The 56,600-nt window shown below is 66.5% G+C and carries 55 protein-coding genes (2 of these 55 cut by a window edge); 23 read left to right on the top strand and 32 right to left on the bottom strand.

The features are described 5' to 3' along the window. Positions 1-466: the start of a leucyl aminopeptidase family protein gene (locus Q0Q48_RS21160; RefSeq protein WP_366915298.1), read on the bottom strand. 920 nt of this gene lie to the left of the window's left edge; the window shows 466 of its 1,386 coding nt (coding positions 1-466); the start codon lies at positions 464-466; the stop codon falls past the left edge of the window. A 68-nt stretch (positions 467-534) separates the two neighbouring features. Here Q0Q48_RS21160 and Q0Q48_RS21165 point away from each other — a divergent pair, with 68 nt between their 5' ends. Beyond that, on the top strand, positions 535-1,203 hold the full coding sequence (locus Q0Q48_RS21165) for a glutathione S-transferase family protein (protein ID WP_295142191.1): 669 nt from the start codon (positions 535-537) through the stop codon (positions 1,201-1,203). On the opposite strand, the gene mdoH is transcribed toward Q0Q48_RS21165, so the two are convergent. The 3 genes from mdoH to Q0Q48_RS21180 form a co-directional block, all read right to left on the bottom strand. Further along, a complete protein-coding gene (gene mdoH / locus Q0Q48_RS21170) occupies positions 1,196-2,986 on the bottom strand; it encodes a glucans biosynthesis glucosyltransferase MdoH (protein ID WP_295142194.1) in 1,791 nt (596 codons plus the stop codon). The two genes, Q0Q48_RS21165 and mdoH, sit on opposite strands and share 8 nt — an antisense overlap. 28 nt (positions 2,987-3,014) lie before the next feature. Further along, a complete protein-coding gene (locus tag Q0Q48_RS21175) occupies positions 3,015-4,502 on the bottom strand; it encodes a glucan biosynthesis protein (RefSeq protein ID WP_295142197.1) in 1,488 nt (495 codons plus the stop codon). Positions 4,503-4,567: 65 nt separating this feature from the next. Then, positions 4,568-4,699 (bottom strand): hypothetical protein, encoded by a 132-nt coding sequence (locus Q0Q48_RS21180; RefSeq protein ID WP_295142199.1) that lies wholly within the window; start codon positions 4,697-4,699, stop codon positions 4,568-4,570. A gap of 41 nt (positions 4,700-4,740) precedes the next feature. Here Q0Q48_RS21180 and Q0Q48_RS21185 point away from each other — a divergent pair, with 41 nt between their 5' ends. From Q0Q48_RS21185 to Q0Q48_RS21195, 3 genes are read left to right on the top strand one after another with little or no spacing between them, the layout of a single operon-like run. Continuing rightward, positions 4,741-5,193, top strand: a complete 453-nt coding sequence (locus Q0Q48_RS21185) for a hypothetical protein (protein WP_295142201.1) — start codon at positions 4,741-4,743, stop codon at positions 5,191-5,193. A 9-nt stretch (positions 5,194-5,202) separates the two neighbouring features. Continuing rightward, positions 5,203-5,607: a phage holin family protein gene (locus Q0Q48_RS21190; protein ID WP_295142204.1), complete on the top strand. Its 405-nt coding sequence runs from the start codon at positions 5,203-5,205 to the stop codon at positions 5,605-5,607. Continuing rightward, on the top strand, positions 5,604-6,500 hold the full coding sequence (locus tag Q0Q48_RS21195; RefSeq protein ID WP_295142207.1) for a hypothetical protein: 897 nt from the start codon (positions 5,604-5,606) through the stop codon (positions 6,498-6,500). Before Q0Q48_RS21190 ends, Q0Q48_RS21195 begins: the two co-directional genes overlap by 4 nt. A 78-nt stretch (positions 6,501-6,578) precedes the next feature. Here the strand turns inward: Q0Q48_RS21195 and Q0Q48_RS21200 are convergent, their stop codons facing one another. The 3 genes from Q0Q48_RS21200 to Q0Q48_RS21210 form a co-directional block, all read right to left on the bottom strand. Continuing rightward, positions 6,579-6,758, bottom strand: coding sequence for a hypothetical protein (locus tag Q0Q48_RS21200; RefSeq protein WP_295142209.1), 180 nt, complete (start codon positions 6,756-6,758; stop codon positions 6,579-6,581). A gap of 78 nt (positions 6,759-6,836) precedes the next feature. Then, positions 6,837-7,943 (bottom strand): hypothetical protein, encoded by a 1,107-nt coding sequence (locus Q0Q48_RS21205; protein WP_295142212.1) that lies wholly within the window; start codon positions 7,941-7,943, stop codon positions 6,837-6,839. Between the two features lie 140 nt (positions 7,944-8,083). Further along, the gene (locus Q0Q48_RS21210) at positions 8,084-9,070 is read right to left on the bottom strand and encodes a tripartite tricarboxylate transporter substrate binding protein (RefSeq protein ID WP_295142215.1); all 987 of its coding nucleotides are present in this window, start codon (positions 9,068-9,070) and stop codon (positions 8,084-8,086) included. Positions 9,071-9,288: 218 nt separating this feature from the next. Between Q0Q48_RS21210 and Q0Q48_RS21215 the strand changes: the two genes are divergently transcribed. Continuing rightward, positions 9,289-10,053, top strand: a complete 765-nt coding sequence (locus Q0Q48_RS21215) for a glutathione S-transferase N-terminal domain-containing protein (protein WP_295142218.1) — start codon at positions 9,289-9,291, stop codon at positions 10,051-10,053. A gap of 27 nt (positions 10,054-10,080) precedes the next feature. Here the strand turns inward: Q0Q48_RS21215 and Q0Q48_RS21220 are convergent, their stop codons facing one another. Continuing rightward, complete coding sequence (locus Q0Q48_RS21220) at positions 10,081-11,088, bottom strand: glutathione S-transferase N-terminal domain-containing protein (protein ID WP_295142220.1); 1,008 nt, start codon at positions 11,086-11,088, stop codon at positions 10,081-10,083. Between the two features lie 13 nt (positions 11,089-11,101). Further along, positions 11,102-12,667 (bottom strand): sulfatase-like hydrolase/transferase, encoded by a 1,566-nt coding sequence (locus Q0Q48_RS21225; RefSeq protein ID WP_295142223.1) that lies wholly within the window; start codon positions 12,665-12,667, stop codon positions 11,102-11,104. A 47-nt stretch (positions 12,668-12,714) separates the two neighbouring features. Here Q0Q48_RS21225 and Q0Q48_RS21230 point away from each other — a divergent pair, with 47 nt between their 5' ends. Beyond that, positions 12,715-13,290, top strand: a complete 576-nt coding sequence (locus Q0Q48_RS21230; protein ID WP_295142226.1) for a DUF924 family protein — start codon at positions 12,715-12,717, stop codon at positions 13,288-13,290. Positions 13,291-13,325: 35 nt separating this feature from the next. Here Q0Q48_RS21230 and Q0Q48_RS21235 read toward each other — a convergent pair whose 3' ends face one another. From Q0Q48_RS21235 to Q0Q48_RS21295, 13 genes are all read right to left on the bottom strand, one after another. Further along, on the bottom strand, positions 13,326-13,820 hold the full coding sequence (locus tag Q0Q48_RS21235; RefSeq protein WP_295142228.1) for an O-acetyl-ADP-ribose deacetylase: 495 nt from the start codon (positions 13,818-13,820) through the stop codon (positions 13,326-13,328). A gap of 4 nt (positions 13,821-13,824) precedes the next feature. Then, positions 13,825-14,583, bottom strand: a complete 759-nt coding sequence (locus Q0Q48_RS21240) for a DUF882 domain-containing protein (protein WP_295142231.1) — start codon at positions 14,581-14,583, stop codon at positions 13,825-13,827. A 42-nt stretch (positions 14,584-14,625) separates the two neighbouring features. Next, on the bottom strand, positions 14,626-16,032 hold the full coding sequence (gene cysG / locus Q0Q48_RS21245) for a siroheme synthase CysG (RefSeq protein WP_295142234.1): 1,407 nt from the start codon (positions 16,030-16,032) through the stop codon (positions 14,626-14,628). Then, positions 16,032-18,638 (bottom strand): nitrate reductase, encoded by a 2,607-nt coding sequence (locus Q0Q48_RS21250; RefSeq protein ID WP_295142237.1) that lies wholly within the window; start codon positions 18,636-18,638, stop codon positions 16,032-16,034. Before Q0Q48_RS21250 ends, cysG begins: the two co-directional genes overlap by 1 nt. Positions 18,639-18,788: 150 nt before the next feature. Next, positions 18,789-20,360, bottom strand: a complete 1,572-nt coding sequence (locus tag Q0Q48_RS21255) for a sulfite reductase subunit alpha (RefSeq protein ID WP_295142241.1) — start codon at positions 20,358-20,360, stop codon at positions 18,789-18,791. Beyond that, complete coding sequence (locus tag Q0Q48_RS21260; RefSeq protein ID WP_295142243.1) at positions 20,357-22,141, bottom strand: NirA family protein; 1,785 nt, start codon at positions 22,139-22,141, stop codon at positions 20,357-20,359. Before Q0Q48_RS21260 ends, Q0Q48_RS21255 begins: the two co-directional genes overlap by 4 nt. Before the next feature lie 129 nt (positions 22,142-22,270). Beyond that, a complete protein-coding gene (locus Q0Q48_RS21265; protein ID WP_295142246.1) occupies positions 22,271-23,077 on the bottom strand; it encodes an ABC transporter ATP-binding protein in 807 nt (268 codons plus the stop codon). Positions 23,078-23,088: 11 nt separating this feature from the next. Then, positions 23,089-23,991, bottom strand: a complete 903-nt coding sequence (gene ntrB, locus Q0Q48_RS21270; protein ID WP_295142249.1) for a nitrate ABC transporter permease — start codon at positions 23,989-23,991, stop codon at positions 23,089-23,091. After that, positions 23,991-25,304, bottom strand: coding sequence for a CmpA/NrtA family ABC transporter substrate-binding protein (locus Q0Q48_RS21275; protein ID WP_295142251.1), 1,314 nt, complete (start codon positions 25,302-25,304; stop codon positions 23,991-23,993). The genes ntrB and Q0Q48_RS21275 overlap by 1 nt, the downstream gene beginning before the upstream one ends. Continuing rightward, positions 25,294-26,517: a CmpA/NrtA family ABC transporter substrate-binding protein gene (locus Q0Q48_RS21280; RefSeq protein WP_295142256.1), complete on the bottom strand. Its 1,224-nt coding sequence runs from the start codon at positions 26,515-26,517 to the stop codon at positions 25,294-25,296. The genes Q0Q48_RS21275 and Q0Q48_RS21280 overlap by 11 nt, the downstream gene beginning before the upstream one ends. Before the next feature lie 417 nt (positions 26,518-26,934). After that, positions 26,935-27,522, bottom strand: coding sequence for an ANTAR domain-containing protein (locus Q0Q48_RS21285; RefSeq protein WP_295142258.1), 588 nt, complete (start codon positions 27,520-27,522; stop codon positions 26,935-26,937). Between the two features lie 55 nt (positions 27,523-27,577). Further along, positions 27,578-29,515: a protein kinase gene (locus Q0Q48_RS21290; protein WP_295142260.1), complete on the bottom strand. Its 1,938-nt coding sequence runs from the start codon at positions 29,513-29,515 to the stop codon at positions 27,578-27,580. A gap of 65 nt (positions 29,516-29,580) precedes the next feature. Continuing rightward, entirely contained in the window at positions 29,581-29,751 is a 171-nt protein-coding gene (locus Q0Q48_RS21295; protein ID WP_295142261.1) for a hypothetical protein, read from the bottom strand. A 253-nt stretch (positions 29,752-30,004) separates the two neighbouring features. Between Q0Q48_RS21295 and Q0Q48_RS21300 the strand changes: the two genes are divergently transcribed. The 4 genes from Q0Q48_RS21300 (at position 30,005) to Q0Q48_RS21315 (ending at position 33,563) form a co-directional block, all read left to right on the top strand. Continuing rightward, complete coding sequence (locus Q0Q48_RS21300) at positions 30,005-30,757, top strand: SDR family oxidoreductase (protein WP_295142264.1); 753 nt, start codon at positions 30,005-30,007, stop codon at positions 30,755-30,757. 9 nt (positions 30,758-30,766) lie between these two features. Further along, positions 30,767-31,570: a putative hydro-lyase gene (locus tag Q0Q48_RS21305; RefSeq protein ID WP_366915299.1), complete on the top strand. Its 804-nt coding sequence runs from the start codon at positions 30,767-30,769 to the stop codon at positions 31,568-31,570. A 2-nt stretch (positions 31,571-31,572) separates the two neighbouring features. Next, positions 31,573-32,259: a DUF2848 domain-containing protein gene (locus Q0Q48_RS21310; RefSeq protein ID WP_295142267.1), complete on the top strand. Its 687-nt coding sequence runs from the start codon at positions 31,573-31,575 to the stop codon at positions 32,257-32,259. Positions 32,260-32,357: 98 nt separating this feature from the next. Beyond that, positions 32,358-33,563: a CoA transferase gene (locus Q0Q48_RS21315; RefSeq protein ID WP_295142270.1), complete on the top strand. Its 1,206-nt coding sequence runs from the start codon at positions 32,358-32,360 to the stop codon at positions 33,561-33,563. Here the strand turns inward: Q0Q48_RS21315 and Q0Q48_RS21320 are convergent. After that, the gene (locus Q0Q48_RS21320; protein WP_295142273.1) at positions 33,547-34,074 is read right to left on the bottom strand and encodes a DUF87 domain-containing protein; all 528 of its coding nucleotides are present in this window, start codon (positions 34,072-34,074) and stop codon (positions 33,547-33,549) included. The two genes, Q0Q48_RS21315 and Q0Q48_RS21320, sit on opposite strands and share 17 nt — an antisense overlap. A gap of 104 nt (positions 34,075-34,178) precedes the next feature. Here Q0Q48_RS21320 and Q0Q48_RS21325 point away from each other — a divergent pair, with 104 nt between their 5' ends. The 3 genes from Q0Q48_RS21325 (at position 34,179) to Q0Q48_RS21335 (ending at position 36,993) form a co-directional block, all read left to right on the top strand. Further along, the gene (locus tag Q0Q48_RS21325) at positions 34,179-34,847 is read left to right on the top strand and encodes an aspartate/glutamate racemase family protein (RefSeq protein WP_295142276.1); all 669 of its coding nucleotides are present in this window, start codon (positions 34,179-34,181) and stop codon (positions 34,845-34,847) included. 17 nt (positions 34,848-34,864) lie between these two features. Continuing rightward, complete coding sequence (locus Q0Q48_RS21330) at positions 34,865-35,686, top strand: NYN domain-containing protein (protein WP_295142279.1); 822 nt, start codon at positions 34,865-34,867, stop codon at positions 35,684-35,686. 266 nt (positions 35,687-35,952) lie between these two features. Next, positions 35,953-36,993 (top strand): fatty acid desaturase, encoded by a 1,041-nt coding sequence (locus Q0Q48_RS21335; protein WP_295142281.1) that lies wholly within the window; start codon positions 35,953-35,955, stop codon positions 36,991-36,993. Here the strand turns inward: Q0Q48_RS21335 and Q0Q48_RS21340 are convergent. From Q0Q48_RS21340 to Q0Q48_RS21355, 4 genes are all read right to left on the bottom strand, one after another. Then, entirely contained in the window at positions 36,982-38,937 is a 1,956-nt protein-coding gene (locus tag Q0Q48_RS21340; protein ID WP_295142283.1) for an adenylate/guanylate cyclase domain-containing protein, read from the bottom strand. The genes Q0Q48_RS21335 and Q0Q48_RS21340 overlap by 12 nt on opposite strands. Positions 38,938-38,960: 23 nt before the next feature. After that, positions 38,961-39,584 carry an MSMEG_1061 family FMN-dependent PPOX-type flavoprotein gene (locus tag Q0Q48_RS21345; RefSeq protein ID WP_295142285.1) on the bottom strand — a complete coding sequence of 208 codons (624 nt, stop codon included), beginning with the start codon at positions 39,582-39,584 and terminating at the stop codon, positions 38,961-38,963. A gap of 96 nt (positions 39,585-39,680) precedes the next feature. Next, the gene (locus Q0Q48_RS21350; RefSeq protein WP_295142289.1) at positions 39,681-40,736 is read right to left on the bottom strand and encodes an LLM class flavin-dependent oxidoreductase; all 1,056 of its coding nucleotides are present in this window, start codon (positions 40,734-40,736) and stop codon (positions 39,681-39,683) included. A 57-nt stretch (positions 40,737-40,793) separates the two neighbouring features. Continuing rightward, on the bottom strand, positions 40,794-41,522 hold the full coding sequence (locus tag Q0Q48_RS21355; protein WP_295142292.1) for a GntR family transcriptional regulator: 729 nt from the start codon (positions 41,520-41,522) through the stop codon (positions 40,794-40,796). Positions 41,523-41,577: 55 nt separating this feature from the next. On the opposite strand from Q0Q48_RS21355, the gene Q0Q48_RS21360 reads away from it, so the two are divergent. Then, positions 41,578-42,741, top strand: a complete 1,164-nt coding sequence (locus tag Q0Q48_RS21360) for an acyl-CoA dehydrogenase family protein (protein ID WP_295142295.1) — start codon at positions 41,578-41,580, stop codon at positions 42,739-42,741. Positions 42,742-42,779: 38 nt separating this feature from the next. Here Q0Q48_RS21360 and Q0Q48_RS21365 read toward each other — a convergent pair whose 3' ends face one another. Then, complete coding sequence (locus Q0Q48_RS21365) at positions 42,780-43,682, bottom strand: transcriptional regulator GcvA (RefSeq protein WP_295142298.1); 903 nt, start codon at positions 43,680-43,682, stop codon at positions 42,780-42,782. A gap of 116 nt (positions 43,683-43,798) precedes the next feature. On the opposite strand from Q0Q48_RS21365, the gene Q0Q48_RS21370 reads away from it, so the two are divergent. The 5 genes from Q0Q48_RS21370 to Q0Q48_RS21390 all read left to right on the top strand — a co-directional run bounded on the left by Q0Q48_RS21370 (position 43,799) and on the right by Q0Q48_RS21390 (position 48,435). Then, positions 43,799-44,002 (top strand): DUF1127 domain-containing protein, encoded by a 204-nt coding sequence (locus Q0Q48_RS21370; protein WP_295142301.1) that lies wholly within the window; start codon positions 43,799-43,801, stop codon positions 44,000-44,002. A 152-nt stretch (positions 44,003-44,154) separates the two neighbouring features. Continuing rightward, positions 44,155-45,381: a tetratricopeptide repeat protein gene (locus Q0Q48_RS21375; RefSeq protein WP_295142304.1), complete on the top strand. Its 1,227-nt coding sequence runs from the start codon at positions 44,155-44,157 to the stop codon at positions 45,379-45,381. A gap of 43 nt (positions 45,382-45,424) precedes the next feature. Next, entirely contained in the window at positions 45,425-46,819 is a 1,395-nt protein-coding gene (gene leuC / locus Q0Q48_RS21380) for a 3-isopropylmalate dehydratase large subunit (RefSeq protein WP_295142308.1), read from the top strand. A 130-nt stretch (positions 46,820-46,949) separates the two neighbouring features. Then, positions 46,950-47,567, top strand: coding sequence for a 3-isopropylmalate dehydratase small subunit (gene leuD, locus Q0Q48_RS21385; RefSeq protein WP_295142311.1), 618 nt, complete (start codon positions 46,950-46,952; stop codon positions 47,565-47,567). A 4-nt stretch (positions 47,568-47,571) separates the two neighbouring features. Continuing rightward, complete coding sequence (locus tag Q0Q48_RS21390; RefSeq protein ID WP_295142313.1) at positions 47,572-48,435, top strand: EamA family transporter; 864 nt, start codon at positions 47,572-47,574, stop codon at positions 48,433-48,435. Here the strand turns inward: Q0Q48_RS21390 and Q0Q48_RS21395 are convergent. Next, positions 48,408-48,917, bottom strand: coding sequence for an Lrp/AsnC family transcriptional regulator (locus tag Q0Q48_RS21395; protein WP_295142316.1), 510 nt, complete (start codon positions 48,915-48,917; stop codon positions 48,408-48,410). The genes Q0Q48_RS21390 and Q0Q48_RS21395 overlap by 28 nt on opposite strands. 135 nt (positions 48,918-49,052) lie before the next feature. Here Q0Q48_RS21395 and ald point away from each other — a divergent pair, with 135 nt between their 5' ends. The 3 genes from ald (at position 49,053) to zigA (ending at position 52,175) form a co-directional block, all read left to right on the top strand. Then, complete coding sequence (ald, locus tag Q0Q48_RS21400) at positions 49,053-50,168, top strand: alanine dehydrogenase (RefSeq protein WP_295142319.1); 1,116 nt, start codon at positions 49,053-49,055, stop codon at positions 50,166-50,168. 194 nt (positions 50,169-50,362) lie between these two features. Then, positions 50,363-50,977, top strand: a complete 615-nt coding sequence (locus Q0Q48_RS21405; protein WP_295142321.1) for a DUF1826 domain-containing protein — start codon at positions 50,363-50,365, stop codon at positions 50,975-50,977. Then, on the top strand, positions 50,970-52,175 hold the full coding sequence (gene zigA / locus Q0Q48_RS21410; protein WP_295142325.1) for a zinc metallochaperone GTPase ZigA: 1,206 nt from the start codon (positions 50,970-50,972) through the stop codon (positions 52,173-52,175). Before Q0Q48_RS21405 ends, zigA begins: the two co-directional genes overlap by 8 nt. Before the next feature lie 7 nt (positions 52,176-52,182). Here zigA and Q0Q48_RS21415 read toward each other — a convergent pair whose 3' ends face one another. Beyond that, positions 52,183-53,193 carry an NAD(P)-dependent alcohol dehydrogenase gene (locus Q0Q48_RS21415; protein WP_295142328.1) on the bottom strand — a complete coding sequence of 337 codons (1,011 nt, stop codon included), beginning with the start codon at positions 53,191-53,193 and terminating at the stop codon, positions 52,183-52,185. A 32-nt stretch (positions 53,194-53,225) separates the two neighbouring features. Then, positions 53,226-54,506 (bottom strand): ArgE/DapE family deacylase, encoded by a 1,281-nt coding sequence (locus Q0Q48_RS21420; protein WP_295142331.1) that lies wholly within the window; start codon positions 54,504-54,506, stop codon positions 53,226-53,228. A gap of 57 nt (positions 54,507-54,563) precedes the next feature. On the opposite strand from Q0Q48_RS21420, the gene Q0Q48_RS21425 reads away from it, so the two are divergent. Beyond that, positions 54,564-56,126: an AMP-binding protein gene (locus tag Q0Q48_RS21425; RefSeq protein WP_295142335.1), complete on the top strand. Its 1,563-nt coding sequence runs from the start codon at positions 54,564-54,566 to the stop codon at positions 56,124-56,126. 1 nt (position 56,127) lies between these two features. Here the strand turns inward: Q0Q48_RS21425 and Q0Q48_RS21430 are convergent, their stop codons facing one another. Beyond that, a protein-coding gene (locus Q0Q48_RS21430; RefSeq protein ID WP_295142338.1) for a DHA2 family efflux MFS transporter permease subunit crosses the window boundary here: on the bottom strand, positions 56,128-56,600 show its final stretch. 1,102 nt of this gene lie beyond the right edge of the window; only the last 473 of its 1,575 coding nucleotides appear in the window; its start codon lies beyond the right edge, outside the window; it ends in the stop codon at positions 56,128-56,130.

A 56,600-nucleotide genomic window follows, 5' to 3' on the forward strand; every position in this document is an offset into this window, starting at 1 on the left:
TGGTGATCAGGTCGCGCGCCATCGAGATCGCCTCGACGATTGCAGTCGCGCGCTTCTTGTCGGCACTCGCGGGCCACACGAAGCGCGGGCCCGTCTTGCTCTTGGTCGCGCGGTAGCGATCGAACTTCCAGGCGCCGAGCCCGATCGCCACTGCGACGTCGGTCATCGAAACCGGCGCGGTCTCACCTTCCAGGCGCCAGGTCGCTACCGGCAGCTTCGAGGTCAGCGCACCGAAATCCCACAGGGTCGGCGCGTCGGGAATCACAAGCACTGCACCTGAAGCCTTGCCGTCATCGCCCGGCAACACGGCGACTTCGCCCGAAGATCCGGAGATACCCAGCGAGTCGATCCACGCCCGCCGCGTCGCGGACTGTGCCTTCAACCAGGCACCCCACTTCGATCGACCCACAAACTGCACGGGCAAGGAGGAAGAAGAACGGTCGACGAACGGCAGCGACATGGCCATGCTCACAATCATCAAGGAGAATGTTTAACATTGCCGGTCAAACTCCATGGCTGGCAAGGAGGGCATATATGGCCGAGTTCACCGTCGTGATCGGCAACAAGAACTATTCGTCCTGGTCGCTGCGCGGCTGGCTGATGGCGAAGATCGCCGGCATCGAGTTCGACGAAATCGTCGTGCCGCTCGACCGGCCCGAGACGCAGGCTGCGATCCGCAAGCATTCGCCGTCGGGCCGCGTGCCGGTGCTGCTGCATCGCGGGCTGGCGGTGTGGGACTCGCTGGCGATCGCCGAGTACCTGAACGACCTCAAGCCCGAAGCCGGGCTGTGGCCGCCTTCGGCCGCTGCGCGCGCCCATGCCCGCTCGATCTCGGCGGAGATGCATTCGGGCTTCCCCGATCTGCGCAACAACATGCCCATGAACATCCGGGCCTCGTTTCCCGGCAAGGGCATGACGCCTGCGGTGCGCGCCGACATCGAGCGCATCACCTTCCTGTGGCGCGACTGCCGCAAGCGCTTCTCCGGCGCCTTCCAGAAGGACGAGGGATTCCTTTTCGGCGCCTTCGGAGCCGCCGACGCGATGTTCGCCCCCGTGGCCACCCGCTTCAAGACCTACAGCGTCACGCTCGACAATGACGCCGATGTCTATTGCAAGGCCGTGCTGGCCCATCCGGCGGTGAAAGAATGGAGCGACGCCGCCGAACACGAGCCCTGGCTGATCGACAGCTACGAGATCAAGTAGCAGGCAGGCTCGGCGTCTTGTCCCGGCGCTCCTCCGGCGTCATGAACATGCGCCAGCGGCGCGCCCCGACGCCGAGGCTGCGCCGACTCGAATAGACGGCGAGGATGGGGGCCAGCAGCAGACCCGCGACCACCGGCAGCAGCCAGTAGAGGAACGACGGCGCCCAGTAACCCATCACCGCGACCGCAGCCACGCCCAGGATGATCTGGCCGAGGTGGCGGCCCAGCGCGAGATCCCATGACATGCCGCGATCGCCGCGTTCCTGCGGCGGCCAGCCGACGGCGCGGCCGGCCAGGATGTTCAGCACGAACGCCGAGTGGAACAACATCATCACCGGCGCCAGCAGCATCGAGAACAGGGTCTCGAGCAGAACGCTGCCGATCAGCGCCAGTCGCCCGCCGTAGGCGGGCGCCGGCGAGAACAGGCCGAGCACCATCGCGAGCAGCTTCGGCAGGAACAGCATCAGGGCCGTGACCAGCAACAGACCGTGGACGTGACCGGTGTTGTACTGCGGCCAGTTCGGGAACAGCGACGGCAGGTTGCCGAAATAGACCGGGCCGACGATTTCGTGCTCCAGCACGATGGCGGCGCTCAGCAGCAGCGAGCCCAGCCAGAGAGGCGAGGCGAGATAGCCCATGATGCCCATCACCAAGTGGAGACGACTCATCCAGTGCAGGCCGCGCGCGGCAACCAGCCGGGCGTGCTGCAGGTTGCCCTGCATCCAGCGTCGATCGCGCACCGCGTAATCGATGATGTTGGTGGGTAGTTCCTCGAAGCTGCCGCCCAGGTTCGGCAGGTTCCAGACGGAGTAACCGGCGCGACGGATGAAGGCCGCTTCGACGAAATCGTGGCTCAGGATTTCCCCGCCGAACGGCGCGCGCCCCTTGAACACCGGCAGGCGGCAATGTTCCGAGAAGGCCGCGACGCGAATGATGGCGTTGTGGCCGAAGTAGTTGGCCTCGCCCATCTGCCAGAAGGCATGGCCGGTGGCGAGCATGCCACCATACAAGCGCGACGAGAACTGCAGCACGCGGGCGAAAAGCGTTTCACGCCCCATTGCCACCGCATGGGTCTGGATGATGCCGGTCCTCGGACTCGCCTCCATCAGGGCGGCGAGGCGCACCATCGTATCGCCCGACATCACGCTGTCGGCGTCGAATACGATCATGTGATCGAAGCGCGCGCCATGGCTGTCGAGCCAGTCCGCAATGTTGCCGGCCTTGCGGCCGACATTCCTGGTACGGCGGCGCCAGTGCAGGCGTTCACCGATGTCCAGCTCCCGGCGCAGCCCCTCGATGCCCGCCGCTTCCTCGGCCGCGATCGCGTCGTTGGTCGTGTCGCTCAACACGAAGAGCTCAAAAGCATCGGACCGGCCGGTCGTCTCCAGCGAGCGCCAGGTCGTCGCGAGACGGGCGAAGACTTCGTCCGGCGCCTCGTTGTAGACGGGCACCAGGATCGCCGTACGGCCGCACAGCGCCGGGACCTCACCGTCGCCAGCCCCCTTGGGGCGCATCGAAAAAGGATGCAGGCCCCCGACCTTCAACACGAAGCCGATCAGGGCCGCCCAGAAGGAGAGCGTGATCCAGCCGAAGCCCAGCGCGAACACTGCGAGCAAGGCAATGGCCAGTCCGTACGGAACCTGTGGACCAAGCGCCGTCGCCAACAGATGGATGCCACCGGCGGTGGTCGCCGCGGCGAGGGCGAACAGGATGAAACGCCGCCAGCCCGCGCGACCCGCCAGGCGATCGAGATTCCAGAGCGTGTGGTCTTGAATGCCTTGCATGAGACGCGCCCTCCGCGGGCAAAAGAGATCAGGGTCGAAGCTGGATGCTGAAAGTCTCGCTCAACCGTTTGCCGCCCACGGTAAGGAAGGCGCGAATGTCAGCCGCACGGCGGCTCTCGGGCTCCACGTCGAGGAAGAGGCGCCGGTTGGCGGAGCCGGGAATCCGGTCGATCTCGGCCCGCAACAGCTTGCCGCCGTTCACCTCTACGTTGGACTCGACCACCCGTTGCTCCGGTAGCCTGGCCAAAGTGTCGCCCTCGAACTCGACGACGAGGCGACGGACCTTGTTGTTGCCGTCGACGGATGCCTGCCGTGTTGCGACGACGCGCGCTTCGGGTGCCAGCGCCGCTTCGTCACCCAAGGCCGAAAGGCGATATCGGTATGCCAGCGCCGCACCCTTCTCGACCGGCCAGCGTGAGACCCAAAAGGCCACGATATTGTCGTGATATTCGGACGGCGTCGGAATCTCGACAAGACGGACCTCGCCCTCGCCCCAGTCGCCCTTGGGCTCCACCCAGAGGCTGGGACGTGTCTCGTACTTCGCGACACCGTCCTGATAGCGGTTGAAGTCACGCTCCCGCTGCTGCAGCCCGAAGCCGCGCGGATTGTTGTCGACGAATGACGATACCTGCAGCGAACCGGGATTGGCCAGGGGCCTCCAGATCCGTTCGCCTCCACCGGTCAGGAGCGCTAGCCCGTCGGAATCGTGCACCTCGGGCCTGAAGTCGTCGCGCCACGGGCCGGACTTGCCGGAAAGGAACATGCTGGTGAGCGGCGCGATGCCCAGCATCGAAACGCCATGTCGCATGAAGAGGCGCGCATCGACGTCGACCGTGGTGCGCTCGCCCGGCGTCACGACGAAGGCATAGGCGCCGCTTGAGCCCGGCGATTCGAGAAGTGCGTAGATCGTCATCGACCTGTCGCCGGGTGCCGGCTCGACCAGCCAGAATTCGCGAAACTCGGGGAACTCCTCCGAACGCGGCTGGGCGGTGTCGATCGCCAGCCCGCGCGCCGACGCGCCATAGACGTGGCCCTTGCCGATCGGTCGGAAGTAGCTGGCGCCCAGGAACGAAACGATCTCGTCGAACTTCAGGCCGTTCAGGGGATGCGTGACCTTGAAGCCCGCGAAGCCGACATTCGCGGGCGGCTCGGCAGTGCCGAAGTCGAACATCTCCGGGGAGGGCGAGAGCGCCCTCACCGCGCCCTCCGTTTCCGGACCGCTTCGATGGATCACGTACATCTTGACGGGCGTCTGGTAGAGGAAGCCGGTCGGAAAGAACTCGACGTGGAACCTGCTTTTCTTGTCGCGCCACAGGATCGAGTCCGGCCGGAAGCGGATGCCGCGATAGGCGTCGTAGCCCAGCTTTGCGGTATCCGGCACCGGTGCCTCTTTCGCAAAAGGCTGCGTCGCCGACAAGCGTGCCCGGTCGATCAGCTTGTCGAAGAAATCGCTGGCGTGAGCCGTCGAAAGGCTGGCTCCCACGAGCATGACAAGCAACGCAACCAAACGGACCACGGCAACTCCTCATCCGACAACAAGGTCATGCCGCAACGCAGCGAGGAACCGGACGGTTGCCCGCTCTACATGAGGTTCAAAGGCGCGAAGCCGCGAAAGGGACGCAGGTTGCGTTCGCCACGATACATGATCGCCCTGCGCTCGATCATGGCGGAACGAAAACGGGCAAGCGCACGTTGGCAGGCCGCGATCATCACGGCGTACCGCCGGAGACGAGATTGTCGAGGGAGAACACACCATGCCCGACACCACGACCCATACCGACGAATCCAGAGGCACGAAGCCGGACCTCGGCGCGGCCGTTTCGGAAATCAAAACCGCGCTAAGCGGCAAGGCCGATGAACTGGCCGGCCGATCCGCGGAGAGCGGCGCGGCTGCTGTTTCCGCACTGGGCAAGACTGCGGCCACGCTCGCCGGCTCGCTGCAGGAGCAGTCGCCGGCGGTGGCCGACTATGTGCGTTTGACCGGGCAGCGCATCGACCGCCTGGCTGACGACCTGCGAGACAAGTCGGCCGGCGAGCTGCTGACCATGGCCACCGAGTTCGGAAAGCGCCAGCCGCTCGCCCTGCTTGCCGGGTCTGCCATCGTGGGCTTCGCGCTCGCCCGCATCGTCAGAGCCGGCATGGGCGCCTCGACGGAGCCGGCGGGACCGCGGGCGAGTGAGCCCAGTGCTGGCCGCATCGACGTTTAGGAGCTTCGAATGAACACCACAGAAAGGCCGGGCGTGGTCACCCTGGTGACCGATGCCCTGGGTCGCAGCGCCGACCTGATCCAGACCGAAATTCGGCTTGCTCGGGTCGAGTTGGGCGAAAAGGTGGAGGCGCTCAAGGCCAGTGTCGTTAGCGGCATCGTCATGATGCTGCTGGGCACGGTGTTCCTGATCGCGGCGGTCATCCTGGTCCTGCAGGCGGTCGTCGCGGCCCTGATCGAGAGTGGGGTCGCTCCGGCGTTCGCCATCCTAATCGTAGCCGGCGGCTCCGCCCTGGGCGGCATCGTCGTGCTGCTTGCCGGCAAGAGGACGATCGGCGCCATCGATCCGACTCCGACCCGTACCATCACGTCCCTGCAAAACGACGCACGCATGGCAAAGGAGACCCTGACATGAGAGAAAGCGCCCAACTCCAGCGCGAGGCCGAGGCCCAGCGCGCCGGCCTGTCCAACACGCTCGGCCAGCTCCGTGACGGCATGACCAGTCAGGCCCTGTCGGCGGAGCTTGTCGGGGTACTGCGCGACAGCAGCCTCACTTTGGTGAAGAGCCTGGCCGATTCCGCGCGCAGCAATCCCGGCGCCGCCCTTCTGATCGGCGCAGGACTCACCATGATGCTGACCAGGACGACCGGCTCGGACGTGATGTCGTCTGCTTCCAGTGCGATCCGCGCGGCCAGTTCGGCGAGCGCGGACGCCGCGGTCGCCGCGGCAAGCGGCGTCAAAAGCGCGGCGGGCACGGCAGCCGATACCGCGAAGTCGCTGGCAGGTCAGGCGAGCCACAAGGTTTCAGACATGGCCGACAAGGTGACGGGCCTGGCGACCGACACTGCGAACTCCGTCAAGGAGACCGCCGCCGCTACTGCCGACTCGCTGCGCGGCACTGCGGAGGATCTGCGCGGCCGTGCCGGCGAACAGGTCGATCAGGCGCAGCGACTCGTCCATGAGGGGCAGGATGCCGCCCAGCATCTCAAGCAGGATGCGACACGCCTTGCCGCTGATACGAAGCAGACCGTGTCGAAACTCCTGGAAGAACAACCGATCCTGGTTGCTGCGATCGGCACCGCCTTGGGTGCAATCTTCGGCGCCGCGCTGCCTGTCTCGCAGGCCGAGCGCAACGTCTTGGGCAAAGTCGGCGCCGAGGCGATCGACAAGGGACGCGACGTCCTCGAAACCGCGAAGGATACGGTCACCGAGCAACTCGCCCCTGCGCATCTCGGCGAGCGGGTCGGCGACATGGCCGGCAAGCTGGTCGACACGATGGTGCCGACGTCGTCTTCCCGGTCCGTGTAACCAAGTCCGCCAAAAGGAAGGCCGCCCAGAAGGGGGCGGCCTTTTTGTTTCGTACGCGACCGAAGGCGTTGGCCGTCGTTAGGAGTTGGGCTTGGGTAGCGTCATCGGGCTGATCCGCAGGATCTTGTAGCCTACCTGTTCCAGTTTCGAGGCCTCCGCCTGGGCTTCCATCAGGCTGGAATAGCCGATACCGATTTCAGACTGGGTGCGCGGGTCCACCGTCCACACCATGTGCTTGCCGAACGCTTCGTTGCTCATTGCTCCTTGTACAGGTCTTCGGCCGCAGAGTCCGAACCTTCTTCAGCCGCGGGTCCGAGAACCCGCACGGACCAGGCATCACCGGCTGCAGCGAAGATCGCCGCGTTGGACCGCGCCGCGTCCGAAATCCTCGATCAATGCCGAGGCGATCGTCCGGTTCAGCAGTGCCGTCGGGTGGCCGTCGTCCTGCATATAGAAGCGGTCGACCGGCTGCGGCGGCCGGGACAGCAGCGCATTGACATCGAGAACGGGAACACCGGAGGCGCAGAGCAGCGGCACCATCGTCTCGCGCCAGCCCGAGAGATCGCCGCGCCAGGTCTCGCCCGAATAGTAGAGGACCATGAGCCGCGCGCCGTAATCGGCCGCGAGCTTCGCCTCGATCTCGCGCAGGATGCGCACGAAGAGGCGCCGTTCCTTCGCCTCGTCGACCGCCATTGCCTTCCGGCCGAGAGCGAACAGCCGCGACCCCACGAGCAGCGATTCGACGAAGGCCGACGGCTCGACCCAGGTGCCTCGCGCCACCAGCCGGCCGTCGGGTTCCACGACGTAGCGCGGACTGTCGTGCAGCCATTGGAGCCGGCCGGCCACGCGCAGCACGTGGTCGTCGACCACCGACACCACCGCCCAGGGAAACTTCGCGCGGCCGGCCTTGCGCGGCTCGCCGATCTCGAGCTGGCGCAGCACCTGGTTGAGACCGTAGCCCTTCACGGCGAGAGTCACCGGCTGCAGCGCGCCGCCGGACTGTTCACGCAGGTACCAGGCCAGGGTCTGGTCGTCGGGAAGGCCCGCGCCAAAGGCGAAGGAGTCGCCCAGGATCAGGACCGGCGTATCGCTTGCGCCGGACGGACCGGATGGCAGCGCCCGAAAGCCGTTGGCGTCGGTCGTGTAGACGACGTCGTAGATCGTGCGGCCGTTCTTGACCGAGCTCGCCCGCGCCCGCCGGTCCGGCAGTGGCCGGAACGCGAGCGCCGGGTCGGGCGCGAACAATGGGTCCTGCGTTTCCACCAGCCCCTGCCGGAAGTCGGCAAGGTCGCGCTCCTCGACGAAGCGGTTCATCGCATCGGTGCGCAGCAGGAGCTCGCATCCAAGGATGCCGGCAGCAAGCGTGAACAGGAGAAGCAAGGCATTCCTGAGCCGCGGCGCCGCCCCCAGCATCACCAGGAACCAGACGGCGAGAAACGCCATCGCGCCCAGCACCGACGACGCCCAGGTGACAGCGGCCCAGAAACCAAGGGCCGGAACGGCACCAAGAAGGAAGAGCGCCGCGACGGCCGTCCTCCCGAACGGAGCACGGCGCGCCGGTTCGATATCCGGTCGGGTCGGCCTCAGCCGTCCACCTTGGCGCCGCTCGCCTTGACGATCGGCGCCCAGACCGCGATCTCGCTGACGATGCGGTCCTGCAGGCCCTTGGGCGCCATCGGCCAGGGGTCGCTGCCCAGGGCCGCGAACTTCGCCTTCACGTCGGGATCCTCGAGCGCCTTGGTGCCGACGGCGGCCAGCTTGTCGACGATCGGCTGCGGCACGTCGGCCGGCCCGCCGAAGCCCATCCAGACCTCGACCACATAGTTGGGCACGAACTCGATGATCGCCGGCACGTCGGGCGCGGCCTTGTTGCGCTCGCGGCTGGTGACGCCCAGCGCCCGCAGCTTGCCTGCCTGCACGTGCGGCCAGCAGCTCGGCATGTTGTCGAACATGATGTGCACGTTGCCAGCGATCAGGTCCTGCATCGCGCCGGCGCTGCCCTTGTAGGGCACGTGCACCATGTCGGTGCCGGTCAGCTGCTTGAACATCTCTCCGGCCAGGTGGATCGTGGTCCCTGAGCCCGAGGACGCCATGTTGTACTTGCCGGGATTGGCCTTCAGCAGGGCGATCAGCTCCGGCACGGTCTTCGCGGGAATGCTGGGATGGACCACCAGCATGTTCGGCCAGACCGACATGCCGGCCATCGGCGAGAAGTCCTTCACCGGATCGTAGGGCAGCTTGCTGTAGAGCGCGGGCGCCATGCAGAACATCGAAATGGTGATCAGGCCGATCGTGTAACCGTCGGGCGCCGCCTTGGCGAGCGCGTCGGTACCGATCGTGCCACCGCCACCGGCCCGGTTGTCGATCAGCACCTGCTGGCCGAGCATCTCCGAGACCTTGGCCATGACGATGCGCGAGATGTTGTCGGTCGCGCCGGCCGGCGTGTAGGGCACGATGAACTTGATCTGCTTGTTCGGAAAGGCGTCCTGCGCGCGGACGAGGCCCGGCGCGGCGAGGGTGGCGGCGGCGCCGGCCAACAGGGCGCGGCGGCTGGTCTTGAACTGGGGCACGATTCCTCCGAACGACGTTTCTTGTGTGCGCGCAAACGCTAACAGCCGGCCTGAGGAGCGTCACGCAATCCGGCGTCGGCGGCTCGCGCTGCGGGTCGCAAGGTCGCTCAGCGGGTCGTGACACCCAACGGGGATGAGAATTCTTGTCCTCCGCAATCGAAATGTTCGCTGGCGGCGCCGTTGTGTGACCGCAAAGATCGAAGCGAGAGGAGATGCCCATGCTCGCCTACACGACTCCCGCCGAGATCGTCGCCCACGACGGATTGCGCATCGTGCTGGTGCGCGGCGCGCCGAGTCCGTGGAGCCAGGCCGCCAAGACGATCCTCGAGATCAAGGGGCTCGATTATGCCGCCGCCCCACTCGATGTCGGCGGCGCCAACGAGGAGATCGTCGCCTGGTCGGGCCAGAACAGCGCCCCCGTCGTCGCCTGGCGCGACGGCCCGCCGCTCAACCGCTGGCTGGACATCCTGCTGCTGGCGGAGCGTCTCGCGCCGGCGCCTGCCCTGCTCCCCGCCGATCCGCTGCAGCGGGCACTGGCCATCGGCCTCGGCCACGAGATCCTGGGCGAGCGCGGCATCGCCTGGAACCGCCGTCTGCAGATGTTCTCGATGGCCGTGCAGGCCGGCATGGGCACGCGCATGGCGCCGCTGATCGACAAATACGGCTTCGATGCCGACGACGCCGCGGCGGCGGGCACGCGTATCGCCACCACCCTGCACGGGCTCGCGACACAGCTTCGCGCGCAGCAGGCGCGCGGTGTTTCCTATTTCGTCGGCGAGGCGCTGAGCTGCGTCGACATCTACTGGACGTCGGTCATGAGCATGCTGCTACCGCTGCCCGCCGCGCAGTGTCCGATACGCGAATCCTCACGGCCGGCCTTCACCGCCACCGATCCGCAGATCGTCTCGGCTCTCGACCCGATCCTGGTCGAACACCGCGACCGCATCTTCAAGGCGCACTTCCGCGACCCGATGGAGTTCTGATCGGCTTCCGCAACTCGAAGGCAAGAGCTATTCGAGCCAGCGCAGGCAGCCCGCCGAGTCGAGCACGGGATCGAGCCGCCGGCGCACGTCGGCCGGCAGCGCCGCCAGCTTCTTGCGCAACGCGTCGTAGCACTTGGCCTGGTAGCGGAACGGCGCCTGGCTCCACGGCCGGCCGAGGATGTCGAGATCGACCGACGGTGCGCCGCTCTCCAGCGCCGCGCGGTTGGCGGCGAGGAACGGCAGGTAGGTCACGCCGCAATGCTTCAGCAGTGCGGTCACGCCGTCCGGCAAGGGTGCATCGGCCGGCAGCCATTGCCCATCGACGCCGGAGGCATCGTCGAGCCGCAGCAGCCAGCAATAGACGTCGGGCGCGCGCTCCCGCATTTCCATCATCGGCGTTGGATCGACTGACAGGATCTGCAGCTGGCCGAACAGGCCGAAGTCGGCCAGCGACGGCCGCGAGCCGAACAGGTACTCGCTCTTGCGGACGTGAGCGTCGAGCGCATCGAGGATGAAACGGTAGCTGTCCTCGATGACGGGCCGGTTGCCGTCGGTGCAGCCAACCATTGCCATGCGGCCCACCTGGCGGTCGTTGAACGCCTGCATCGCCGCGCGCCGCTCGGCTTCAGGCATCTGCGGATTGCGCGAGGTGATAACCCAGTCCTGCGCGAATTTCCGGTCGGGCGCATAGTACCAGCGATAGTGGAACATGATCTTGGTGACCCATTCGTCGCCAAAATCCTCCACAAGGTCGCTGAGCCAGGCATGCGCCGGATCGTCCGGCACGATCGAGCGCCGACCGGGATGAGCGCGTTCGAGTGCATGAGCGAGCGGCGTCGAATCGTTCATCACCGTGCCATCGGGAAACGTCAGCGCCGGAATCACCGGCGGCAGGCCGGCAGCGACCGCGACATCGCGCGGCCAGCCCACGGCCTTCCAGATAAAGGGCAGCCGGCGATAGCGCAGGATCGCGCGCATCTTCACCGAGTAGGGCGAGGGACCGAAGCCGTGGAGGATGTAGGGGTTCGTGCTCATGTCGCCGCTCATCTCACCACTGTCCGAAGAAAATGCCGTGCTGGCGATGCTTGGCCGTGCGCGCCGCGACATAGGCGTCGTCGACGGTAACGCGGCTCTTGCGCGCCTTGGCCCAGGCGTTCAACCGATCCTCCATCTCGCGGAAGATCGGCGCATAGGTCAGGTCGGCGCCGAGGTCTCGACGTTCCTTCGGATCGTTGAGGAGGTCGAACAACATCGGCCGATAGCCCTGCCACCAGACGTACTTCCACCGGTCGGTGCGGACCATGATGGCGCGGCACTCGTTGGGCTTGCGACCGAGGATCGTGCGCGCCTCGCGGAAGGAATAATCGAGTTCCGAGAAGACTGCGTCGCGCCAGGTGTCGAGATGGATCCGGCGCAGCAGTGGCAGCAGCGAGCGGCCCTCCAGCAGGTGATCCTGCGGCGGCAGGCCGAGCGTTTCGAGGATGGTCGGCACGACGTCGATCGCCTCGACGAAACGCTCGTCGACCGTGCCGCGCGTCAGGTCGGCTTCGGGATCGGGATCGACCACGATGAAGGGAACGCGATATGCCTCCTCGTAGAACATCTCCTTTTCGCCCAGCCAGTGGTCGCCCAGGAAGTCGCCATGGTCGGCGGTGAAGATGATCAGCGTGTCGTCGAGCCGGCCGGCACGCTCCATATGCGCGAACAGGCGGCCGAGCCAGTCGTCGAGCTGGCGGATCAGGCCCATATAGGCCGGCCGCACGATTCCCGGCGCCTCGGGCCGGCTGAACGAGACTGACTCCTCCATCTCGCGATAGGCCGCCAGCACGGGATGCTCGTTCACGCGCTCCTGCTCGTCGCGGTTCAGCGGCAGCATGTCGGCGGCGCCGTACATGTTGTGGTAGGGCGCCGGCGCCATGTAGGGCCAGTGCGGCTTCACGTAGCTGAGGTGCAGGCACCAGGGCTTGTCGCCCATCTCGTCGATGAAGCGCATCGCCTCGCGCGTCATGTAGGCGGTCTCGGAATGCTCCTCCTTCACGCGCGCCGGCAGGTGGACGTTGCGCATGAACCAGCCCGAGGCTTTTTCGCCGCCGGGCCCGTCGGCCGCGATCACGAAGTCGCTCCACGGATCGTCGGAGACATAGCCGTGCCGCCGCAGGTAATCGGCATAGCCGCTCTCCGCGCCGGGCGGCGAATGGCCATCATAGCGGTCCAGCTCCTCGAAGCGTCCGGCACGCATCAGCGCTTCAAGAGCGGAGCCGCCTTCGATGCCGAATCGCTCCAGCCCCTCGAGATCGGGCAGGACGTGGGTCTTGCCGGCCAGCGCCACACGGATTCCGGCGGCCGACAGGAACTCGCCCAGTGTCTTTTCGCGCAGGGAGAGCGGCACGCGGTTCCAGGTGGCGCCGTGGCTCGACACGTAGCGGCCGGTGTAGAAGCTCATGCGGCTCGGGCCGCAAACACCGGACTGTACATAGGCCCGCGGGAAGCGCACGCCACGCGCCGCCAGCGCGTCGATCGCCGGCGTCTCGAGGTGCGGATGGCCGGCGCAGGACAGATGGTCCGCGCGCAGCTGGTCGCACATGATGAACAAAACGTTTTTGACCTTGCCCACGGTTTCCTCTCTCGACGGGTTCTGAATGCCCTGTCTAACTAAGCCGCATGACACAGGCGCCGTCCATCCGCGACATCATCGATTTCTGGTTCCTGCCGCTCGGCCATCCCGATCACGGCAAGCCGCGCGACATCTGGTGGCGGAGCACGCCGGAATTCGATGTGGAGACCGTCGGCCGCTTCGGCGCCGCGATCGAACGGGCGATCGCGGGTGAGCTCGATGCCTGGAAGGATTCCCCGGAGGGCGCGCTGGCGCTGATCCTGCTCTGCGACCAGTTCACCCGGAATTGTTTCCGCAAGACGGCGCGGGCTTTCGCCGGCGACGCCAAGGCCATCGATATCGCGCGCTACGCGCTGGCGCGCTTCTATCCGTCGGTGTTCCCCGTCGACATGCGGCTGTTCTTCTACATGCCGTTCGGTCACAGCGAGCATCTCGCCGACCAGCAATTCGCCTGCGCCCTGTTCGAGACGATCGGCGGCGAGGACAACATCAAGTCGGCCCACGAACATCGCGACGTCGTCGCCCGCTTCGGCCGCTTCCCCCACCGCAACGAGGTACTGGGCCGCAACACCACGGCCGAGGAGCTCGAATATCTGAAGAACGCAAACCGGTATGGGCAGTAGCTGCGCCCTCCGGCCGGGACGACGGATACTCTCTCTTATCCGCCCAGGATCTCGCGATAGAAGTCAGCGGTCGCGGTGTCGAAGCAACAGAAGATCACGCGCTCGGGCATGCCGATCAGGCGGACCTCGCGGACCGCGATCTCGGCCGCGGCTTCCTTCGGGTAGCCGTAGATGCCGGTCGAGATGGCGGGAAAGGCCATGCTTTCGAGCCCTTCCACGACCGCCAGCGCCAGCGAATTGCGATAGCAGCGGGCCAGCAGTTCGGGCTCGCCCTGCGTGCCGCCGCGCCAGACCGGACCGACTGTGTGAATGACGCGTCGTGCCTTGAGGCGGTAACCGCTGGTGATCCTGGCTTCGCCGGTGGGGCAACCGCCCAGGGTGCGGCATTCGGCCAGGAGTTCCGGCCCGGCAGCGCGGTGGATCGCGCCGTCGACGCCACCTCCGCCCAGCAGGCTCTCGTTGGCGGCGTTGACGATGGCATCGACGTCGAGGCGCGTGATGTCGCCCTCGACGATGTCGATGCGGCTCATCTTTTTACCAGTAGCGGACCGGACCGGTGTCGATGTGAACGAAGCCGGAGCGCGGGTAGAAGCCGACGCCGCCCATGTTGAGCGAACGCGCAGCCTGGCGGATGCGGAACACCGGGACGCCCGGGAAGCGGATGTCCATGGCGTTGCCGTTGATGTGCTGGCTGTCGCGCGCCACGCCGCGGCTGACGCTGGCCAGCCAGGCATTGCTCTCGGCCGAGCGGAAGGCCGAGAGGACCTCGATCTGGCCGTCGTAGCCGGAGATACGGGCGGTGTGCCACAGCACATCGAACAGCAGCGGGTCCATCTCGGTCGTGCCGGCGTCGCGGCTGTCGCGCAGGAACTGGTTGAGCTGGTCCAGAGCGCTGCGGTGATAGGAGCCGTTCGACCAGTAGGTGACCGTCAGCTCTTCCTTGGTGTTGAAATTCACGAGGCTCAGGCTGCGCGGGCTGGACAGGTCGAGATCGGGCGTCGGAACCGGCGCGGCCAGGGCGGCAGCTGGCGCGAAGCCGCCGTAGCGGGACGCAAGCATCTTCTGCTTCGTGGCGGGCGGTACCTTCTTCTGCTGGGCTGCAACCTTCTGCACGTTCGCCGATTTGGCGGGTGCCGCGGTCGTCTTCTTCGTGGTAGCGGTGGCTGCGGTCTTCGTAGTCGCGGTAGCGGCGGTCTTGACCTTGGGGGCGGTCGAAGCCCCCGTATTGGTTTGGGCGAAGCCGGTGCCGGCAAATGCCAACAGTGTCGCCAGGCTCAGTACAAAACTACGCATCCCTGCCCCGGTGTTGTTGCATTTTTGTCACAGACACCTTTATCAGAGACCCATTCTCGACTCAAAGTTAAATTCCTGTTCCCGGCTCACGGCCAGCCCGACCACCTCACCCACCATGCAAAGAGTCGGTCCGTTCAGGAACGCCCGCTGCGCCTGCCGATCGATGGTGGCCAGGGTGCCGATGATGCGCCGTTCGCGGTCAGTCGTGCCGTTTTCGATCAATGCCACGGGAGTAGAGGCCGGAAGGCCGTGCGACACGAGCTGTGAAGCGATCTGAGGGAGTGCCCCCGCTCCCATGTAGATGACGACGGTCTGCCGCGGGCGGGAGAGCATCTTCCAGTCGAGATCGACCGTGCCGTTCTTCAGGTGGCCTGTGACCAGCACACAGGCCTGGGCATGGTCGCGATGGGTGAGCGGAATCCCCGCGCTCGAGGCGCACCCCAGGGCGGCCGTGACCCCCGGCACCACCTCGACGGCCACACCCGCCTTGACCAGCGCTTCGACCTCCTCGCCGCCCCGGCCGAACACGAACGGGTCGCCGCCTTTAAGCCGCACCACGCTCTTGCCCGCGCGGGCCAGCGCCACGAGTCGATCGTTGATTTCCGGCTGCGGCACGCAATGATTCGCCCGGCGCTTGCCGACATAGACACGCTCGGCATCGCGGCGCGCCAGCGACAGGATCTCGTCCGAAACCAGCCGGTCGTAGACCAGGACGTCGGCGCGCTGCAGTAGGCGATGCGCCTTGAGGGTGAGAAGATCGGGATCGCCCGGTCCGGCACCCACGAGATGGACCATGCCGGCCGCTGGACTCTCGCTGCGCGCACTGTCGAGCAGGCGAATCAGCTCGCGGCGCGCGCCGATCTCGTCGCCGGCGAGGGCGAGTTCACCGACCTGGCCTTCGAACACGCGATCCCAGAAGCGGCGCCGCGCCCGCGGCACGACGAGGGTGCGGCGGACCTGTTCACGAAAAATCTCGGCGAAGCGCGCCAACCGTCCCAGCGCCGCCGGCAGGCTGCGTTCGATCTCGGCGCGGATGCGGCGCGCAAGCGCCGGCGCGGTGCCGCCGGTCGAGACCGCGATGGTGATCGGCGAGCGGTCGATGATCGCCGGCATGATGAAGCTCGACAAAGCGGGGCGGTCGACGACGTTGACCGGAACACAGCGCCGCTGCGCGGCCGCGGACACGCGCGCCTCGATCGACTCGTCCTCCGAAGCCACGATGACCAGCGACATGCCTTCGAGGTCGCTTTCGTCGAACGAGCGACCGGCCCAGGAGACCCGTCCCTCGGCGATGAACTGGGCCACCTCGCCATCGACTGTCTCGGCGATGAGCGAGACCTGCGCGCCGGCCTTGAGCAGCAGTTCCGCCTTGCGCGCGGCCGCATCGGCGCCACCGACGACCAGCGCACGGCGGCCCTGCAGCGACAGGAAGAGCGGGAAGGTCTGCATTAGGCGGCCCTCACGTGGCGCGCCGCACGCAGCAGTGCGCGGATCTCGGGACGGCAGGAACCGCAATTCGTCCCGGCCTGCGTGGTCGCGCCGATCGCCGCGAGCGAGGTTGCGCCATCGGCGATGGCTGCCTCGACGGCGCCACAGGATATGCCGAAACAGGCGCAGAGTTCGCCGCCGCGATGCATGTCCGTGCCGCCGTGCAGCAACGCGTCGCGCTGCTCCGTCGTGAGGCGATTCAGCGCCATGAACGGCGCGAAGCGATCTCGTGCGTCGGCCTGGTACGTCGACCCCAACGCCATCACAGCTTCGACCCGGCCATCGCTGACGACCGCGCCGACTCCGTTGTCACCGTCGAGCCATGGGCCAGGGTTGGTCGTCCGCACAGCTGCGGACAACGTTCGTTGTGCAACCGCGAAAGGCTGGTCGCCGGCAACGACGTAGGCGTGATAGCCGGCGCCCCTGATTCGCACCCAGTAAGAAATCTCCGGCAGCATGATCGGGCGACGAGCGAGAATCGTGCCATGCCAATGCATATCAACCCGACGGATTTCGACCGGCGTATGTTTCAGCTCCGGCTGACCGGAAAGGGGGTCGACCGCGGGATTCACCGCAGCATTGATTCGACCCGCGCGACTCAGCTGGGCCGTCCAGTGCATCGGCGCAAAGGCCTGGCCGAGACTTACCGAATCGGTCACATGGACACGCAGAACGCCACGCCCCCAGCCGCTCCTCACTTCGGCGATGTCGCCGTCGACAAGGCCTCGCACCGAGGCATCGCGTGGATGCACCTCGATCATGGGCTCCGGGCGATGACCGGCGAGGCGCACCGACTTCCCGGTACGCGTCATCGTATGCCATTGGTCGCGCACGCGGCCGGTGTTGAGGATCAGCGGCCGCTCTTCATCGGGTGCATTCACCGGCGCACGCGGCATCGTGGCAATGAAGCGAGCGCGACGGTCGGCGTGGAAGAAGGCACCGTCGCCGAAGAAGCGTCTGTCGGCCGCGCGCCCCCAGACGAACGGCTGCAAGGCTTGGTAGGCCGCATCGTCGATCGAGGCGCAGGCGCCGATGTCGAAGTCGCGCGTGCCCGCATTCTCGAATCCGGAAAGAGCCGCGTGCTCGCGAAAGATGTCGGCGACACCCCGCCATGCGAAGGCTTCGCCATGACCCAGGCGTCGCGCGACCTCGGCGAGGATCCACCAGTCCTGCTTCGCTTCGCCTGGCGGCGGCAGGAAAGGCCGTTGCCGCGAGATACCGCGTTCGGAGTTGGTCACCGTGCCGTCCTTCTCGGCCCAGGCGAGCGCCGGCAAGCGGATGCGGCAGGTGTCGACCGTGTCGCTGGCACGGATCGCCTCGGAGACGATGGAGAGTTCGCATCCGCGCAAAGCCTCGCGCACGGCATCGGCATCGGGAAGGCTGGCGACCGGATTGGTCGCCATGATCCACACCGCCTTGATGCGCCCGGCGCGCACGGCCTCGAACAGGTCGACCGCCTTCAAGCCGGGCTTCGTCGCCATGTGCGGGGCCCCCCAGAAGCGGGCGACCCTATCGATCTCGACCGGGCCGAAATCCATGTGGGCGGCGAGCGCATTGGAAAGCGCGCCGACCTCGCGGCCGCCCATCGCGTTAGGCTGCCCGGTGATGGAGAAAGGTCCCATGCCCGGCCGGCCGATGCGGCCGGTCAGCAGGTGGCAGTTGATCAGCGCGTTCACCTTGTCGACGCCGGCGCTCGACTGGTTCACACCCTGGGAATAGAGCGTCACGACCTTCTCGGTCCGGGCGAACAAGTCGAGGAAGGTGGCGAGGTCGGCCGGCGGCAGGCCACAGGCAGCGGCATCCGTTGCACGCGCCGCGTCAAGGGCGTCGCCCAGGCCCGACGTGTGCTGTTCCACGAAACGACGATCGGCCATGCCCCGTTCCGCGAGGCTGGCCAGCAGCACATTGAACAGCGCCACGTCGCTGCCGGGCTTCAGGGCGAGATGAAGATCGGCGATGTCGCAGGTCTCCGTGCGGCGCGGATCGACGACCACGACCTTCATCGAGGGCCGCACGCGCCGGGCCGCCTCCAGCCGCTGGAACAGCACGGGATGGCACCAGGCAAGATTGCTGCCGACCAGCACCACGAGATCGGCCCGCTCGAAATCCTCGTAGAGGCCGGGCACCGTGTCGCTGCCGAAGGCGCGCTTGTGACCGGCCACCGACGAGGCCATGCAGAGGCGCGAATTGGTGTCGATGTTGGCGGTGCCGAGGAAGCCTTTGATCAGCTTGTTGGCGGCGTAGTAGTCCTCGGTCAGCAACTGGCCGGAAACATAGAAGGCAACGGCCTCGGGCCCGTGCGCCTCGATCGTTTGCCGCAAGCCCTCCGCCACAGTATCGAGCGCGACCTCCCAGGAGACGCGCTGGCCATCGATCTCGGGATGCAGCAGGCGATCCTCGAGCGACAAGGTCTCGCCCAGCGCCGCGCCTTTCGAGCACAGCCGCCCCTGATTGGCGGGATGGTCATGGTCGCCTTCGACGGCAGCGCCGCCCTTCCCGTCCGGCGTCGCAACGATGCCGCATCCGACACCGCAGTAAGGGCAGGTCGAGCGGACGCCGGTCGTCATGACGACATCCACAACCTCACCCTGAGGAGCAGTCCGCAGGAGTGCGTCTCGAAGGGTGGGCACGCGCACCACGTCCTTTGCCCATCCTTCGAGACGCCGTGCTGCGCACGGCTCCTCAGGATGAGGGATTCAATTTCAGGGCGACCGCCGCTAGTAGACATCGCGCTGATACCGGCCGGCCTTTGCAAGGCCGTCAAGCCAGGCTTTTGCCTCGGCCGCGCTCTTGCCGCCCTCACGGGCCGCAATATCGAGCAGTGCCGTCTCGACGTCCTTGGCCATGCGCTTGGCGTCGCCGCAGACATAGAAGTGTGCGCCCTGCTCGAACCACGCCCAGAGTTCGGCGGCGTTCTCGCGCATGCGGGTCTGAACGTAGATTTTCTCGACCTGGTCGCGTGAGAAGGCAAGGTCCAGGCGCGACAGCACGCCCCGGCGCTGCCAGTCCACGATCTGGTCCTCGTAGAGGAAATCCGTCCCGCGCTTCTGATCGCCGAAGAACAGCCAGTTCTTCCCCTTCGCGCCGCGCGCGTCGCGCTCCTCCAGGAAGGCGCGGAACGGCGCGATGCCGGTGCCCGGCCCGACCATGATGGCGGGCGCCATATCGTCGGCGGGCGGCGCGAAGCCGTGGGCCTTCTGCACGAACACCGGAATGACATCGCCAGGCTTGGCGAAGTCAGCGAGATAGCACGAACCGATACCGGTGCGGGTGCGATCGTTGGTGTCCCAGCGCACGGCCGACACGGTGAGATGGACTTCCCCCGGATGCGCCTTGGGCGACGAGGCGATCGAGTAGAGCCGCGGCTGCAGCCGGTCGAGCGACTTCAACAGGCCCGGCAGAGAGGGCGAGACCGAGGGAAAGGCCTGCAACAGGTCGAGCAGGTCAGCCTCCGCCAGTTCGGGCGGTCCCTCGCCCGACGCCAGCGCCTGGAGCTTGAGCGCCTCTTCGCCGTCGAAGGCGCGACTCGCCAGGAACAGCATGCATTCGTCGCTTGGCCGCGCGATGTCGACCTTGCTGAGCAACGCCTGCCGTAGCGGCAATGCCTCGTGATCGATCCCCACCATCTCCTCGCCCGTTGCGCCGAGGCGATCGAGCACCGCCTGCACCAGCTGCGGGTTCTTGCGGGCGAAGACGCCGAGACTGTCACCGGCTTCGTAGGTGATGTCACTTGCCGAGAGGTCGAGCACGACGTGCCGCACGTCTTTCTCCGAACCCGGACGGTTCAGGGGATGGGCGTCGACAAGCGTGGCGAGGGCCGGCCGATCGCGTGAGAAGCCCACCGGACCGGCGGCCCTCACCGCCGGCGCGGCCACGGCCGGACCGTCCCGCATCGGCTCCAGTGCGGCGACCAGCTCCTTCACCTTGCGCTGCGTCTCCTTGCCGCCCGGCACGCAGCGGCCCGTGTCGGCCTCGGCGCCGGACCACACCGCCTCGGCATAGGTCTGGCAGAGATAGCCGCACTGGCCGCAATCGAGTTGGGCCATTGCAGCCATGAGCTGCCGTTCGGGCTTGCTGTCCTTTGCGAGATCCAGCCGCTCCGTGAGCGACAGAGCGGCATCGTGCCAGGGGAAATCCTCGGGCTCGGCGGGCTCCGACAGCCCCTCGTCCGCACCGCCGCCGCTCACGCCGAGATAGGCGGCAAAGAAGCCGTTCAGCCAGGCGCGCTGTTCCGTCGAGAACGGCGCGTTCTCCGGGATGATCTGCGGGATCGGCGAGATTGCGTTCATGCCGCCAGCGCCGAAACAGGGGCACGCTCCGCCAACTCGCGCAGAACCGGAATCTCGTGGCGGCGGCAGAATTCGAAAAACGATTCGGCCGGCCCCTGGCGATGCGCCAGATAGGCTCCAAGCAGCCTTTCGAGAAGCGGCGGCAGTTCGTCGAAGGCAATCGAGGTTGCATACTCCCGGGCCATCGCCTGCTCGGCCGTCGAAGCCGCGCCGCCGCCGATGAAGACATGGTAGCCCTCGACGCTGTCTTCGCCGCGTTCGACCTTGGCCGCGATCAGGCCGATGTCGCCGATATAGTGCTGGGCGCAGGAATGATGGCAGCCTGTCAGGTGGATGTTGATGGGCGTGTCGATGTCGAGCCGCACCTCGAGATAGTCCGCGAGCTTCAGCGCATGGCCCTTGGTGTTCGCGGCCGCGAACTTGCAGCCGGCATTGCCAGTGCAGGCCACCAGGCCGCGCCGGATGGCGCTCGCCTCGACGCCGAGGCCGAGGGCGGCGATGGCCGCGACGCAGACCCCGATGTCGCGATCCGCCACGTCGGAGATCAGGAGATTCTGCCACACGGTGAGGCGGATCGTGCCGCTGCCGAAGCGCTGCGCGATCTCGGCGATGCCGCACATCTGCTCCGACGTCACACGGCCCACCGGCAGCACGAGGCCGAGATAGTTGAGGCCCGGCTGCTTCTGGCGATGCACGCCGATATGGCCGTGCTTGTCGGCCAGCACCCGGGCGGTCACCTGCGCGCCGGCAGCCCGGCGCAGCTTCGCGCCATGTTCCTTCTCGACCGCGGCCACGAAGGCGTCACGCCCCATGCGGTCAATCACGTATTTCAGCCTCGCCTTCTGCCGGTTGGTGCGGTCGCCGTGGATCGCGAAGGCTCGCACGACCGCGCCGGCCACCGGCACGCATTCTTCCGGCTTCAGCAGGACCCCGGTCTCGAAGGCGAAGTCGAGATGGCCGGTGATGCCGCCGAGCTGCAGGCGAAAATAGATGCCGGGCTCGAAGCCTTCGCCGCCCGTCACCTCGGTCGCGACGAAGCCGATATCGTTGGTGTCCTCCAGCACCGGCACGCGCCCGCCGCCGTCGAAGGCAATGTTGAACTTGCGCGGCAGGCCGTACATCTCGCGATGATTGAGGATGTAGTGATGCATGGCACGGCACAGCGGCCGCGTGTCGTAGAGTTCCTGGCGGTCGATGCCGGCGGTCGGGCTGCCGGTGATGTTGCGGATATTGTCGGCGCCCGAGCCGCGCGCCGTCAGTCCGAGATCCTGCACGGCAAGCAACAGGTCGACGGCATGGCGCGCCGGAATTTCACGGATCTGCAGGTTAGCGCGGGTCGTCACGTCGGCATAGCCGCCGCCGAAGGCCTCCGCCGCGTCGGCGAGCCCACGCATCTGCCAGGCGTTCAGGATGCCGTTGGGAATGCGCAGCCGGCACATGAAAGAGTTCTCGGCCGGCGCAACGTAGAAGAGCCCGTGATACTTGGTGAGGAAGACGTCCATGCCCTTGGGGAACTGCCCGGCCTCGGCACGGCCCACCAGGTCGTCCCAGCGATCGAGCGGATGGCGCGCACGCTTGGCCGTCTCCTCGGCCACGAGCTTGCCGCCCGCGGCCATGGCACGGTCCTGGGCGGCCTGCTGCAGGGCGTCGGGACCGATCGGCTCGCCAACCGGCGCCCCGGACGTGCGAGCCGTCAGTTTGTCGGCCGCCTTGCGCGCCTCGATGCCGCTGACGAAACCCTGCAGCCATTGCTTCTGAGCGTCGTCGAATTCCTCGCTCATGTACCTCCCCATTCAGATGGGGAGGTGTCGGCCTCATAGGCCGACGGAGGGGTCAGGCGCGTCGCGCAATGCATGCCCTCTCCGTCGTCGTATGACGACGCCACCTCCCTCGTTGACGGCGGAGAAGAACTAGGCCGCCGCACGGGCAGGCACCCGGTGGCGTGCGTAGAGGAACTCGAGCACCGCGGCACGGCAGCGCGCATATTCGGCGTCGGTCGCGAGTTCGAGCCGGCGGCGCGGCCGCGACAGATTGATGGGCAGGATCTCGCCGATGGTGGCGGCGGGACCGTTGGTCATCATCACCACGCGATCCGACAGCAGCACCGCCTCGTCGACGTCGTGGGTGATCATCATCACCGTGTTGCCGAGGCGCGCGTGGATCTCCATGACGCTGTCCTGCAGATGGGCGCGGGTCAGTGCGTCGAGCGCGCCGAACGGCTCGTCCATCAGCAGCACCTTGGGCTGCATGGCGAGGGCCCGGGCGATGCCGACTCTCTGCTTCATGCCGCCCGACACTTCGTGCGGCCGCTTGTCCCTGGCCTGGGCCATCTGCACCAGCTCGAGATTGTGCATCACCCAGTCGTGGCGCTCCGCCTTGTTCTTCGACGACCCGAACACCTTGTCGACGGCAATCGCGATGTTGCCGTAGACGGTGAGCCACGGCAGCAGCGAGTGGTTTTGGAACACGATGGCCCGGTCGGGGCCCGGCGCGTCGACCACCTCGCCTTCGAGGAACACCTCGCCGCTGGTCGACTTCAAGAGGCCGCCCAGGATGTTGAGCAAGGTCGACTTGCCGCAGCCCGAGTGGCCAATCAGCGAGACGAACTCGCCCCGCTCGATTCGCAGGTTCACGTCCCGCAGCACCTCCGTCGCCATCTGGCCGCGGCGAAAGCTCATCCCGATCTGGTCGAACTTGAGGTAGGGTTGTGTGGTCATGGCCTGTGCTCCTACTGCGCCGAGACGCCGTGCGAGACGAAGTGACCGATCGTGGCAATCAGCTTGTCGAGCAGGAAGCCGACGATGCCGATGTAGACCAGGGCCACGATGATGTCGGAGATGCGCGAGCTGTTCCACGCGTCCCAGATGAAGAAGCCGATGCCGACGCCGCCAATCAGCATCTCGGCCGCCACGATGGCGAGCCAGCTCAGGCCCACACCGATGCGCAATCCGGTGAAAATGTAGGGCACGGTCGCAGGCAACGTGATTTTGTAGAACACCTCCCACCAGGAGAGCCGAATCACCGCCGCGACGTTGCGATAGTCCTGCGGGATGTTCCGCACACCCACCGACGTGTTGATGATGATCGGCCAGATCGAGGTGATGAAGATCACGAACAGGGCCGATGGGTCGGCGTGGCGAAAGCCCGCCAGCGACAGCGGCAGCCAGGCGAGCGGCGGCACGGTGCGCAGCACCTGGAAGATCGGATCGAGGCCGCGCATCGCCCAGGTACTCTGGCCGACCAGCACGCCCAGTGCGATGCCGACGACGGCGGCGAGGCTGAAGCCGATCGCGACGCGTCCCAGGCTCTTGGAGATCTGCCAGAAGGCGCCCTTGTCGATGCCGCCATTGTCGTAGAACGGATCGGCAATGAAGTCCCAGGCATCGGCCACCACCTTGGTTGGCGGTGGCAGGTGGGCGCCCGGCTCCGAGCAGAGGAGCTGCCAGACGAACAAGGTGATCGAAAGCACGACGAGCGGCGGCAAGACGACGCTCGCCACGTGCTTCAGCACATCCATGAGGCGATCCAGTGCCGGCCGTACCGGCGGCCGGAAGGCAACGATCTCCGCAGAGGATTCCGGCACCGGTACCGCGTTGGCGACCGATACGCCCGTCTTTGCCAACGCCTGCATCACGCCACCTTCTTGATCTGAAGGCTGGCGAGATAGCCCTTCGGATCCTCGGGATCGAACACCTTGCCGTCGAAGAAGGTTTCCTTGCCGCGCGACGTCGTCTTGGGCACGTCGGATTCGGCGGCGCCGATGTTCTTGGCCGCCGTCCGCCACAGATCCTCGCGATTGACCTTGGCGATGATCGCCTTCGTGTCGAGGTCCATCGGCAGCTTGCCCCAGCGCTGGTTCTCGGTGAGGAACCACAGTTCGTGACTCTGATAGGGGTAGGAGACGCCGCCCTTCCAGAACTTCATCAGCTGATTGGAGTTGGAGACCTTGCGTCCGTCGCCGTAATTGAATTCGCCCTTGATGCGGTTGATGATGTCGGCGGGCGGGACATTGAACCATTGGCGCTTGCCGATGATGTTGGCTAGCTCCTGCTTGTTCTCCATCTTGTCGCACCACTGCTGGGCTTCCAGCACCGCCATCAGCACGGCCATCGCCGCCTTCGGATTCTTGTCGACCCAATCGGCACGCATGCCGAGCGATTTCTCCGGGTGGTTCATCCAGAGTTCGCCGGTCATCGCGGCGGTGAAGCCGATGTCCTGATTCACGAGCTGTTCGTTCCACGGCTCGCCGACGCAGAACGCGTCCATGTTGCCGACCTTCATGTTGGCCACCATCTGCGCCGGCGGCACGACGATGGTCGACACGTCCTTGTCGGGATCGATGCCAGCAGCGGCGAGCCAGTAGCGGATCCAGAGATCGTGCGTGCCGCCCGGGAAAGTCATGGCGCACTTCACTTCCTTGCCGGCCGCCTTCTTCTTGGCGAACGCCTCCTTGAGCGGCTTGGCGTCGATGGTGGCGCCCAGCCCCTTGAACTCGTTGGAAACGGAGAGGCCCTGGCAGTCGTAGTTGAGGCGCGCCAGGATATACATCGGCACCGGCCGGTTCTCGGGCGTCGTGGTTCCCAGGCTGATCTGGTAGGGCTTTGGCGTCAGGATGTGGGCGCCATCGATGCCCCCGGAACCACCGCCCAGAACGAGATTGTCGCGGGTGGTGCCCCACGAAGCCTGCTTGGCGACGTTGGCTTCGGTGATGCCGTATTTGTCGAACAGCTTCTTTTCCTTCGCGATGATCAGGGGAGAAGCGTCGGTCAGCGCGATGAAACCCAGCGTGACCTTGTTGGTCTCGGGTCCGGCGGCCTGGGCGAAGGCGCCGCCCGGGAACGAGGCGCGCACGGCGCTCACCAGCGCAGCCGTCGCCGTCACGGCGCCGGCATTCTTCAGAATCTGGCGCCGGCCCAGGCCCTTGTGGCCGTTCCTATTTTCCATGACTGCTCTCCTGCTGTTCGTAGATCTCTGACGTCTTCTTGCTGGGGTCGAACACCGACCCGTCGAGGAAACTGTCGGGGCCCATCGCCACCGGCGCGCCGTTGGTCGGGATGATCCAGGGATCGGGATGGGCGCCCTCGACCTTGCGGTCGGAGAGCGGGCACGGCAGGCCGAGTTCGCTGGCGGCGGCGCGGTAGATGTCGCTGCGGAACACGCGGTCGGCGACGGCGCGCATGTCGGTGCGCGGCGCCACCTGGCCCCAGCGGACCATCTGCGACAGGAACCAGTCGGCGTGGCTGCGCCACGGGAAGTTGGCGAGCTGGCGATGGAAGATGTGGAAGTCCGGCAGGCTGAGCGACCGCGCGATCACTTCAGCCGGCACGTTGAGGAACCGCGGCGAAGCGAGGATACGCGCAGCCTCGGGCCGGTTGGCCGGCTCGTCGAGCCAGGCGCCGGCCTCGGTGATGGCCTTCACCAGCGCGATCAGCGTCTTCGGATTGCGCTGCGCCCAGGCTTCGGTCGTGCCGAGCATCTTCTCCGGCATCGAGTCCCAGATCTGGCGGCTGGACGCGGCGATGCGGCCGATGCCGAGCGAGGCGGACTGCTGGTTCCACGGCTCGCCCACGCAGTAGCCGTCGATCGTGCCGCCCGAGAGGTGGGCCACCATGTGCGGCGGCGGCACGACGGTGAGCCGCACGTCGCGGTCGGGATCGATGCCTCCTGAGGCCAGCCACAGGCGCAGCAGGTGGTTGTGCGAGGAATAGGTGAAGACCGACGCGAGCGTGACGGGTGGCCGGCCGTCCCGGGCGCGGCGCGCGACGACGGCAGCCAGCGCGCGCACATCGAGCGGCGCGCCGGCCGGAAGGTTGTCACCCGCGAATTCGGGGGCGGCTTCCCCGATCTCCCGCCACAGCCCGTTCGAGAGCGTGATCGAGTTGCCATTGAGATGCAGCGTCATGGCCGCGATCATCGGAACGTTGACGCTGTCGATGCCGAGCGTGGTGGCCAGCGGCATGGGCGATAGCATGTGAGCCGCGTCGAGCAGCCCGACCGCGAGCTTGTCGCGGATGTTCGACCATGAAACCTCTCGGCGCAGTTCGACCTCAAGCCCGTGGCGTTCGTAGAGGCCCAGCACCTCCGCGAACAGCAAGGGCGCGCAGTCGATAAGGGGAATGAACCCCACCGTCACCTTCGGTCGCTCGACTTGTCCCACGACGCTCGACTCCAAAAAAAAAAGACGCCCCAAACGGCCGCATGATCGCGACCGCGTGGGACGTCGTTGTCCGGAAAGGCAGACCGCCATTGGCCTGCCCGAGAATTCAGGAGCCGCCCATCATTGGGCGTCTCGCTGTTAGTGCAGCAGGAAGCGTGCCAACCGCTGCGAGCGCGGCCACGCTTCGCAAGTGGCTGATTCAGCTATGAGAATCCGGAAGCCCAGAAAATCACCGTCGGACGGTTGTATTACTTGCTGCCTGCTTGCGCGCCAGTGTCGCCAAATAGGCAGGCATCATCCGCAATCTGTCATCCTGAGCACCGCAAAGGATCTCCCGCAAGCCACGCACTCGATCACTGCTGACAATATATGGTCGTTCGGTGAGGTCCTTCGCGGCGATCAGGACGACAAAATCGATCAGAATTTCAGCGCCCTGGCATAGGTCAGGAGATCCTGCGCCACTTCGCCAATGCGCTTGTTCTGGTCCATCGCGAGCTTGCGCAGCAGCTTGTAGGCGGCTTCCTCACCGATCCCCTTCTGCTCCATCAGCAGCCCTTTGGCGCGATCGACGGTCTTGCGCTCGACCAGCGACAGGCGGGCGCGCTCAAGTTCCTCGCGCATCGCGTGATAGCGATTGAAGTGCGCGACCGCGACATCGACGACCGGTTGCACGCGATCTTGCGTCAGTCCCTTCACGACATAGGCAGAGACGCCCGCCTCCATCCCGGCGGCGATCGTCGCCGGATCGGAACGGTCGGCAAACAGCGCGATCGGCCGAGGCTGTTGCTCGGTCGTGCGCCGCAGATCCTCGATCGCGTCGCGGCCGGGATTGTCGATGCTGATCACTATCACATCGGGTTGCAGGACGCTGACGCGCGCCGCGAGATCGTAGGTGCCGTCGAGTCGCGCCAGCAACACGTAGCCAGCATCGCGCAGGCCAGACTCCACGATCTCGGCGCGGGCGGGATTGTCGTCGATCAGCACTACGGACAGCGGTTTGGACACGGGCGGCTGCAACTCTCCTGCAACTCCGCGGGGCGCAACTTCCGTGCCACCGGTGTTACGGCATCGATTCGACGAGCTTTCCGGCCGCCCAGCGGCCCGCACGCGTCTTGCCCTCGGCATCGGTGTACTGGCCGTAGCCGTTGCGCTGCCCGCCGCTGAACCCGCCTTCGTAGCGCTCGCGCTCGCCGATTCGTTCGACGCCCGGCCCGTCGAGCAAGTCGCCGTGAAACTCGCCGCCCTGCACGACATTCGGTTCGACGAGCGTGCGGCGAATGGCGAGGCCCTCGAGACGGCCGCCGACGAAATTGCCTTCCGACCTTTCGACACCCGGCTTCTCACGCAGCCCGAGCCCGGTCGACTTGCCGTCCTTCCATTGCCCCGAATAGCGCGTGTCATCCGCCAGCCGGACAGTGCCGAGACCGTTCATCAGGTCGGCGCTCCAGTCGCCCGCCTGGCGTTCGCCGTTGCCGAGTTCGGCAACGCCCAGTCCCTGGCGCTTGCCGTCGACGACCTGGCCGATGTAGCTCGCGCCCCCGTCATAGGTGAGTCGCTCGCTGTTCTCCAGATCGGGACGCGCGGCCCGCGCCGCCACGATGCGCGCCTCGCCCGCCATGGCGCGTGCCGCGCGCGCCGCTTCCTCGGCGCGCTCGTACATCGCCCGCGCCTCCGTCGCGGCGCGCTGCGCCTGATCGACGAGTGCTTTCTGAGGCGACGTATCAGCAGCGGCGACGGGTGGTTTGGTAGGTGTCATCGGCTGGACAGGTGTCGGCGTGGCCGCTTGGGACGGTTCGTTCGGCACGGCGATCGGCACTGGCGACGGCAGGGTTGCCTGCGTCTCGACCCGGGGCGCCCCGAGGATGCGCTCGCGAATCTGCGGCGCGTACTTCCATGTCGCGACGGCAGCCAACACCAGCAGCACGATCGGCAGACGCCGCCGCGCGAATCCTTTCCGCCGCGCCGGCGGAGGCTCGGCGTCGATCGTCTCGGCCGGCGACCGGCTGGCCCCGCCGAGACGCGGCCCCGATGCGAGGGGCGCCGATGCGAGGGGCCCCGACGCGACGGGCGCCGGCTTGGGCTCGGTCATCATGCGTTGCGTGGGCGCATCTTGGACACGCGGCAGCGACCCGCCAAAGAGCGTCCGCCATTCGGCGATAGATTGCGGCCTCTGCTCGGGCGCGAACGCCAGGCCGCGATCGATCGCCGACAGCAGGGACGGGTCGAATCGATCGGCATGGGTGGCCGCGAGCGGTCGGTAGGGATCCGTGCCGACGCGGCTCACCGCCTCGGGCGGCGCGGAACCCGAAATGGTGTGATGCAGCACCGCCGCCGTCGCATAGATGTCTGTCCACGGCCCCTGCTTGCCGTCCATCGCGTATTGCTCGATCGGCGCATATTGCGGCGTCAGGATACTGGTCAGGGTGCGCGTGCGTCCGCCCATCGCCTGGCGCGCCGCCCCGAAGTCGATCAGGACGGGCACGCCATCGCGACGCACGATCACGTTCGATGGCTTGATGTCGCGGTGCAGGAAACCCTGGGCGTGCACGGCGCCGAGGCCGCTCAGCATGCCTTCAGCCAAACGCCTGATCTCGTCGGGCTGCAGGCGCCGGCCGGGCTGGCGCAGGAGCTGCGCCACGCTGGGGCCGTCCTCGAATTCCATGACGGTGTAGGCCGTGCCATTGGCCTCGAAGTAGCGCAGCACCGGCACAATGTGGACATGACGGAACCGCGCCAGCGCCCGCGCCTCGTCGAGGAAGCGCTCGCGCCCCCAGGTGAAATCGTCGGCGAAGCGCGAGCCGCGCGGCGCCACCTGGCCATCGGCCCGGCGGGTCGCGAACTCGACCGGCATGTATTCCTTGATGGCGACGAACTTGGCGAGCTGCGTATCGAAGGCCCGATAGGTGATACCGAAGCCGCCATGCCCGATCAGCGCGTCGAAGCGATAATCGCCCAGTCGCGTGCCGACCGGCAAAGCTTGATCGTGTTCTGCTGTCATGGGCACGCGCAACCTCGGCCCCTAGATGCGCGCTCCGGGGCAGCCGCACAAGCGGCGAAGAGGAATCAGCGGCTGGCGTCCGAGACGGCGAACGACCGGAGCGGGCCGGCGTCCCGCATTTCGGGCATGAGCTGCATGATCATAAGCAGGACGCAGAGGCCGATTGCCGTCAGCATCGTGGCAGGGCCCGTGCGCAGATAGGGGGTGGGCGTCGAGACCCGTCGCTCGTCCGTCATGTCGGACAACTCCACAAAAAATCGACTTCGCAAAAATAACGATGGCCCGAACGGCCCTGAAAATGGGCCAAGCCTGAGGCGAAGCATAAATCAAACCGCCTCAAAAATCCAACAAAGCCGTGGAATCACAACGGTTTAATAGATGATGTGAAGAACAAAAGCGAACCCCACCAGTGATGGCGTAGGACTTGCGTCACAATTGAAGTCGAAGATGGGCCGCGAACTCCGGCCCGGGCCGGGTTAGGATCGTTCCATGAATACAGCCCCACGCGACAATGTCAGGACCCTGGTCCTGACCGGCGCCAGCCGAGGCATCGGCCATGCGACCGTCAAGAAATTCAGCGCCAATGGCTGGCGGGTCATCACGATCTCGCGCCAGCCCTTCAGCGCGCTCTGCCCATGGCCGAGCGGCGGCGAGAACCACGTTCAGCTCGACCTTGCCGACCCGGTCGATATCGGCCGCGGCATCGAACAGATCCGCTCGCGCCTCGCCGGCGGCCGCCTCGATGCGCTGGTCAACAACGCAGCCATCTCGCCCAAGGGCAAGGGCGGCGCACGACTGGGCGCCATGGACACGCCGTTCGATCTCTGGCGGCAGGTGTTCAACGTCAACTTCTTCGCGCCCGTCGCGCTGGCCCGCGGCCTGGTCGACGAGCTGTCGAAGGCGCAGGGTTGCGTCGTCAACGTGACGTCGATCGCCGGCAGCCGCGTCCATCCCTTCGCGGGCTCGGCCTACGCCACCTCGAAGGCCGCCCTCGCGGCGCTCACCCGCGAGATGAGCCACGATTTCGGCCCGCGCGGCATTCGCGTCAACGCGATCGCGCCTGGCGAGATCGATACCGCGATCCTGTCGCCCGGCACCGAGAAGATCGTCGAGGAGCAGATTCCGATGCGGCGCCTCGGCACGCCGGACGAAGTGGCGGACGTGATTCACTTCCTTTGTGAGAAGGGATCGAGCTACGTTTCCGGCGCCGAGATCCAGATCAACGGCGGCCAGCACGTCTAGGAGTTCGCGATGGACAGCACGATCACCAACCTGAAAGGCGAAACCGGCCGCGACGCACGACGCCGCATCCGCAATGGCGGCCATCGCCTGCCGACCTCCGGCATGGCGCCGGGTTTTGTTCAGGGCAACCTCGCGATCCTGCCCAAGGCGCTCGCCGCCGACTTCGCCCGCTTCTGCATGCTGAACCCCAAGCCCTGTCCCCTGCTGGGCCAGTCCGAGCCGGGCGACTGGCGCCTGCCGACCCTGGGCGAGGATCTCGACATCCGCACCGACATCCCGCTCTACCGCGTCTGGAAGAACGGCGAGCTGGTCGAGGAAGTCACCGACCTCAAGGGCGTGTGGCGCGACGACCTCGTCTCCTTCGTGCTGGGCTGCTCCTTCTCCTTCGAGGAGGCACTGATCGAGAACGGCCTCGAGCTTCGCCATCAGACCTGCAACAGCAACGTGCCGATGTTCCGCACCAACATCGAGTGCGCGCCGGCCGGTCCGTTCCACGGCCCGATGGTCGTGTCGATGCGGCCCTTCAAGCCTGCCGATGCGATCCGCGCCGTGCAGGTGACGACACGGTTCCCGTCGGTGCACGGCGCGCCCGTGCATCTCGGCAAGCCGGAGATGATCGGCATCAAGGACATTGCCAAGCCCGACTATGGCGACGCCGTGCCGGTGCGCGACGACGAACTTCCCGTCTTCTGGGCCTGCGGCGTCACCCCGCAATCGGTCGTGGCAACGGTGAAGCCCGAGTTCTGCATCACCCACGCGCCGGGCTACATGCTCGTCACCGACCTGCTCAACTCGCGCCTGGCCGTCCTCTGACGATGGCGCGGCTGGAGTTCGAAGGTCACGCCAAGGGCGCGATCGAGAAGGTCGCGGTCGACATCAAGGATCTGGTCATCGCCGGCTGGACCGGTCGTGACGTGACCGCACTCAACCATCACATCGAGGAACTCAAGGCGATCGGCGTCCAGCCGCCGTCGCGGGTGCCGATCTACTACCGCGCGGCCGCGCAGATGCTGACCCAGGCGGACCGCATCCAGGTTCTGGGCGAGGACAGTTCGGGCGAGGTCGAGCCCGTCCTGATCGGCGCTGCCGACCGGCTCTGGGTGACGGTGGGTGCCGACCATACCGACCGCAAGGTCGAGAGCTACGGCATTGCCGTCTCCAAGCAGATGTGTGCCAAGCCGATCGGCCGCACCGCCTGGCGCTTCGAGGAAGTCGAACCCCATTGGGATCAGCTGATGCTGCGCAGCTTCGTGCAGGAAGGCGGCAAGAGGGTTCTCTACCAGGAAGGGCCGCTGTCCAAGATCCGCGATCCGCGCGAACTGATCTTCGCCTGGAAGGACAACAAGCGGCTGCCGATGGGGACCGTGATGTTCTGCGGCACCATGCCGGCGATCGGCGGCATCCGTTCCTCGTCGCGCTTCGAGATGGAACTCGCCGATCCCGTGCTCGGCCGCACAATCACCCACGCTTACGACATCGAGACCCTGCCGATCATCGCCTGAAGGCGTTCCGTATCGCGAAGACGCATGGCTCGGCTGCAGGTCAGGCCTTGCGTGAACGGCGTCGCTAAACGTACGTTCAGCGCCTTCGGGAGGAACAAGTGACCACGATCAAGGGCGCCTACGACGGCATTACCGTTCTCGACTTCACGCAGGGCATTGCGGGGCCGCACGCCTCCATGCTGCTCGCGCTGCATGGCGCCGACGTCATCAAGGTCGAACCGCCGGAAGGTGACTGGGGCCGGGCACTGGGCGAACTGAAGGGCGACCACTGCGCCCATTCCGTCGCCTTCAACCGCGGCAAGCGCTCGATCGCGCTCGACCTCAAGTCCGCCGACGGCATCGCGGTCGTGAAGAAGATCGCCGCCAAGGCACATGTGGTGATGGAAAGCTTCCGTCCCGGCGTCATCTCGCGGCTGGGCTTCGGCTACGAGGATATCAGGAAGGTCAATCCGAATGTCATCTACTGCTCGGTGTCGGGCTTCGGCCAGACCGGCCCCTACAGCAAGCGTCCGACCGTCGACGGCCTGATCCAGGCGTTCAGCGGCATGATGGTGATGAACAAGATGCCGGACGGCACGCCGTGGCGGCAGGGCATGATCGCCGTCGACGTGACGACCGGGCTCTACACCTTCCAGGCGCTGGCGACCGCGCTGATGCGCCAGTTCCGGTACAACGAAGGCTGCTTCATCGATTCGAGCCTGATGCGTGCCGCCGCCGCCTTCCAGGGCGCCAAGCTGATGGAATGGGTGTTCTCCAAGGGCGCACCACCTGTGCTCTACATGCCGGCCGGCAGCTACAAGACGTCGAACGGCTACATCATGGTGAGCGCCATGAGGCCGCATCATTTCCGGCTGCTGTTCGAACTGATCGGCCGACAGGACATCGCCGACGACCCCGATCTGCAGAGCCACGAGAATCGCATCAAGAATGCGGCCAAGATCATCAAGGCACTGAACGAGACCATGCCGACCAAGACGACCGAGGAATGGATCGCGATCCTCCAGCCCAAGGACGTGTTCTGCGAGCGGGTGAACAATTACTCCGACTATCTCGACCATCCGCACGTCAAGGAGTCGGGCGCGATCGACTGGATCGAGCAGGACGGGTTCGGCCGCATGCCGGTCGCCAACATCGCGGGCCTCCCGCCGGCGTCGCAACATGCGCCGCAGCAGCACGCCCCGCATGTCGGCGAGGACGGTGCGGATATCCTCGGCGAGCTTGGCTACACCGCGTCAGACATCGATGCGATGTTCGCGCGCGGTGGCGTGCGGGCGCCCGCTCCGGCGGTCAAGGCCGCGGACTGAGCGCGAAACGCTCAATGTCGCGGCGGCTGCGCAGCCGCACGACCCTCTTCTCTCCGGCCAGCGCTTCGCACTCCTTGGCGAAGCGCTCGCGATTGCGCCGGTGCGTCTTCAGCGCATAGAGCAGAATCGAATTCCGGCTGAGGAAGGCATTGGACAGGGTCTCGCGATTGCCGGTGCCCCACAGCTCCTCACGCGTCACGGCCCGCTTCACCGTCCGCCGCATCAGGCGCGACATCACCAGCGGCAGCGGCAGGTCGAGCCAGACCAGCGTGTCGGCCGGACGCCATACGAGGTCCCGCACCTGGCCGTAGTTGCCGACGACGATCCAGCCTTCGTCGGCGGTCTCGCGCTCGACGCGATGACGGAACAGATCGACCGGCGCCGGCTGCCAGTCGCGCCCCCAGAAAAGCGCATCGAGCTCGACGACGCGCAGGCCAGCGCGCTCGGCGAGGCGCTCGGCCAGCCAGCTCTTGCCCGATCCCGTCGTTCCGAACACCGCCACCCGTCGCATGGACGAACTTTAGCGTCCACAACGGCCGACTCGCAGGCGCGCGATTCGCCACACCCGGGCCCCGCTGCGGTTGCCGCGTTGCAGCGGATCGGGGACAGTCGCCCATGCATATCGGACTTCTCGCCGGGATCGGACCGGCCGCCACCGACTTCTACTATCGAGGCCTGATCGACCGGCATGTCGCCGGCGGCATCCCGCTCGACCTCACCATGGCGCATGCCGACGTGCGCGAGATGAGCCGCAACCTCGTCGGCAACAATCCGAAGAAACAGGCGGAGATCTTCGCGGGGCTCGCGCAGCGGCTGAAGGCAGCCGGGGCGCAGGCCGTCGCCATCACTTCGATGGGCGGCCATTTCTGCGTGAACGAGCTTATCGCGATCTCGCCGCTGCCCGTGCTCAACGCCATCCCCGCGGTCGACGCGGCGCTGGCCAGGGGCAAGTTCCGGAAGCTCGGCATCCTGGGAACCCGCACGGTCATGGAATCGAAACTCTATGGCGGCATTCCCTCGGTCGAAGTCGTGCCGACGGAGGGTGCGGCCCTCGATCGGGTTCACGACACCTACGTCGCCATGGCCACGATCGGCCATGTGACCGAAGACCAGCGCCAGGTCTTCTTCGAAGCCGGCCGCCAACTCTGTTCGCGCGGCGCGGAAGCCATCATGCTGGGCGGCACCGACCTATTCCTGGCTTTCGCCGGACACGATCCCGGCTTCCCTGTCATCGACTGCGCCGACATCCATGTCGACGCGATCTACGCCAAATCGGCCGCCTGACGGCCCGGAGCATTTACATGGCCGAAGACAACCGTCCCCGCCGGTTCGCCGTCCTGATCGACGCCGACAACACCTCGCCCCGCATCGCCGCCGGCCTGTTCGAGGAGATCGCCAAGTTCGGCGAGGCCAGCGTCCGCCGCATCTACGGCGACTTCTCGAGCCCGCGCCTCAAGTCATGGGCCGAGATCCTGCAGAAATACGCGATCGATCCCTATCAGCAGTTCGCCTACACGTCGGGCAAGAATGCCTCCGACATCGCGCTCGTGATCGATGCGATGGACCTGCTGCACAGCCGACGCTTCGACGGCTTCTGTCTCGTTTCCTCCGACAGCGACTTCACGCGCCTCGCTTCGCGGCTGCGCGAGGAGGGCGCCGACGTCTACGGCTTCGGCGCCCAGAAGACGCCGGAGAGCTTCCGCCAGGCCTGTCGGCGGTTCATCTACACCGAGAACCTGCTGCCCGAGGCCGCGGTGACCGCGCCCGGCGAGGGCACGACTGCAAATTCCCTGCAGCCAGCCAGCGCCGCCATTCCCTTCCTCGCTAAGGCGATCGCGCAGATGGAGACGGAAGATGGCTGGGTGAGCCTTGGCGCGGTCGGCCAGCGCCTCGCCAACATCGCCTCCGACTTCGACCCGCGCACCTACGGGTTCCGCAAGCTCAGCGACCTGATCCGCAAGACCGGCGCCTTCGACATGGAGCAGACCGACGGACGCACCGTGCGGATTCGCGCCAAGCCGATCCAGTCCCCTGCAGAAAGCACTCCCGCCCGCAGTCGCGGCCGTGGCCGGGGACGAGGCAGAGGGGCTGCTGCCGCCGCGCCGCGGTCACAACCGGCTTAGCAGGCTCTCGAATAGAACCTTCAGAAGAACCGGGCCGCAACATTGTTGCGCCGGCACGGGGTGCAGGGGTGCGTCATGCGTTTCATTTGTTTCGTTTATTTCGTTTGTTTCGATTATTCGCCGTGAGTCCGGCTTTTTCGACGGCCTTTTGATCGCAAAGACCCGCCGCGCTGGGCCACTTCGCTCGTTGATTTTGCCCGGACCGCCCCCTAAGCCCGATTTGCGGCTGCCGACGCCCGCTCCTCTTCTCAAGGAAATATACTCGTTTGAGCACCCCTCCGGAAGCTGCCGGCCCGCGCGCGCACGTGGCGAAAGCCGCCCGCGCCTGGGCCCAGATCCTCTCGCGCTACCGACAGCCCAGCAGCAGCCGCAGCATTTTCGAGATCGCCATCACTGTGGTGCCTCTGTTCGCCTTGTGGGCTCTGGCCTGGGCGACGCTCGACATCGGCTACTGGCTGGCGCTCCCGCTGGCCTTCGCGGCCGGCGCCTTCATGGTTCGGCTGTTCGCGATCCAGCACGATTGCGGGCATGGCGCCTTCTTCCGTCAGCGGGCCGTCAACGACTGGATCGGACGCATCGTCAGCGTCCTCACCCTGACACCATATGAAGTGTGGCGCCGCACGCATGCGACCCATCATGCCAGCACGGGCAACCTCGACAAACGCGGCCTCGGAGACGTCGACACGCTCACGGTCGAGGAATACCGCGCCCGCTCGGCGTGGGGCCGGCTGCGCTATCGGCTGTATCGCCATCCGCTGGTCATGTTCGGCCTCGGGCCGGCCTATCTCTTTGTCCTGCAGCATCGTCTCCCCGTCGGCCTGATGCGCGACGGCTGGCGGCCGTGGCTCAGCGCGATGACGAACAACCTGGCGATCGTGCTCTTCGCGGGTCTCCTCATCTGGCTGGTCGGCATCAAGGCCTTCCTGCTGATCCATCTTCCGGTGCTGCTGCTCTCCGCCTCGATCGGCGTGTGGCTGTTCTTCGTCCAGCATCAGTTCGAGCACACGAAGTGGGACAGCGATCCCGACTGGAACCTGCACGAGGCCGCCCTGCACGGCAGCTCGCACTATGACCTGCCGGCTTTCCTGCGCTGGTTCACCGCCAACATCGGCATCCATCATGTCCATCATCTCAGCAGCCGCATCCCCTACTATCGGCTGCCGCATGTCCTGCGCGACCATCCCGAATTGCGGGATGTCGGGCGCCTGACCCTGGCCCAGAGCCTGCGCTGCACGCGCCTTGTCCTGTGGGACGAGACGCAACGTCGCCTCGTGTCCTTCCGCGAGGCGCGCGCCTCAGGCGTCTGACGGGCAGCTCTTCAGCAGGTTGACGGCGGCCGGGTCGCCCGGCGCCAGTGCCAGGCATTCCTCGAAGCGGATGCGCGCCGTTGCGATGTCATGCCGGAGCAGGGCTTCGACGCCGCGGAGCAACGGCTCGCGTGTCTTGAGCTTGGCCTCGCGCTCCGGCGCCGGATCGCGGTCGAACACCTCGAACAGCACCACGGGCCGCGTCTTGCCCCTCACCACCACGACGTCGAGGGGACGGATTGCAAAGGCGCCGGGATCGGCCAGTTGGTCGTAGGTGTATTGCGAGATCAGGATGCGGACGCGGTAGACCTTGGTCAGGCTTTCGATCCGGGACGCAAGGTTGACGGCATCGGAGATCACGGTGCCGTCCATGCGATGCAGTTCGCCGACCGTGCCCATCATCAGCGAGCCGGTGTTGATCCCGGTGCCGATGGCGACCGGCGCCAGCCCCTGCGCCGTCCGGCGCTCATTGAAATCGTCCAGCGCGGCAAGCATTGAAAGGCCCGCCCGCACGGCGTCATCGGCATTTTCGAACAGGGCCATGATGGCGTCGCCGATATACTTGTCGATGAAGCCGCCATGAGCGCGGATCACCGGTCCGACATGCTCGAGATAGGCGTTGATGAACTCGAAGTTCTCGTCCGGCGTCATCGTCTCCGACAACGCCGTGAAGTTGCGGATGTCGGAGAACATGATGGTCATGTGCTCGCGCTTGTTGTCGCCCAGCTCCACCGACACGATGTTCGGCTTGCCGAGCTTGGCAAGAAAGGCCCGGGGCACGAAGCGCTCGATCGCCAGGTTGGTCTCCCGCAGATCGTTGATCCGCGATCGCACCGAATCGCGCATCGAGGCGAAGCTGCGGGCGAGATGGCCGATCTCGTCGCGGCGGTCGGTGTTCGCGATCACGTGGTCGAGATCGCCGTCGGCAATGGCGCCGGCCTCGCCACGCAGGTTCAGGATCGGATCGATGATGCGGCGCTGCAACAGGCGGGAGGCGATCCAGTAGATCAGCGGCAGGGTCAGCGCGAGCAGGACCATCGAACTCACGAAGACGTGCAGCACGGCTTCCTGCGCCAGCGCCAGGTCGTAGGTGACCCTGCGCACGATCATCATCGGCCGTTCGTCCTTGATCGTGTCCGCCCTGTTGTAGCGGCTGTAGGTGGTCACGCGATGGCCGGACGCGTCGGGTACCTGCAGCCGACCCTCCTTCAGGATCCTGGCGGCCAGGGCGGGATCGAGCTTCTCGCCCGGCCTGATCAGCGACCAGGTGCCGGAGGCATTGACCAGGTACATGTCGACGTCGGTCACATAGGCGTTCGATTTGACCGCGTCGGAAAAGTAGTCCTCGAAGAAATAGCGGCTCATCCAGCCGAAGTCGCTCTGCTTCAGCGTCGTGCGCACTTCGGTGGAAACTTCGATGAGGTAATCCTTACCGGGCGGACCGTAGTAGGTGTAGGTCCGCAGCGTGCCGGTCACCGACGAGAGGTCGATACCGTCGCTCATCGCCCTCCCCTTGCCGAACACCGAATCGAGGAAGTCCGAGAAGCCTCCTTTCGGGAAGGCGAGCCCCTTGTCGTAGGCAAGGTTGGTGTTGAAGACCCTGTGATCGCGATCGATGAAATAGATGTGCTGCACGCCGTACCGGGCCGCGAGCGCGTTCATCTCGTCGACCGTCAGGTCGGCCGGCGTGCGGCCGGTCCTCTCGATATCGGCCTCGATCTGGGGCAGGACCCTGGCCATGGCGGCCGTGTTGCGCTCGTTCTCGCTGCGCAGCATCGTCTCGAAGACGTCGAAGCGTTCGCTGAGACTGGCCTCGATGCGGCCCAGCTCCTCGTCCTGCAGCCGCGACACCAGGCGGTACATGGCGAGCGACGCGACGATCGTCGCACCGAGGCTCACGGCAATCAGCACCGTGAGCAGGAACAGACCGACCTTGCGCTTCATCGAAGGTCTGGTCCCTCAGCCGGTCAGGAATTCTGCCATAGCCGCGTCGTGTAGGCTCCCTCGACATTGGCGTCTATCTGGGCCGCGACGGCTTCGCTCTCGCCGATACGCGGCGCGATGATCTTGCCAAACGAGATGCGACCGGGCGCCGGCCATGACTTCGGGTCCCACAGTTTGGCGCGCACGATCGAGCGGGCGCAGTGGAAATAGCAGTGCTTGATGTGGACGCGGGTCGCCAGCAGGGCGGGCTTGCCCAGCGAACTCAGGGAGGCGAGCAGGTCGGCATCGTCATGGATCTCCGCGGTGCCGGAAATGCGCAGCGTCTCTCCGGTCGCCGGCACCAGCGCGATGATTCCGATCTTGCCGGTGGCGATGATGTTGCTGAGGCCGAAGGCCAGGTTGTTCCCGACCCGCTCGGGGATCAGCAGCGTCCTCGGATCCTCCATGCGGATGAAGCCCGGCTCGTCGCCCTTCGGCGACACCTCGACGGTGCCGTCTTCCGACGTCGTGCCGACCAGGGCGAAGGGGCAGCGCTTCAGGAACTCGATCGACTGCTCGTCCAGCGCGTCGAGGATCTTCACCCGTGTGGCCGACCGCGGCTCGGCAATGATGCGCCGCAGCTCTTCCTTCGTGCTGATGCGAGCCATGAGACCACTCCTTCGAAACGCGCTGCCCGCAACATCCGCCACTTGCGAACGACTTGCAACCACCGTGGCGAGAGACCTCAATCTCCCCACCGCGCGTCAGGTGAAATGCGGCGCCACCTCGAGCATGAAGCGCTGCATCTGCTCCTTCACCATCGCATGCGGCTTCTGGCCGTAGTTGAAGTAGAGGATGACCTCGGCGACGCCGGCCGCCTCGACCTGCTTCAGGGTGTCGACGATGTGCTGCGGGCTGCCGCACAGGATCGACTTGTCGGTCAGCTTCTCCGGCCGCATGTCGCGCAGGATGTTCACGATCTCGACGAAGTATTTGTAGGTCGGCGGCACCTTCTCGCCCGTCGACGAGGGAAAGGCCGCGATCAGCGCGTCCTGGAAGTAGCGGACCAGCGCTTCCTTGCCGTAGCGCTCCTCCTCCGGCGTCGAGGCGATGTGCACGAAGTAGGAGCACATGGCCCGCCGCATCGGCCGCTTGAAGGCGGTCTCGCAGGTCTCGCGATAGACCCGCACCGCATCAGCCAGCGACCCGTAGACCATGGCCGCCGCGAACGGCGCATAGATCACGTTCCAGTCGTTCTTCGCCGCCAGTTCCATCGAGGGCCGCGAGAAGCAGGCCACGTAGGGCCGAAGCGGGCTCTGCGCCGGCTTCGGGCGCACTTCGACATCGTTGAATTCGTAGAACCGGCCCTTGTGCGACCACCTGCCGGGCTCGGTCCAGGCCCGCCACACGATCTCCAGCCCCTCCGCGAACAACTCCGCGGAGTCGTCGAACGGCATCTGGAAGGGATCGAATTCCTTGCGGTCGTAGCCGCGGCCGGCCGCGAAGTCGACTCGCCCGCCCGACAGGAGATCGAGCGTCGCCCATTCCTCGGCGACATGCAGCGGATGGTGGACCGGCAGCAGCGTCACGGCAGGGGCCAGCCGCAGCCTGGTGGTCGCGCCCGCCAGCTGTGCCAGCATCGCCAGCGGCGAGGCGTTGACGCCCAGCAGGTTGAAATGATGCTCGCCGATCCAGGCCGAGTTCAGCCCGACCTTCTCGGCCCACAACGCCTCGGCATAGATGTCCTTGATGAAGGACTCGGGCGAGCGTGGATTGTTCGGGTAGCGGTTGTCGGACAGCGTGAAATAGCCGAATTGCATGGCGTTACTCCGGACAGGTTCTCGTTCGTCGGGACGAGTGGATCCTTTGTTGGGCGGCTAACGGTCGTCAGCTTGGGTGCGCCGCTCCAGCAGTTCGGCAACATGCCGACCCAGGCGAACCAGATACCGGCGGGTCTCATGCTCCGCTGCCCGACCATCGCCGGCAACCACGGCTGAAACGAACGCTGCGTGCCCAGCCCTGACGAATGACGGCAGATCGCGATGGCCGAAGGCCACCCGGATGAGGAAGTCGCTCTGGTCCCAGAAGGATTCGGCGATCTCGACACTCCGGGGCGAGCGGGCGAGTTCGTGCAGGAGTTCGTATCTCCGTCGGTTTCTCTGCCGAAGCTCCATGAACCGGGCAACTGGTTCATCGGGCAGTCCCGCCGTCGAGGCCAAGGCGGCGCATCGACGCCCGAAATGCTCCGCTTCGATTGCCGATCGCCGCTCGGCGGCCAGGCGCGCAATGACGCCCTCGGTCGCTCCGAAAAGCTCATAGAGGTCCTTCACCTCGGCGGGGACGGGGCGGACCACGCGGCAGCCGACCTGGGGCCGTATCTCGAGAAGGCCCTCCACGGTGAGACGCCGGATCGCATCGGCAACCGGCGCGCGGCTCATCGATAAGACACGACCGACCCCTTCGGACGAGATCTGGTCACCGGGATCGAGCCCCCCGCCCAGCAGCAGGCCTTTCAGGTACGCGTACGCCAGATCGTGGAGCCGGGGTGCGCCCTGCCACAGGGCTTCGGGCGCATCGGGCAGAACGACATTGAGAGATGTTCGCATGGTATGTATACTAACATACTAGTATGTTCAAACATAACGAACTCTCAACGAGTCTGTGGAGGAAGCCATGTACGACGCGGGGAATGCACAGAAGATCGTAGACGCGCTGAAGGACACTGAGGCCGAGTCGGAGGACCACCGACAGCTCAGCCCTCGCGCGGTAGCCCTGCTGCATCAATCCGGAGCGACCCGCATCATGGCCCCAGCCGCCTATGGCGGTTACGAACTGCCGGTCCGGGCCTTGGTCGAAGCCGAGCGGACGATCGCCCAGGGCAGCACGGCGGCCTCATGGGTCCTGATGGTGTGCGCCGCCCACACGTTCATCGCCGGCCGCCTGCCCTCCCAAGGCCAGGACGAAATTTTCGGGGGCCATCCGGGCATGCTGATTCCGGGCGTGCCGTCGCTCCGCGGCACCTGCCAGCGCGCCAACGGGGGCTACATACTCAACGGCCGCTGGCCCTATGCCAGCGGCGCCGACCATGGTGACTGGGTGCTGGTAGGCTGCAAGGGAATCCGCAACGAAGCGGGCGCCGCCTGCCCCTCCCTGATCGTCGTGATGCCAAAGAAGGATGCCGTCATCGACGACACCTGGTTCACTCTCGGTATGCGCGGGACCGGCTCCAAGGACATCGTTCTTGAAAACACGTTCATCCCGGAGCGCTACGCAGTGCCCATGATCGAGGCACAGCTCGGCACCGTTCCTGGTATCGACATCCCCCTTTATCGGCTTCCGATCCGCCCGACCTTGGCGACCATGCTGCTCGGCACGATCGTGGGCATGGCCGAGCGCGGCTTGCAGCTCTTCATCGACAAGACCCGCGGTCGACGTGACGTCTACACCGGCGCGATGAAGGCCGAGAACGCCGGGGTACAGCGGAGGGTCGCGGAGGCGAGCGTGGAGATCTCCTGCGCCTGGGCGCTGACGCGGCAGAACTGCGATCTCCTCGAGGAGGCGATGCTGCGTGATCCGCCGATGCCCGCGGCGAAGCGGGCGGAAGTCCGCTGGAATGCGGCCTACGCCACCGAGCTTTGCCGGCGTGCCTGCAACCGTCTCTTCGAGGGCGCGGGCGCGGGTGCGGCGCACGACAGCCATGTCATGCAGAGGTTTTTTCGCGACATGAACACCGCGTCACATCACGCGATGCTGGATTTCGACGTGAACGTCGAAATCCAGGGCAAGACCCTGCTGGGTGTGCACCTCGACGACGCGTGGGTGTGAGCAGGTGCCCGCTGCCCTTCCGGCGACGAACCGCATGATCAGGCCGCCTGCTGCGCCACATCGGACAGGGAGACGATCCAGTCGCGGAACGCCTTGATCTTGCGCCGCCGGATCGCCTCGGGCGGATAGACCAGATAGTAAGCGAAGTCCGAGGAGCGCTTGAACTCGAACGGGATGACCAGCCGGCCGGCCTTCAGGTCGGGCTCGACCAGAGGGTTGCGGCCAAGCGCAACGCCCAGCCCGTCCATCGCCGCCTGATAGGCCGCCAGCGCAAAGTCGAACGAGACGCCGCGCGAGGCATCGACACCCTTCACGCCCGCGGCCGTCAGCCAGACCTGCCAGTCGTCGGGAAAGCTGCCGATGTGGAGCAGGTTGAAGCGCCTGAGATCCGCCGGCTTCTTGAGGCCGTTTGGTCCCTTGAGCAGCGAGGGCGCGCAGACCGGCATGACGTCCTCGCTGACCAGCCGCTCGGCCAGCAGGTTCGACCACTGGCCACGGCCGTAGCGGATGCCGATGTCGACATCCTCGCGCGAGAAGTCCACCAGCGACGTGCCGGTCGAGACGCGGACGTCGATTTCCGGATGCGAGCGCTGGAAACCACCCAGCCGCGGCACCAGCCACTTCACCGCGAAGGACGAGGTCGTCGTCACCGTGAGGTTCCCGCCCTTGTCCTTCTGCAGCAGCTTCTCGGTCGCCTCGTTCAGCTGGTCGAAGGCCGCACGCACTGAAGGGAGATAGGCCTGACCGGCCTCGGACAGCAGCAGCGAGCGATTGCGCCGCACGAACAATTTTAATCCGAGTCTCTGTTCCAGCCCGCGCACCTGGTGACTGATCGCGGCCTGCGTGACGCTCAATTCCTCCGCGGCATCGGTAAAGCTCATATGGCGCGCGGCAGCCTCGAAGGCACGCAAGCCATTGAGTGGCGGCAGGGATCGTTTCATCGCACGTCCTTCACATGAGCAAATTTAATCAAAACAGGACAAAGGGTCGTTTGTAAAGGGGTGCCCCGGAGCGCACATGAGCCTTAACAGAGTTCAACCCTTCCGGGAGCAGTCCCATGGCCAACATATCGCTTCACCATACGTCACAGGCGCCACTGGTCGGCAGCTTCGCCACCTTCGGCCAGATCCTCGCCACGTGGCGCGAGCGCACGCGGCAGCGCCGCGAGCTCACCAACCTCGACTACCGCACGATGCGCGATCTGGGCATCAGCCCGACCGATGTCCAGTTCGAGGCGAACAAGCCCTTCTGGCGCAGCTGAGATCCGAATCCGGAGGGGTCCCGTTCTTACCCTGCGCGGGACCATCCCCCTCCGGGCCCTGGCCGGCGGTCGCTCCAGCCTCCCTTGCGACCGCCGGCTTTTTCTTTGCCGTTCTCCTTTGCCAGCCGGCCCGGCTCTGCTAGAGCCGCCACGTGCCGCTCACCGACCAGCAGATCCAGAGCCTCGGCCGCGACGCCCTGCAGCGCGCGGCGGCAGGTGATTTCATCTCGGCCGAAGAGATGTTTGCCCGCATCGTCGAGGCGCGCCCGAACATGGGCCAGGCGCTCCATCTTCTGGGCCAGGTGCGGTTGAAGCTCGGTCGCTTCGCCGAGGCGCGTGAGCCGCTGGAGCGTGCCGCTCAATTCCTGCCGCGCGACGTCGCGGCCCAGACCAACTTCGCAGGCTGCCTGATGCAGCTTGGCCTCCACGAGCAGGCGTTGCTCGCCCTCGCAAAGGCCGTGCGGCTGAAGCCGGACGACGCCGTCATCGCCCACAATACCGGCCGGACTCTCGAAGCCCTGGGCCGGGCCGAGGAAGCCGAGCGCGCCTACGACCGCGCCCTGTCGATCGACCACCGGTTGCTGCCGGCGCTGAGCGCCCGGGCGGAACTGCTGGCCGCGCGCGGCGAGTGGGCGGGTGCCCTGGCCGATCTCGAAACCGCCCTGGTGAGCCAGCCCGACGATCCGCGTCTCCGGCTGCGGCGCGGCGAGCTGATGCTGCGTCAGGGTGACTGGTGGCGCGGGCTCGGCGACTACGAGGCGCGGCTGGAGATCCCGGGCGAGCGTTACGCGCCCGATCTGCCGCGCTGGCAGGGTGAAGAGTTGGACGGCCGGTTGCTACTCTACCCCGAACAGGCGGACATCGAGAGCGACGCCGCGCTGCGCGATACCCTGATGCTGGCGCGCGGTGTCGACGCGGTCGTGCAATGCGGTGCGACCCTCGCTGGTTGGTTGGATGGCCCGACGATCCGTCGAGGCGAGCCGCTCGACGGTTTCGTGGCCGCCGCCCCACTGCGCAGCCTGCCGCTTCTCCTGAACTGGACACGCGAGGCGCTGCCGCCGCCGGCCAGGTTGAGCCGCAAGCCTGAACCTTCTTCGCGCATTGGTTGGTTCACTGCCGCCGAGCCGCCCACTGGCCTTGCCGGGCTCGATCTCGCGCGCACGCCGGAAGAGATTCCGACCTGTCGTCTCGTCGTGGGCGACGACACCTGGCCCGCCCATGCGGCGGCGGCGCTCGGCATCCCGACGGTGATCCTGGTGCCCAATACCGCAGACTGGCTCTGGGGTCCGAACCTCGGAACATCGCCCTGGTATGCGTCTGCGGAACTGCTGCGCGACGATGATCGCGAAGGACTGGCGGCGCGGCTCGCCGGGTGCTGATATCCGCGTCCCGGCGGATCACCCCACACCCAGAGGCCAACCCATGGGCAAGACCCTGTTCGACAAGATCTGGGACAGCCACGTCATCACCGATCTCGGCAACGGCTTCGTTCTGCTGCACATCGATCGCCTGCTGCTCCATGACATGTCGGGCGGCAAGGCGCTGAAGGAAGCCATCGACAAAGGCTATCCGCCCGCGCAGCCAAGGCTGACCTACGGCACGCCCGATCACACCATGTCGACCAGGCCCGGTCGCACCGAGCATACCCATCCGCCGGGCCTGCCGTTGATCAAGTCGATGCGCGAGACGACCAGCGCCTACGGCATCAAGCTGTTTGACCTGGGGCAAGATGGCCAGGGTATCGTTCATGTAATGGGTCCCGAACAGGGGCTGACGCTTCCCGGCACGACGCTGGTCTGCGGCGACAGCCATACGTCCACCCATGGCGGACTGGGCTCGCTGGCCTTCGGTATCGGCTCTTCCGAACTGGTGCATGTGATCGCCACGCAGACCATGGTGCAGCGCAAGCCCAAGCGGATGCGCGCCAGCTTCGAGGGCAAGCTGATGCCGGGCGTCACCGCCAAGGACATGATCCTGCACCTGATCGGCGAGCTCGGCACGGCTGCGGGCACCGGCTACTCGGTCGAGTATGCCGGCTCGGGCGTGCGTGCCCTTCCGGCCGAGGCACGACTCACGCTCTGCAATCTCACCATCGAGATGGGCGCGCGCACCGGCATGGTGGCGCCCGACGACACGACCTACGAATACCTGAACGGCCGAGACTATGCGCCCAAGGGCGCGATGTGGGACCGCGCCGTCGCGCACTGGCGTACCCTGCCGAGCGATCCCGACGCCGAGTTCGATCGCGAGCACACGATCGACATGAAGAACGTCGCGCCGCAGATCACCTGGGGGACCAGCCCGGAGCACGTGATTGCCGTCGACCGCGCCATTCCCGATCCGCGCACCGGTCCGGAGGAGAAGCGCGGCGCCTGGGAAGCCGCGCTTCAGTATCAGGGCCTCGAGCCCGGCAAGCCGATCGAGGGCACGCCGGTCGACTGGGTGTTCATCGGCTCCTGCACCAACAGCCGCCTCTCCGACCTGCGCGCCGCCGCCGAGATCGTGAAGGGCCGTCACAAGGCCGACCATGTCACCGCCTGGGTCGTGCCCGGCTCGGTCCGCATCAAGGCCGAGGCAGAAGCCGAGGGCCTCGACCGCGTGTTCACCGAGGCGGGCTTCGAATGGCGCGAGCCCGGCTGCTCGATGTGCCTCGCCTCCAACGGCGAGCGGGTGCCGCCCGGCAAGCGCAGCGTCTCGACCTCCAACCGCAACTTCGTCGGGCGACAGGGCCCCGGCGCCCGCACCCATCTCGCCAGCCCCGCCATGGCGGCGGCTGCTGCGATCAAGGGCGCGATCGCCGACGTCAGGAAGATCTAGCGAAAGACCTCACCCTGAGGAGCGCGCAGCGCATCTCGAAGGGTGGGAACGAGTACCACGTTTGTTGCCCATCCTTCGAGACGCGCGCTGCACGCGCTCCTCAGGATGAGGTGGGAGGAGGAGACTCAGGATGGACAAGTTCACCAAGGTGACGGGCGTCGCGACGCCGCTGATGCGCCAGAACGTCGACACCGACCTGATCATCCGCATCGAGCGGCTGGTCGACAACGTGACGCGCGAGGGGCTCGGCCCCTATTGCTTCGAGCAGCTCCGCTTCAGGCCCGACGGCAGCGAGGACCCCGACTGCATCTTCAACCAGGCACCCTATCGCGACGCGCCGATCATCCTCAGCCGGGAGAATTTCGGCTGCGGCTCGAGCCGCGAGGGCGCGGTGTGGGCGCTGAAGGGCATGGGCATCAAGGCGGTGATCGCGCCCTACTTCGGCGACATCTTCAACAACAACTGCTTCCAGAACGGCCTCCTGCCGGTGGCGCTGCCGATCCACGAGATCGAGCAGCTCGCCGACGAGATGACGGCCTCGCCCGGCAACGCACGGATCACCGTCGATCTCGAGAACTGCCAGGTGATCTCGCCGACCGGCCGCACCATCCCGTTCCAGGTCGATGCGCGTCGCCAGCATGCGATGCTGAACGGCCTCGACGACATCGCGCTCACCCTGTCGCGGCGGGACGAGATCGAGGCGTGGCAGGCGTCGGACAAGGGCGCGCGTCCGTGGGTCTGGCTGTAGACGCTTGAGCCCATTGCATCTCGCGGCGGCCCTCCTCATCGTGGCGATGTGGGGGCTGAACTTCACGGTCATCCGTTTCGGCCTCGACGAGTTCACGCCCTTCGCCTTCGCCACCTGGCGCTTCCTGCTGGGCGCCCTGCCGGCCTTCTTCATCCCGAAGCCCGCCGTCTCCTGGTCTGTCCTGGCGGGGATTGGCGGCCTGATGTTCGGCGGCCAGTTCATCTTCCTGTTCTTCGCCATGGGGGCCGGCCTGCCGCCTGGCCTGACCTCCGTGCTGGTGCAGTTGCAGGGACCGCTCACCGTCGTGCTGGCTGCCCTGCTGCTGCGCGAGCATGCGACGCGCGGACAGTGGCTCGGTCTCGCCGTCGCCGTGGCCGGAGTCGTCCTGCTGGCACGCTCGATCTCGGACGACACGCCGCTGCTCGCGATCGGCCTCGCGCTGATGTCGGCCCTCACCTGGGCATTGGGGAATCTCTTCTTCCGCTCGGCTCGCGGGGTTTCGATGTTCGCCGTCACCGTCTGGGCGAGCGTCCTGCCGCCGATCCCGCTCGCCCTGGCGTCCCTTGTGCTCGACGGGCCGGCGGCGCTCGCGGCGCCGATCCTCGCGCCGACCTGGCGCGGCTGGTTCGTGCTCTTCTATACCGTCGTTCCGGTGATGTGGCTGGGCTACCTGATCTGGGGCACGCTGCTGCGCACCTATCCCGCCGCGAAGGTCGGCCCGGTCAGCCTGCTCGTACCCTGCGCCGCGCTTGCTATCTCGGCCTACCTGACCGGCGAGCCGCTGTCGGCGGAGCGGCTCGTGGCGGTGGCGGTCGTGCTGGGCGGCGTGGCGCTCGGGGTCTATGCCTCGGCGCGGCGTCTGCGCTGAGCGGCTCGCGTGGTCTTGCCGAATACCGACGGCGGCACCGCGCGGTTCACGATCTCGCGCAGCGCGAAGCTCGATTCCAGCCGGGCGACCCGCGGCAGGCGCGAGAGTTCGGTGCGGTGGATGCGCTCGAAATCCTCGATGTCGCGTGCCAGCACGATCACGACATAGTCGTCGCTGCCGGACATCAGGAAGCAGCGCACCACCGACGGACAGTCGAGCACTCCCCGCTCGAATGCGGTCAGCGCCTCGTCGCTCTGGCTGTCCAGGGTGATCCGCACCACGACCGTGGTGGCGAGGCCGAAGCGGGCGAGATCGAGCACCGCCTGGTAGCCGCGGATGAGGCCGTCCTCCTCGAGCGCCCGTTGCCGCCGCGCCACCGCCGTGCTCGACAGGCCGACCCGTGCCGCGAGATCGACCTGGCTCACCCGGGCATTCTCCGTCAGCTCCGACAGGATGGTGGCGTCGATCTTGTCGAGATGCATGTTCGGAATCCTGCGTACTTTCGCGATTCAGCGTAGAATTTCGGCAGGAGAGACTCAATTGATCTTCAGAATGCCGGGAAACAAACCGGCATTCCTTGGTTTGATGACACCCGAACCTGCCTGGAGATGGACCCAATGCGCGTCGGTGTGCCGAGAGAAATCAAAACCCATGAATATCGCGTCGGGCTGACACCCGGCGCGGTCCGTGAATACGTCCATGCCGGCCACGAGGTCGTGGTCGAGACCGGTGCGGGGGCCGGGATCGGGGCGGGCGACGAGGTCTATCGCGCCGCCGGCGCGCGCATTGCCGCCACCGCCACCGAGATCTTCGCGAATGCCGACATGATCGTGAAGGTGAAGGAGCCGCAGCCCGGCGAATGGGTCCAGCTGCGCCCCGGCCAGATCCTGTTCACCTATCTCCATCTCGCCGCAGATCCTGCGCAAGCTAAAGGGCTGCTCGAATCGGGCTGCACGGCCATCGCCTACGAGACCGTGACCGATCCTCGCGGCGGGCTGCCGCTGCTCGCCCCCATGAGCGAAGTGGCGGGGCGGCTGTCGATCGAGGCGGCCGGCGGCGCGCTGCAGCGCCATCGCGGTGGCCGCGGCCTGTTGCTGGGTGGCGTGCCCGGCGTGCAGCCGGCGCATGTCGTCGTGCTGGGCGGCGGCGTCGTGGGCACGCATGCCGCGCGCATGGCGGCCGGCCTCGGCGCCAATGTCACGGTGCTCGACCGGTCGCTGCCGCGGTTGCGCGAACTCGACGAGCTTTTCGAGGGCCGCGTCCGCACGCGGTACTCGACGATCGCCGCCGTCGAGCAGGAAGTCTTCTCGGCCGACGCCGTGATCGGCGCCGTGCTGGTGCCCGGCGCCAGCGCGCCCCGGCTCGTGACCCGGACGATGCTGAAGTCGATGAAGCCGGGCTCGGTGATCGTCGACGTCGCCATCGACCAGGGCGGCTGCTTCGAGACATCCCACGCCACGACCCATGCCGAGCCGACCTACGAGGTCGACGGCATCATCCACTATTGCGTCGCCAACATGCCGGGTGCGGTGCCGCTGACGTCCAGCGAGGCGCTGAACAACGCGACACTCCCCTTCGGACTCGCGCTCGCCGCTAAGGGCCTCGCCGCCGTCGCCGCGGACCCGCACCTGCGCGCCGGCCTCAACATCCATCGCGGCCGCTTCACGCACAAGGCCGCCGCGGAAAGCCTCGGCCTGCCTTATGCGCCGGCGGAGCAGGCGATCGCGGCCTGACGCACCTTTATCGTCCTCTCCGCCCACGCAGTGGGCGAGAGGACGCCCGAAGGAGGTAAGGGAGCGAAGACAACGCCCGCCCTTCTGGCTCAGGCCTTCTTTGGCTTGACCAGATGAAATGTTATATTATACCTTTTCCTCAAGAAGACCACGGCTATCCCTGTCTTCGGAGAAGGCCTCCCTTGTCTGGTATCGTGAGCAAACGGATCGTCGAGAGTCCCGATGAAGCCGTCTTTCACCGGATTGCCGAGAACGAAGTCGCCCTCGCCATCTGGCATCGCCCGCAAGCCGAGGGGCTGGCCGCCTGGCTCGATTCCTTGCCGGCCGAACGCCTGCCGGAAGGCCACTTCGCCGGACCGGTCGCCTGCGTCCCGGCCCGGCTCGCCGCCCTCTGCGACCTCGTGGAGCTGGCCGACAGTCCCGGGCGCCGCGCCCTGATCGACGACATTGCGGCGCTCGCACGCTGCTTCACCGAGCGTGCCGGCAGCCGCGACGTCGACCTGCGCCTCGAAGTGATCGCCCACGATGCCTGCTGGCGGTTCCATCGCGACCATGTCGGCTACCGTCTCAACGCAACCTATCGCGGTCCCGGCACGCAATGGCCGCCGCTCGAGCATTCTGCCCGCGCGCTGAAGGCCCAGCGCCGCTATCGCGGGCCCCTGAACGAGTTCCCGCGCTTCGCCGCCGGCCTGTTCAAGGGCGTGGTACGGGCCGGCACGGAGGCCATCGTGCACCGCTCACCCCCGGTCTCCGGCAGCGGGCAGACGCGGCTCTTTCTCTGCCTCAACGAGGTCCCCGACGATGAATAGGCTCCCCGTCACCGTGCTGTCCGGTTACCTGGGCGCTGGCAAGACGACCTTGCTCAATCACGTGCTGAACAACCGCGAGGGCCGCAAGGTCGCGGTGATCGTGAACGACATGAGCGAGATCAACATAGATGCCGCCCTGGTGCGCCAGGGCGGCGCGGAGCTGAGCCGCAGTGAAGAGAAGCTGGTCGAGATGTCGAACGGCTGCATCTGCTGCACCCTGCGCGAGGATCTCCTGCAGGAGGTCGAACGGCTCGCGGGCGAGGGCCGCTTCGACTATCTGCTGATCGAATCGACAGGAATTTCCGAGCCCATGCCGGTGGCCGCGACCTTCGAATTCGAGGACGAGGCGGGCAAGAGCTTGTCCAAGGTCGCGCGCCTCGACACGATGGTGACGGTCGTCGACGCCCGGGCGTTCATCGAGGACTACAGCTCGGCCGACTTCCTGCACCAGCGCGGCCAGACCGCCGAGCCCGAGGACACGCGGACGGTCGTCGACCTGCTGGTCGAACAGGTCGAGTTCGCCGACGTCATCGTCGTGAACAAGGCCGATCTCGTCTCGCCCGAGAACCTCGGCTTCTTGAAGATGATGCTGCGGCGCCTCAACGCCAAGGCCCGGATCGTCACCGGCGCGTTCGGCAAGGTCCCGCTCGACCAGATCATGGACACCGGCCTGTTCTCCTACGAGAAGGCGAGCGAGGCGCCCGGCTGGATGCAGGAAATGCGCGGGATTCACACGCCGGAGACCGAGACCTACGGCTTCTGGAGCTTCGTCTACAAGGCCCGCCGGCCGTTCAACCCGATGCGGCTCTATGCCCTGCTCAACGGCCGCTGGGACGGTGTGATCCGCTCCAAAGGCTTCTTCTGGCTGGCGTCGCGCATGAACTTCGCGGGCTCCCTCAGCCAGGCCGGCGGCATGCTTCGCCACGAAGCGGCGGGCGCCTGGTGGGCGGCGGTGAAGCGCGAGGACTGGCCCCAGGACTCGACCTGGCGCGCCAGCATCCGCAACTCCTTCAAGAGCCCCTACGGCGACCGCCGGCAGGAGATCGTCTTCATCGGCACCAAGGGCATGGACCGCAGGGAACTCACGCGCCGTCTCGACGACTGCCTGCTGACCGACGCCGAGATGAAGATGGGACCCGCGATGTGGGCACTCCTCCCCGATCCCTTCCCCGCCTGGAAAATGCCGGGACAGGAATGACGATCCCCTAACGAGGAGGCTCGACGCTCACCACCACGCTGCCGCGCTTGCGGCCGGTCTCGACATAGGCGTGCGCCTCGGCCATCTGCGCAAAGCGGTAGCGCCGGTCGATGACGGGCTTCAGCGCGCCGGCTTCCGCCAGGGCGGCCATCTCCGCCAGGTCACTGACGCGCTCGGCGGCCGGGCCGGCAATGACCCGACGGCTGCCGGTCAGCGGCGACCACAGTGCCGCCAGCATCTCCGGCATGCCCGCGGCCACCGCGAGCAGCCTGCCTTTGTCCTCGAGCACGGGCCTGCAGCGCGCGAACGTCGTCCTGCCGACCGTATCGACGACGATGTCGTAGGTCTCGCGTCGCGCCGTGAAGTCGTCCTTCGTATAGTCGATCATCCTGTCGGCGCCGAGCGACGCTACGAGCGCCAGGTTGTTCGTGCTGGTGACGCCGGTCACCTCGGCACCGTGGTGCTTCGCGAGCTGCACCATGGCGGTGCCCACGCCGCCGGACGCGCCGATCACCAGGACCTTGTCACCGGGCCGGATGCCCGCTTTGCGCAGGAAATGCATCGAGGTCGACGCGCCGAAGGGCAGCGACGCCGCTTCCTCGAACGACAGGTTGGCGGGCTTCCGTGCCAGCCTGCCGTCTTCAGGCATCGCCCGATACTCGGCATGGCATCCCATCGCGCCGCCGGGGAAGCCGAAGACCTCGTCGCCGACCCGGAACCGCGTAACGCCTTTCCCGATGGCCTCGATCGTCCCGGCCATCTCGGTCCCCAGGATGGGCTGGCGCGGCCCCGTGAAACCGAAAGCCAGGCGCGCCACGAGTCCCAATCCAGCCGGAACGCACAACGTCCGGATGCGCCAGTCGCCCGAGGTCACTGTCGTTGCGTGGATCCGGACGAGAACCTCGTTGTCCCGCGGCACGGGCTTCGGCACATCCGCCAGTGCGACGACGTCAGGGCCGCCATAGCGGCGACAGACGAAGGCGCGCATGGTCCCGGTCGCGGCATGATTTGGGGTCATGCCGCTCCCATAGGCTACCCGGCCGAAGGCTACTAGACCTTCTCCAGGCCGCACCATTCGGCAATGAAGAGCGCCGTCGACTGGGTGATCTTGCGGATCGATTCCAGGTTCACGCGCTCGTCGAAGCCGTGGACGTCGTCCGACTGCGGCCCGTAGACCAGCGCCGGGAGGCCGGCATAGAGGCCGAAGAAGCGGGCATCGGTCGTGCCGGTCGTGCGGCGGTCGTCGAGTTCGGCGCCGAACACGGTCTTGTGCGCATCGGCGAGGATGTCGCGCACATGCTCGTGGTTCTGGAGGACATAGGGCTCGGCCTGGAAGCCTTCCCAGCTGATGGTGGGCAGGTTGTTACCCAGGAAGGGATCGTTGGCCGCCGCCCGGTGGATCGTGTCCTCGACCTCCTGCCGGCACTCCTTGAGCGTCTGGGTCGGCAGCACGCCCACGCGCATGTCGAAGGTGCACCAGGACGGGACCGAGCTCGCCCAGTCGCCGCCGGCGATCTTGCCGACGTTGAAGTTCACCGGATGGTGATGGTCGCAATAGTGCTTGTCGTGTTCCTTCAGCGCGTTCCACTTCTTCTCGAGTTCGCGCAGCTGCTGGATGATGCGGTAGGCAGACTCGATCGCGTTCGAGCCGGCATCGGCCTTGTAGACGTGCACGGGATGGCCGGTGACCTTGACCTGGAACCACATGACGCCGACCTGCGCCACGGTGAGCGTGCAGCCCGACGGCTCGGGGATCAGTGCGGCGTCGGCGCGATAGCCGCGCTGCAGGCAGGCGAGCGCGCCGTTGCCGGTGCACTCCTCCTCGACCACCGACTGCTGGTAGACGTCGGCCGCCGGCATGTAGCCCAGCGCGCGGAGCGCCCGCAGCGCGAAGACGTTCAGGATCAGCCCGGCCTTCATGTCGCCCGAGCCGCGACCGTACATCCAGCCGTCCTTGACGTAGGCGTCGTAGGGATTGCGTGTCCACATCTCGTGCGGCCCCTCGGGAACCACGTCGATGTGACCGTTGAGGATCAGCGACCGTCCCTTCGGGTTCGACGGCCGCCAGGCCCCGACCACGTTCCAGGCATCGTCATAGTCCAGCGAATGCGGCGAGTAGCCCGGCAGGTGCTTGAGGTCGTCGATCTTGACCTGCCAGCGGTCGATGCCGAGCCCGTCCTCCTTGAACAGGCGCGCCATCATGTCCTGGGCCGGCGCTTCCTGGAAACGGGTGGAGGGGATCCTGACCAGATCGGCCAGCACGTTCGTCTGATCGTCGAAGCGGCGATTGACTTCGTCCATGATTTTGGACTTGAGCGATGAATCGAGCATGCACTGACTTTGGCGCAGCCCCGGTACGCCGTCTATAGTTTCGACGGAGGAAACAAAATGTACCCGGGCAAACACGCGACGACGCAGGCGTCCCATCCTGCGGTGATCATGGCCGGCAGCGGCGAGACCGTGACTTACGGCGAGCTGGAGGCGCGCAGCAACCGGCTGGCGCACCTGCTGCGTGCCCATGGCGTGAACCGCCTCGATCACTATTCGATCTTCATGGAAAACAACGCGCGCTACGTGGAATGCTGTACCGCCGGCGAGCGCACCGGCACCTACTATACGTGCGTGAATTCCTTCCTGACGGCGGACGAGCTTGCCTACATTCTGAACAACAGCGCCTCGAAGGTGCTCATCACCTCGCAGGCCAAGTGGGACGTGGCGCTCGCGGCGGTGGCCCACTGTCCGGCGATCGCGCTCTGCATCGTCGTCGACGGGCCTGGCGGCGGATCGGCCGGCGCGGCGAAGATCGTCAACCTCGCGGAGGCGACGAGCGGCCTGCCCGCGACGCCGATCGCCGACGAATCGCTCGGGACGGCGATGCTCTACTCGTCCGGCACCACGGGACGGCCGAAGGGGATCGTACGGCCGCTGGCCGAGCAGTCGCCGTCGCAACTCCTGCCGATCTTCTCCTTCCTGCTGAAGCTCTGGCAGTACCGCGAAGGCATGATCTATCTCTCGCCGGCGCCGCTCTACCATTCGGCGCCGCAGGCGGCGGTGAACCTCACGATCCGCATGGGCGGCACCGTGATCGTCATGGAGCGCTTCGACCCGGAGCATTACCTGCAGCTCATCGAGAAGTATCGCGTGACGCACAGCCAGCTCGTGCCGACGATGTTCTCGCGGATGCTGAAGCTGCCGGAGCAGACACGGAAGCGGTACGACCTCGGTTCGCTGGAGATCGCCATCCATGCGGCGGCGCCCTGCCCGGTCCAGGTGAAGGAACAGATGATCGCCTGGTGGGGCCCGATCATCCACGAATACTACGGCGCCACCGAGGGGCTGGGCTTCACCGCCTGCAACTCGCAGGAATGGCTGGCGCACAAGGGCACGGTCGGACGCGTCCTCCTCGGCGAACTGCACGTGCTCGACGATGACATGAAACCGTTGCCCACCGGCACCGCCGGAACCCTGTGGTTCAAGACCGCGACGCCGTTCGAGTATTTCAATGACCCCGCCAAGACACGCGAGGCGCGCTCCGAGGACGGCACGATGAGCACGGTGGGCGACGTCGGCTATGTCGATGCCGACGGCTATCTCTACCTGACCGACCGCGCGACCTTCATGATCATTTCCGGCGGCGTGAACATCTACCCGCAGGAATGCGAGAACCTGCTGATCACCCACCCCAAGGTGGCCGACGCGGCGGTGTTCGGAGTCCCCAACGCGGATCTCGGGGAGGAGGTGAAGGCAGTCGTCCAGCTCATGCCGGGTGTGCCGAAGACGGGCGCCACCGCCGAGGAGCTGATCGCCTTCTGCGGCCAGCATCTCGCCCGGCAGAAGGTGCCGCGCTCCATCGATTTCGAGGACGAGCTGCCGCGCCTGCCGACCGGCAAACTCTACAAGCGCCTGCTGCGCGACCGTTACTGGGGCGACAAGAAGAGCCGCATCGTGTGACTCACCGGCGCGACCGGCGCTGCGAACGCGACAGCAGGGCGGCGGGAAACAGGGCCAGAAGCGCCACCACGCCCACGATGATGAACGTATCGGAAAACGCCATCATCTGGGCGTTGCTTTGCAGCATCGTCGCCAGATACTCGAGCGCGCCGGCCTTCTGCTGCTGGAACGGCAGGCCGCTCTTCTGCATCAGGTGCTCGACCTGGGTCAGCATGCGATCGGTCGTGCGGTTGCCCCAGTCCTGCGTCGCCGTCAGCGCATCGGCATGGAAGCGGGTGCGGATCTCGAAGAACGCGACCATCAGGTTGATGCCGAAGGCGCCGCCGAGCTGGCGCATGAAGTTGGCGACGCCCGAACCCTGGCGCACCTTGTCGGCCGGCAGCGCCTTCAGCGACGAGGCGTTGAGGCTGGGATTGATGAAGCCCAGCCCCAGTCGAGAGACCATGACCATGCAGACCAGGGTCCAGAAGGTCG

Source organism: uncultured Reyranella sp., from assembly GCF_945957355.1.
GTDB lineage: Bacteria > Pseudomonadota > Alphaproteobacteria > Reyranellales > Reyranellaceae > Reyranella.

Coding starts and splice junctions, on each gene's coding strand:
- cysG (WP_295142234.1), bottom strand. CDS start 16,032: ATGCAGACCTTCCCGCTCTTCCTGTCGCTGCAGGGCCGCCGTGCGCTG.
- Q0Q48_RS21165 (WP_295142191.1), top strand. CDS start 535: ATGGCCGAGTTCACCGTCGTGATCGGCAACAAGAACTATTCGTCCTGG.
- Q0Q48_RS21265 (WP_295142246.1), bottom strand. CDS start 23,077: ATGACCACACAACCCTACCTCAAGTTCGACCAGATCGGGATGAGCTTT.
- Q0Q48_RS21205 (WP_295142212.1), bottom strand. CDS start 7,943: ATGGCGTTTCTCGCCGTCTGGTTCCTGGTGATGCTGGGGGCGGCGCCG.
- Q0Q48_RS21275 (WP_295142251.1), bottom strand. CDS start 25,304: ATGGAAAATAGGAACGGCCACAAGGGCCTGGGCCGGCGCCAGATTCTG.
- Q0Q48_RS21395 (WP_295142316.1), bottom strand. CDS start 48,917: ATGCATCTCGACAAGATCGACGCCACCATCCTGTCGGAGCTGACGGAG.
- Q0Q48_RS21185 (WP_295142201.1), top strand. CDS start 4,741: ATGCCCGACACCACGACCCATACCGACGAATCCAGAGGCACGAAGCCG.
- Q0Q48_RS21215 (WP_295142218.1), top strand. CDS start 9,289: ATGCTCGCCTACACGACTCCCGCCGAGATCGTCGCCCACGACGGATTG.
- leuC (WP_295142308.1), top strand. CDS start 45,425: ATGGGCAAGACCCTGTTCGACAAGATCTGGGACAGCCACGTCATCACC.
- Q0Q48_RS21330 (WP_295142279.1), top strand. CDS start 34,865: ATGGCCGAAGACAACCGTCCCCGCCGGTTCGCCGTCCTGATCGACGCC.
- Q0Q48_RS21235 (WP_295142228.1), bottom strand. CDS start 13,820: ATGAGCCGCATCGACATCGTCGAGGGCGACATCACGCGCCTCGACGTC.
- Q0Q48_RS21425 (WP_295142335.1), top strand. CDS start 54,564: ATGTACCCGGGCAAACACGCGACGACGCAGGCGTCCCATCCTGCGGTG.
- Q0Q48_RS21195 (WP_295142207.1), top strand. CDS start 5,604: ATGAGAGAAAGCGCCCAACTCCAGCGCGAGGCCGAGGCCCAGCGCGCC.
- Q0Q48_RS21365 (WP_295142298.1), bottom strand. CDS start 43,682: ATGAAACGATCCCTGCCGCCACTCAATGGCTTGCGTGCCTTCGAGGCT.
- Q0Q48_RS21355 (WP_295142292.1), bottom strand. CDS start 41,522: ATGCGAACATCTCTCAATGTCGTTCTGCCCGATGCGCCCGAAGCCCTG.
- Q0Q48_RS21310 (WP_295142267.1), top strand. CDS start 31,573: ATGGCGCGGCTGGAGTTCGAAGGTCACGCCAAGGGCGCGATCGAGAAG.
- ald (WP_295142319.1), top strand. CDS start 49,053: ATGCGCGTCGGTGTGCCGAGAGAAATCAAAACCCATGAATATCGCGTC.
- ntrB (WP_295142249.1), bottom strand. CDS start 23,991: ATGCAGGCGTTGGCAAAGACGGGCGTATCGGTCGCCAACGCGGTACCG.
- Q0Q48_RS21255 (WP_295142241.1), bottom strand. CDS start 20,360: ATGAACGCAATCTCGCCGATCCCGCAGATCATCCCGGAGAACGCGCCG.
- Q0Q48_RS21420 (WP_295142331.1), bottom strand. CDS start 54,506: ATGCTCGATTCATCGCTCAAGTCCAAAATCATGGACGAAGTCAATCGC.
- Q0Q48_RS21320 (WP_295142273.1), bottom strand. CDS start 34,074: ATGCGACGGGTGGCGGTGTTCGGAACGACGGGATCGGGCAAGAGCTGG.
- Q0Q48_RS21240 (WP_295142231.1), bottom strand. CDS start 14,583: ATGCGTAGTTTTGTACTGAGCCTGGCGACACTGTTGGCATTTGCCGGC.
- Q0Q48_RS21190 (WP_295142204.1), top strand. CDS start 5,203: ATGAACACCACAGAAAGGCCGGGCGTGGTCACCCTGGTGACCGATGCC.
- Q0Q48_RS21200 (WP_295142209.1), bottom strand. CDS start 6,758: ATGAGCAACGAAGCGTTCGGCAAGCACATGGTGTGGACGGTGGACCCG.
- mdoH (WP_295142194.1), bottom strand. CDS start 2,986: ATGCAAGGCATTCAAGACCACACGCTCTGGAATCTCGATCGCCTGGCG.
- leuD (WP_295142311.1), top strand. CDS start 46,950: ATGGACAAGTTCACCAAGGTGACGGGCGTCGCGACGCCGCTGATGCGC.
- Q0Q48_RS21345 (WP_295142285.1), bottom strand. CDS start 39,584: ATGGCTCGCATCAGCACGAAGGAAGAGCTGCGGCGCATCATTGCCGAG.
- Q0Q48_RS21305 (WP_366915299.1), top strand. CDS start 30,767: ATGGACAGCACGATCACCAACCTGAAAGGCGAAACCGGCCGCGACGCA.
- Q0Q48_RS21325 (WP_295142276.1), top strand. CDS start 34,179: ATGCATATCGGACTTCTCGCCGGGATCGGACCGGCCGCCACCGACTTC.
- Q0Q48_RS21230 (WP_295142226.1), top strand. CDS start 12,715: ATGACACAGGCGCCGTCCATCCGCGACATCATCGATTTCTGGTTCCTG.
- Q0Q48_RS21415 (WP_295142328.1), bottom strand. CDS start 53,193: ATGACCCCAAATCATGCCGCGACCGGGACCATGCGCGCCTTCGTCTGT.
- Q0Q48_RS21220 (WP_295142220.1), bottom strand. CDS start 11,088: ATGAGCACGAACCCCTACATCCTCCACGGCTTCGGTCCCTCGCCCTAC.
- Q0Q48_RS21250 (WP_295142237.1), bottom strand. CDS start 18,638: ATGACGACCGGCGTCCGCTCGACCTGCCCTTACTGCGGTGTCGGATGC.
- Q0Q48_RS21260 (WP_295142243.1), bottom strand. CDS start 22,141: ATGAGCGAGGAATTCGACGACGCTCAGAAGCAATGGCTGCAGGGTTTC.
- Q0Q48_RS21295 (WP_295142261.1), bottom strand. CDS start 29,751: ATGACGGACGAGCGACGGGTCTCGACGCCCACCCCCTATCTGCGCACG.
- Q0Q48_RS21350 (WP_295142289.1), bottom strand. CDS start 40,736: ATGCAATTCGGCTATTTCACGCTGTCCGACAACCGCTACCCGAACAAT.
- Q0Q48_RS21370 (WP_295142301.1), top strand. CDS start 43,799: ATGGCCAACATATCGCTTCACCATACGTCACAGGCGCCACTGGTCGGC.
- Q0Q48_RS21340 (WP_295142283.1), bottom strand. CDS start 38,937: ATGAAGCGCAAGGTCGGTCTGTTCCTGCTCACGGTGCTGATTGCCGTG.
- Q0Q48_RS21290 (WP_295142260.1), bottom strand. CDS start 29,515: ATGACAGCAGAACACGATCAAGCTTTGCCGGTCGGCACGCGACTGGGC.
- zigA (WP_295142325.1), top strand. CDS start 50,970: ATGAATAGGCTCCCCGTCACCGTGCTGTCCGGTTACCTGGGCGCTGGC.
- Q0Q48_RS21300 (WP_295142264.1), top strand. CDS start 30,005: ATGAATACAGCCCCACGCGACAATGTCAGGACCCTGGTCCTGACCGGC.